This window comes from Novosphingobium sp. BAM6 (genome assembly GCF_057784955.1).
The window spans coordinates 1-40658 of the sequence record NZ_JBYNTR010000015.1 but is presented as its reverse complement, the minus strand read 5'-3'; the positions used below and the strand labels follow the sequence as shown (position 1 = coordinate 40658).

38 protein-coding genes, 3 pseudogenes and 1 other annotated feature are annotated in these 40658 nt (G+C 59.5%); of the genes and pseudogenes, 22 read left to right on the top strand and 19 right to left on the bottom strand.

Annotated features, from left to right (window positions below):
* The 4 genes from AC3EC3_RS18765 to AC3EC3_RS18750 all read left to right on the top strand — a co-directional run.
* Positions 1–152, top strand: a 152-nt coding sequence (locus AC3EC3_RS18765) for an IS3 family transposase (protein ID WP_488491107.1), incomplete at its 5' end; no start/stop codon positions are given.
* Positions 153–411: 259 nt separating this feature from the next.
* Entirely contained in the window at positions 412–1578 is a 1167-nt protein-coding gene (locus AC3EC3_RS18760) for a KpsE/RkpR family capsule polysaccharide export protein (RefSeq protein ID WP_488491104.1), read from the top strand.
* A 1-nt stretch (position 1579) separates the two neighbouring features.
* Positions 1580–2377 carry an ABC transporter permease gene (locus AC3EC3_RS18755; protein WP_488491103.1) on the top strand — a complete coding sequence of 266 codons (798 nt, stop codon included), beginning with the start codon at positions 1580–1582 and terminating at the stop codon, positions 2375–2377.
* Positions 2378–2401: 24 nt separating this feature from the next.
* Positions 2402–3049, top strand: a complete 648-nt coding sequence (locus AC3EC3_RS18750) for an ABC transporter ATP-binding protein (RefSeq protein ID WP_488491102.1) — start codon at positions 2402–2404, stop codon at positions 3047–3049.
* Positions 3050–3133: 84 nt separating this feature from the next.
* On the opposite strand, the gene AC3EC3_RS18745 is transcribed toward AC3EC3_RS18750, so the two are convergent.
* From AC3EC3_RS18745 to AC3EC3_RS18725, 5 genes are all read right to left on the bottom strand, one after another.
* On the bottom strand, positions 3134–4198 hold the full coding sequence (locus AC3EC3_RS18745; RefSeq protein ID WP_488491101.1) for an SAM-dependent methyltransferase: 1065 nt from the start codon (positions 4196–4198) through the stop codon (positions 3134–3136).
* On the bottom strand, positions 4171–5910 hold the full coding sequence (locus tag AC3EC3_RS18740; RefSeq protein ID WP_488491100.1) for a glycosyltransferase family 4 protein: 1740 nt from the start codon (positions 5908–5910) through the stop codon (positions 4171–4173). Before AC3EC3_RS18740 ends, AC3EC3_RS18745 begins: the two co-directional genes overlap by 28 nt.
* A 19-nt stretch (positions 5911–5929) precedes the next feature.
* A complete protein-coding gene (locus AC3EC3_RS18735) occupies positions 5930–6781 on the bottom strand; it encodes a phytanoyl-CoA dioxygenase family protein (protein ID WP_488491106.1) in 852 nt (283 codons plus the stop codon).
* 155 nt (positions 6782–6936) lie between these two features.
* The gene (locus AC3EC3_RS18730) at positions 6937–7725 is read right to left on the bottom strand and encodes a DUF5672 family protein (protein WP_488491099.1); all 789 of its coding nucleotides are present in this window, start codon (positions 7723–7725) and stop codon (positions 6937–6939) included.
* Positions 7726–7734: 9 nt separating this feature from the next.
* Positions 7735–9159, bottom strand: coding sequence for a glycosyltransferase family 2 protein (locus AC3EC3_RS18725; RefSeq protein ID WP_488491098.1), 1425 nt, complete (start codon positions 9157–9159; stop codon positions 7735–7737).
* Between the two features lie 401 nt (positions 9160–9560).
* Between AC3EC3_RS18725 and AC3EC3_RS18720 the strand changes: the two genes are divergently transcribed.
* Positions 9561–10259, top strand: coding sequence for a nucleotide-binding protein (locus tag AC3EC3_RS18720; RefSeq protein ID WP_488491097.1), 699 nt, complete (start codon positions 9561–9563; stop codon positions 10257–10259).
* Positions 10256–10630 (top strand): hypothetical protein, encoded by a 375-nt coding sequence (locus AC3EC3_RS18715; protein WP_488491096.1) that lies wholly within the window; start codon positions 10256–10258, stop codon positions 10628–10630. The genes AC3EC3_RS18720 and AC3EC3_RS18715 overlap by 4 nt, the downstream gene beginning before the upstream one ends.
* A 175-nt stretch (positions 10631–10805) precedes the next feature.
* On the opposite strand, the gene AC3EC3_RS18710 is transcribed toward AC3EC3_RS18715, so the two are convergent.
* From AC3EC3_RS18710 to AC3EC3_RS18700, 3 genes are all read right to left on the bottom strand, one after another.
* On the bottom strand, positions 10806–12290 hold the full coding sequence (locus AC3EC3_RS18710; protein ID WP_488491095.1) for a phosphomannomutase: 1485 nt from the start codon (positions 12288–12290) through the stop codon (positions 10806–10808).
* Between the two features lie 54 nt (positions 12291–12344).
* Positions 12345–13424, bottom strand: a complete 1080-nt coding sequence (locus AC3EC3_RS18705) for a mannose-1-phosphate guanylyltransferase/mannose-6-phosphate isomerase (protein ID WP_488491094.1) — start codon at positions 13422–13424, stop codon at positions 12345–12347.
* Between the two features lie 96 nt (positions 13425–13520).
* Positions 13521–14468 (bottom strand): tyrosine-type recombinase/integrase, encoded by a 948-nt coding sequence (locus tag AC3EC3_RS18700; protein ID WP_488491093.1) that lies wholly within the window; start codon positions 14466–14468, stop codon positions 13521–13523.
* Positions 14469–14714: 246 nt separating this feature from the next.
* Here AC3EC3_RS18700 and AC3EC3_RS18695 point away from each other — a divergent pair, with 246 nt between their 5' ends.
* Both AC3EC3_RS18695 and AC3EC3_RS18690 read left to right on the top strand, forming a co-directional pair.
* Positions 14715–15080, top strand: coding sequence for a helix-turn-helix domain-containing protein (locus AC3EC3_RS18695; protein ID WP_488491092.1), 366 nt, complete (start codon positions 14715–14717; stop codon positions 15078–15080).
* A 90-nt stretch (positions 15081–15170) separates the two neighbouring features.
* Positions 15171–16073, top strand: a complete 903-nt coding sequence (locus AC3EC3_RS18690) for a replication initiator protein A (protein ID WP_488491091.1) — start codon at positions 15171–15173, stop codon at positions 16071–16073.
* Between the two features lie 217 nt (positions 16074–16290).
* On the opposite strand, the gene AC3EC3_RS18685 is transcribed toward AC3EC3_RS18690, so the two are convergent.
* Together AC3EC3_RS18685 and AC3EC3_RS18680 are read right to left on the bottom strand one after the other, a co-directional pair.
* On the bottom strand, positions 16291–16692 hold the full coding sequence (locus AC3EC3_RS18685; protein ID WP_488491090.1) for a type II toxin-antitoxin system VapC family toxin: 402 nt from the start codon (positions 16690–16692) through the stop codon (positions 16291–16293).
* Complete coding sequence (locus AC3EC3_RS18680) at positions 16689–16925, bottom strand: type II toxin-antitoxin system Phd/YefM family antitoxin (protein WP_488491089.1); 237 nt, start codon at positions 16923–16925, stop codon at positions 16689–16691. Before AC3EC3_RS18680 ends, AC3EC3_RS18685 begins: the two co-directional genes overlap by 4 nt.
* A 158-nt stretch (positions 16926–17083) precedes the next feature.
* Here AC3EC3_RS18680 and AC3EC3_RS18675 point away from each other — a divergent pair, with 158 nt between their 5' ends.
* Together AC3EC3_RS18675 and AC3EC3_RS18670 are read left to right on the top strand one after the other, a co-directional pair.
* Positions 17084–17287 (top strand): type II toxin-antitoxin system RelE/ParE family toxin, encoded by a 204-nt coding sequence (locus AC3EC3_RS18675; protein ID WP_488491105.1) that lies wholly within the window; start codon positions 17084–17086, stop codon positions 17285–17287.
* 24 nt (positions 17288–17311) lie between these two features.
* Positions 17312–17581 (top strand): HigA family addiction module antitoxin, encoded by a 270-nt coding sequence (locus AC3EC3_RS18670; RefSeq protein ID WP_488491088.1) that lies wholly within the window; start codon positions 17312–17314, stop codon positions 17579–17581.
* A 407-nt stretch (positions 17582–17988) separates the two neighbouring features.
* On the opposite strand, the gene AC3EC3_RS18665 is transcribed toward AC3EC3_RS18670, so the two are convergent.
* Both AC3EC3_RS18665 and kdsA read right to left on the bottom strand, forming a co-directional pair.
* A complete protein-coding gene (locus tag AC3EC3_RS18665; RefSeq protein WP_488491087.1) occupies positions 17989–19014 on the bottom strand; it encodes a phytanoyl-CoA dioxygenase family protein in 1026 nt (341 codons plus the stop codon).
* Positions 19015–19093: 79 nt separating this feature from the next.
* Positions 19094–19921 (bottom strand): 3-deoxy-8-phosphooctulonate synthase, encoded by an 828-nt coding sequence (gene kdsA, locus AC3EC3_RS18660; protein WP_488491086.1) that lies wholly within the window; start codon positions 19919–19921, stop codon positions 19094–19096.
* Positions 19922–20185: 264 nt separating this feature from the next.
* On the opposite strand from kdsA, the gene AC3EC3_RS18655 reads away from it, so the two are divergent.
* From AC3EC3_RS18655 to AC3EC3_RS18630, 6 genes are all read left to right on the top strand, one after another.
* Entirely contained in the window at positions 20186–21172 is a 987-nt protein-coding gene (locus AC3EC3_RS18655) for a KpsF/GutQ family sugar-phosphate isomerase (protein WP_488491085.1), read from the top strand.
* Positions 21173–21218: 46 nt separating this feature from the next.
* Positions 21219–22037 (top strand): 3-deoxy-manno-octulosonate cytidylyltransferase, encoded by an 819-nt coding sequence (locus AC3EC3_RS18650; RefSeq protein WP_488491084.1) that lies wholly within the window; start codon positions 21219–21221, stop codon positions 22035–22037.
* A 13-nt stretch (positions 22038–22050) separates the two neighbouring features.
* Positions 22051–22638 (top strand): histidine phosphatase family protein, encoded by a 588-nt coding sequence (locus tag AC3EC3_RS18645; RefSeq protein ID WP_488491083.1) that lies wholly within the window; start codon positions 22051–22053, stop codon positions 22636–22638.
* Positions 22635–24299: a capsular polysaccharide export protein, LipB/KpsS family gene (locus AC3EC3_RS18640; protein ID WP_488491082.1), complete on the top strand. Its 1665-nt coding sequence runs from the start codon at positions 22635–22637 to the stop codon at positions 24297–24299. Before AC3EC3_RS18645 ends, AC3EC3_RS18640 begins: the two co-directional genes overlap by 4 nt.
* Complete coding sequence (locus AC3EC3_RS18635) at positions 24296–25498, top strand: glycosyltransferase family 4 protein (RefSeq protein ID WP_488491081.1); 1203 nt, start codon at positions 24296–24298, stop codon at positions 25496–25498. The genes AC3EC3_RS18640 and AC3EC3_RS18635 overlap by 4 nt, the downstream gene beginning before the upstream one ends.
* Before the next feature lie 445 nt (positions 25499–25943).
* Positions 25944–27062 (top strand): Fic family protein, encoded by a 1119-nt coding sequence (locus AC3EC3_RS18630; protein WP_488491080.1) that lies wholly within the window; start codon positions 25944–25946, stop codon positions 27060–27062.
* Positions 27063–27084: 22 nt separating this feature from the next.
* Here the strand turns inward: AC3EC3_RS18630 and AC3EC3_RS18625 are convergent, their stop codons facing one another.
* The 3 genes from AC3EC3_RS18625 to AC3EC3_RS18615 form a co-directional block, all read right to left on the bottom strand.
* Positions 27085–27858 (bottom strand): aspartyl/asparaginyl beta-hydroxylase domain-containing protein, encoded by a 774-nt coding sequence (locus tag AC3EC3_RS18625; protein WP_488491079.1) that lies wholly within the window; start codon positions 27856–27858, stop codon positions 27085–27087.
* Between the two features lie 6 nt (positions 27859–27864).
* Positions 27865–28506, bottom strand: coding sequence for a sterol desaturase family protein (locus tag AC3EC3_RS18620; protein WP_488491078.1), 642 nt, complete (start codon positions 28504–28506; stop codon positions 27865–27867).
* Positions 28507–28663: 157 nt separating this feature from the next.
* Complete coding sequence (locus tag AC3EC3_RS18615) at positions 28664–30109, bottom strand: LTA synthase family protein (RefSeq protein ID WP_488491077.1); 1446 nt, start codon at positions 30107–30109, stop codon at positions 28664–28666.
* 323 nt (positions 30110–30432) lie between these two features.
* Between AC3EC3_RS18615 and AC3EC3_RS18610 the strand changes: the two genes are divergently transcribed.
* The 6 genes and pseudogenes from AC3EC3_RS18610 to AC3EC3_RS18585 all read left to right on the top strand — a co-directional run bounded on the left by AC3EC3_RS18610 (position 30433) and on the right by AC3EC3_RS18585 (position 35201).
* Positions 30433–31701 (top strand): capsule polysaccharide biogenesis protein, encoded by a 1269-nt coding sequence (locus tag AC3EC3_RS18610; protein WP_488491076.1) that lies wholly within the window; start codon positions 30433–30435, stop codon positions 31699–31701.
* A 626-nt stretch (positions 31702–32327) separates the two neighbouring features.
* A complete protein-coding gene (locus AC3EC3_RS18605; RefSeq protein WP_488491075.1) occupies positions 32328–33095 on the top strand; it encodes a helix-turn-helix domain-containing protein in 768 nt (255 codons plus the stop codon).
* A gap of 165 nt (positions 33096–33260) precedes the next feature.
* A pseudogene (locus tag AC3EC3_RS18600) lies at positions 33261–33999 on the top strand (IS3 family transposase); the annotation flags it as partial.
* Positions 33526–33642, top strand: a sequence feature (AL1L pseudoknot). It overlaps the preceding pseudogene by 117 nt.
* Positions 34000–34048: 49 nt before the next feature.
* Positions 34049–34183, top strand: a pseudogene (locus tag AC3EC3_RS18595) (IS30 family transposase); the annotation flags it as partial.
* A pseudogene (locus tag AC3EC3_RS18590) lies at positions 34152–34515 on the top strand (IS3 family transposase); the annotation flags it as partial. The pseudogenes AC3EC3_RS18595 and AC3EC3_RS18590, both read left to right, overlap by 32 nt.
* A gap of 164 nt (positions 34516–34679) precedes the next feature.
* Positions 34680–35201 carry a hypothetical protein gene (locus tag AC3EC3_RS18585; RefSeq protein ID WP_488491074.1) on the top strand — a complete coding sequence of 174 codons (522 nt, stop codon included), beginning with the start codon at positions 34680–34682 and terminating at the stop codon, positions 35199–35201.
* 31 nt (positions 35202–35232) lie between these two features.
* Here AC3EC3_RS18585 and AC3EC3_RS18580 read toward each other — a convergent pair whose 3' ends face one another.
* The 4 genes from AC3EC3_RS18580 to AC3EC3_RS18565 all read right to left on the bottom strand — a co-directional run bounded on the left by AC3EC3_RS18580 (position 35233) and on the right by AC3EC3_RS18565 (position 40430).
* Positions 35233–37287, bottom strand: a complete 2055-nt coding sequence (locus AC3EC3_RS18580) for a glycosyltransferase family 4 protein (RefSeq protein ID WP_488491073.1) — start codon at positions 37285–37287, stop codon at positions 35233–35235.
* 71 nt (positions 37288–37358) lie between these two features.
* Positions 37359–37715, bottom strand: coding sequence for a hypothetical protein (locus AC3EC3_RS18575; RefSeq protein WP_488491072.1), 357 nt, complete (start codon positions 37713–37715; stop codon positions 37359–37361).
* Between the two features lie 2 nt (positions 37716–37717).
* A complete protein-coding gene (locus AC3EC3_RS18570; RefSeq protein ID WP_488491071.1) occupies positions 37718–39196 on the bottom strand; it encodes a glycosyltransferase in 1479 nt (492 codons plus the stop codon).
* Positions 39197–39296: 100 nt separating this feature from the next.
* Entirely contained in the window at positions 39297–40430 is a 1134-nt protein-coding gene (locus AC3EC3_RS18565; RefSeq protein WP_488491070.1) for a polysaccharide biosynthesis/export family protein, read from the bottom strand.
* Between the last annotated feature and the right edge of the window lie 228 nt (positions 40431–40658).

Below are 40658 nucleotides of genomic sequence, written 5' to 3'. Positions count from 1 at the left end.
GCCGCACCTACAAAACACGCGAGGAAGCCCGGCAGGACGTGTTCGATTACATCGAGATGTTCTACAATCCGGTGCGCAAGCAGGTCAGGAACGGGATGCTGTCACCCGCCCAGTTCGAACGACAGCAGATTTTGAAAGCAGAAGGCGTCTAGAAAACTAGGGGCTACTCATTGATCCGGCAAGCCTGGAAACAGCGGCCCCGAAAGCCTCTTGGTTCTATGGCTACCGCAAGCTACCAAAGCGACCTTCTGGATCAGGGCGAAACCTGCTCGCCCAGCCCTGCCAGGAATCCACTTTGTCAAAGCGTCCTAGCCTTGCGCCCCGCTCTGGCTTGCCGTAGCGCAGCTTGCCATGGTCAGGTCGCGGCCTTTGAGTCATCCGGCCTAGTATGAGGCTTTGCGAAGATACTATATGAACGTCGAACAACCGTTCCCGGCCGAAACCACGCTTACGTGGCATCCTCATCCCGTTTTTGCATGGTTGAAGAAAAAGCGCTGGTTTGCCCTCTTCGTTATAGCCCCTACCCTTCTTGCAGCGGTCTATTACAGCTTTATCGCGTCGGATATCTATGTTTCGGAATCACGCTTTGTTGTTAAAAATCCTGACCAACATGGACCTCAGCTCTCGACGCTAGCAAACCTAGTTCAAACAACTGGGCTGTCTGGCGGACAGGAGCAGGCAAACGAAACTCTCGATTATGTGCGTTCACGCGACGCTCTGGAGGCATTGCAACGCAAAATCGACATTCGATCCCGTTACAGTTCATCTGCGGCGGATCGTTTGTCTCGTTTCCCGTTTCCACTGGGCGATCCTTCGTTTGAGGGATTATACCGATTTTATCGAAATATGGTGAGTGCTCAGCCTGATACCGAAACAGGTACGGCTGTGTTAAAGGTGAAAGCTTATACGCCCCGAGATGCGTACGAGATTAATCGCACATTGCTGTCGCTGAGCGAGGCCTTGGTCAATAAACTAAACGATCGAGCTCGCACGTCAGCGATCGCGGACGCGCAGCGCCAAGTTGATATCGCGACGCAGCGCGTGCGTAAGGCTCGTGTCGCGCTGGCAGAGTATCGTAATAGTCAGAAATTGATCGATCCCGCCGAGCAGGCAAGCGGCGTATTGGCGATTGCCAATGGTTTGGTCTCCCAACGAGTTGCTCTGCAGGCCCAGCTTGATCAGATGCAACGGTTGACGCCCGACAACCCTTCCATCCCTGCACTTCGCAGTCGGGTCGAGGCCCTTTCAGCTCAGATTGCTTCGCAAGACACCCGCGTCGTTGGCGGAGGAAATGGCAATATCGCATCCAAACTTGGCGGATACGAAAACCTTTACGTCGAGCAGGATTTTGCGACAAAGAATCTTGCCGCAGCTAGTGCTGCTCTGGTGCAGGCGAGAGCTGATGCAGTAAAACAACAATATTATCTCGAGCGTGTGGTTGATCCGAATTTTCCAGATGCTCCCTTGTTGCCTCATCGCCTGCTGTCAGTGATCATTGTGGCTGCTGCAGCGACTTGTCTCTATTTCATTGGGTGGATGTTGATTGTTGGCATCCTCGAACACGCTCCGGAGAAGTAAAGTGGCTGGCTCATCCTTTCGTCAGCTGCAGGATGGGTGGCGTATACAGGTGCGCGTGATACACGCGTTGATGATCCGTGAACTGACCACCAGGTTTGGGCGTGAAAATATCGGCTTCCTGTGGGTTATGGTAGAGCCTCTGCTGTTCGCCGGGTTTGTTTCGCTTCTCTGGCGCATCATGATCGGCCCAAAAGAGCATGGGCTCGAGATCGTTGCTTTCGTGGTCAGCGGATATTTGCCGCTGACCCTGTTTCGCCATTGCGTGGGGCGTTGTTCGGCCGTTTTCCAAGCCAACAGCAGTTTGATGTACCACCGCCAAGTCAAGGTGCTGGATTTTCTGGTAGTGCGAATGTTGATCGAACTTTTGGGCGGTATGATGGCCTATTTGTTCATCGCAACAATTTTGATCGTGTTCGATTTGTTCCCAGTACCATCCGATATAGGTTTGCTAATTTGCGGATGGATGGTCTATTTTTTGGTCACGTTTTCAATTTGTCTGGTAATTGCACCATTGTCAGAGATGTCGGAAGTGCTCGAAAAATTCCTTCCGGTGACAACGTATATCATGATCCCCTTCTCTGGCACGTTTAACATGGCCTCTTTTCTTACCCCGCCCGTGCGAGATGCGCTGCTCTGGTCCCCCTTCGTCAATTGTATGGAGATGATGCGTCAGGGCATATGGGGCGATCAGGTGAAGACATATTATGACATGACGGTTCCCCTTGTGTTCTCCATGATCTTGCTCCCTGTCGGCCTGATGCTATGTCGCCGCGTGCGCCAGACAATGGCGGTTGAATAAGCGTACGGACGTGAGGATGCAGGGATGATAATCTGCCGAGAAATCTGCAAGTCCTACAAGATGGGGCACGGTCGCAAGGACGTTTTGCGGGATGTGAATCTGGTGGTTGAACCCGGAGAGCGGGTGGCCCTGCTGGGGCGCAATGGTGCGGGAAAGAGCACCTTGATCAAACTCCTGGGTGGGGTGGAATTACCGGATTCGGGGCATATCGAGCGGCACATGTCGCTGTCGTGGCCGCTGGGTTTCTCCGGCGGGTTTCAGGGCAGCCTGACCGGTTATGACAATGCGCGCTTTATCGCCCGCATCTATGACCACGATTATGCCGAAATGAAGGCATTCGTGCAGGATTTCACCGAACTGGGGGCGCAGCTCCGCATGCCGGTGAAGACCTATTCCTCCGGCATGCGGGCGCGTCTGGCGTTTGCGCTGTCGCTGGCAATTGAGTTTGATTGTTACCTGATTGACGAGGTGATCCTGGTCGGCGACCAGAACTTCCAGCGCAAGTGCCATTTCGAACTGTTCGAAAAGCGAAGCGACCGGACAATGATCCTGGCTTCGCACAGCCCGGACATTGTCCATAATTTTTGCGACAGGGCATTGATCCTGCACCAGGGACAACTTCTGGCTTATGAAGATCTTGATGCAGCGATGGCTGCCTATGCAGCATTATAGGTAACGCGCCCCTTTGTAGGGGACGCGTCCATTCGGTTTCTACCAGCGCGGATCAGAGCTTGGCAATTTCCAAACATCCTCCAATTAATTGGGGCGCCGAATTATAAGTCCTATGGATGTGCAATCATAATCACCCAAGCGCAGTCGTAGATGTGGCTCGCCACGACCGTAGGGGGGTAAATCGACTACAGTTTCCGCAAAACCTTGTCCTATAGTCCAGTCCATCTGCTCCACATGGAAGCCATCGTGACGCAATTCCTCAGAAATACTATCTATGTCGCTTCGGCGGAAAAGGCATAAATTTTTATCATCAATAGTATTCTCATCAGAGGAAAGATTGAATTCAGTTGTGTGAACCATCATGCCGCCAGGCTTGAGAACATTTGCTGAGTTTCGAATGAAGCGCAAACCATGGCTCAGTGAACCTAAGTGCTCTAATGCGCATGCAGACCAACAGAAATCATATTTTTTTTCTTCTGATAATGGGATATTATTCATATCCATTTCAGAGAAAGTGACTAGGTCTCTAAACATACGATCGGTGCAAATTCCTCGATCATTAAGTCCAGATAGGTCAGCACTGTGTTCGGACGATTTTACCCAGCCAGCATCAATCGCACTTTGTAGACTTTGATCTGTTGCAACAATCTCACATCCAAAAGAAGCAAACAGCGCCGGAAGAGGCTCGCGGCCAACACCAAAAGCAAGGCCTTTCTTGCCTGGGGCAAGAAAACCGCGCTCGTAAAGTGCTTGTGCGATATATATAAACTCCCATTGCTTTCGCATGAAGCGAGGTTTTTCTTTCATTGCCTTGGACCAAAAGCGATATTGATTTAATCCAAAGTGAGATTGTTGGCATAAAGTAGATGTGAACGGAACCGTTTCTGGGCGTGTTTCAATGAAATCGTCTTTCCCGAAAAACGCCATGTACAAATTATTTTCATCATCTCCTTTATATGCTATGCTTTCGGCCAAATATCTTTGAAAATTATTATTTTCTAAATGGGTTTTAATGTTGTTGATTTTATCAATTGCGTAAGAATGAAAAAAATCAATCGATTTCTCTATATTTTGAATTTCTTCATATATATTTTTGATCATTAAATTTCCCCTATTTATATTTACAATATGGAAATGACGGATTTCCATATTGTACTCACAAATTTTGGATCATATTTTCGTATTACTGTCCGCTGTCCTAACGCGGCGAGTTCTTGCCGCCAAGCGGGGACTTCCACCATTTTCCTCATCAACCGAGCGGCCTCGGTAACGTCTGGCTCAGACCACTGCTGACCAGTGCCGAACGGATATTCGCCTTGCGCAACATCGCGCAGGACAAACGGAACCAGGGCAGCGGTACCCGGTACGGTGAAGTCCATATTTCCGGAGTGGCCGGTCACCACCACCGGCTTGCCCAAGGCCATACACTCGGCGATATTGCGTCCGAACCCCTCGCTGCGATGGAGCGAGACGAAACAGTCGATTGAGCGCCAAAGATCCAGCAGGCGTCCGCGGTCGAGCGATTGCGTTACCAGATGAATGCGCGGATCCCCGTCAATCGCTGCGAGTACTTTCTGCCAGGAGGGATCATTCTCGGCGCGCAATCCCTTGATGACCAGCCCTACCGATTGATCATCGGGTGCGAAGGCCTGACGAAAGGCAGCAATTGTCAGCAGAGGTGCCTTGCGTGCAAAGCCGGATAGGCCATCATATGCAAAGCCGAATAGGAAGGGGCTATCCGGCAAGCTAAAGTCACGTCGGCTTTGACCGCTGCTTTCCTGAGCGGTAACAGCAAAAGGCATGTGTCGCACAGGGATCGGCGCGGACCGGCAAAAGGCATCGTAAGTGAAGCGACTGGATGCCCAGATCTCGTCCATCAAGCTGTAGGCCTGGTGCCACAATTTTGGCAATTCTGGCAGTTCCCAGGGCCAGAACCCGATATTGTGATGATGGGCAATCGCGGCAGTTCCGCCAAGTGCCTGAACTGCCGCGAGGGTGCTGGGTGCGGTCATGGCGAACAAGTTGATGGCATAAGGTAAGCTGTCGGAGACATCGCTTCCGATCGCTTCCTCGTCTGGCAGGTTGGGGCCGGCCGGTACGTCCCTGATTGTATAGGGAATACCGGCTTCCTTGAGCACCAGTGCAGCCATTCGCAAGTCCTCCGACACGCCGCTGCGACTGCGAGCATGGCCGAACAGATTGACACCGAACGGTTTCTGATGTGCCGGACGGCGGATGAGCGGCGGGGCCAATCCTATCAGCGGGTGCCTTAGGATGGGAAAGGTTTGCGCGCCCTCACCCTTGCACCAGGCTGCGAAGGCGGGGTCGATAGGACCGGTGAAGCGCTGGGCAAGATCCGGCCCGCTGCGCCAGAGGCAGCCGAAAAGGTATGGGATTCCAGGAGCATCGCGGGCTGGCGACCGCAATATGTGTGCATCCGTGGCAGAAAGAAACGAGCCCAGGTTCGCTGCCATCAGGCCGTGCGCAAAGAACCAGTCGAGCATATTGCGCTGCCCCGAGGGCGTGCGCAGCGCCGGGCGGCTTATCCCGGCCTGACGAGCCATTCCCCACATCAGCCGGGTAATGGGCAGAGCATCATGCTGCGCCAATCCCGGCATACGACTGTTCAGTGCCAGCAGAACGGAATCGCCTGCTTCATCGAAGCGCAGGCCAAACTCGCTGAAGCCATGGCAAATATACCACCAGACAAGCTGCTCGCGCCCAGCAGAAGTGGCGAGATTGAAGGCAGCCTGCAAATCCGCTCGTTCGCGCCAGATCAGCAGCGCGCGCGCCGGAATCGTGATGCCGGAAGGCAGCGCTCGTCGACGTTGCCACGGCCATCTGCGACGATAGACTACCATCCCGTGACTTTGGTTTGCCTCATCCACGAAAGTGGCGCGCCATGCGGGTCAGTAAGCTAGGCCGAGTTTTGATCGCCTCACCCAGCCAGCTGTTCCTGCGTCTGAGCCCATCAGTGATGGAAATCGGTTCACGTAGTTTCAGCCGGCCTAGCGCCTCGTCCGAAAAGGCGGGAGTGTACCAGATACAATCCTCGAAATAATAATGTGTCACTTGCGACCAGCGCGTCAAGGTGGTGTCACTCTGGGGACTGCCACCATGGAGCAGGTTGGCAGTCCAGATCAGAGCCTGACCCTTCTTGGCCAAAAAGGACTCTTCGGTCGCGCCATGCACCTCGCTAAGCGCGCGCCAGCTTTGAGCGAAGGGTGTTTGTGCGGATTCCAGCGTGCTGTCATGCCCCCGCCGGCCGATCAAGCTGTTGTTTAACAGCGGCCAGCGATGAGAGCCTGGCACGTAGAACAGCGGCCCTGCGTTGGGGCCGATGTCTTCCATTGCCAACCAGACCCCGCACATGAAACGCTCTGGCAGGCTGGAGAAGTGGATTGCATCGGTATGAGCCGGTTGTTGGGTGCCTACAGGGAAGTTCAATGTCTGGAAGGGAAAGGCGGTGCGCCCGTACAGTTTGCTCAGAAGGTTGAGCACGGCTTGATTGACAGCGATCGCGCGCACATCCTGGTCAAACTTCCAGGCGTCCTGAATGCGCTGATCGCCGGCGGCGACCTTTGTATAGCGGGGACTGAGGTTGGCCTTGATCCGCTCGATACGGGCATCGAGATCGCTGTCAGGAAAGTCCAGCACGGCGAAGCCGTGCTGGTGCAGGTCGGCTGCGATCCGGCCTTCTTCGGGTGTTAGGCCCATGGATGGCCGCTGCATCGGGAAAAGGGGTGATTCAACCAGCGGTACGCCGGGGAAAGGGTTGGTCTTAGCGGAAGTCACCGATTTTCCTGTCACTATGGGCAATCGGAATAGACTGCTACAATGCTGTCGATCACGATTGAAGAGCGCTTCTGGCTTCCTCACCAATCATTTCATTTACGGCTCATATATCTCATACGGTCGGCGAGCATGCGCGCGCCTCGACTTACGCCATTGCGTTGGCGGGTTACCGCCCAGAGTAGTTGTTTGAAATCACGGCGGATTGTCCCAAGATTATCGAGTTCGTGATATATCGACCAGAATGGATCGACGCCGATCGCGCGTGGCATGTTGAAGACACCGTGGTAGCCGAAGGCGGTTTCCACATCCCCTGCCCGTTCAGCCGCAAAAAGGTCGGCAAGTTCGCGCGAAGCGAAGCGCATACCCTGGCTTTCAAGCCAGGCGCGGTTGGTGCGGCCGATGGCGATATCCTCGGGATGCATGGATATGAACTGTGCTGCACGGCAGGCCTCCATAAGTCGTCGGCTGCGTAGCGAGAAACCGCCATTGCCAACGTCGTACCCGTCATCAAATTGGGGCCAACTGGCTCCAATATAGTCATAAAATAGGAACTGCGGCTGCCAGCGCCTCGCGTCCAGCAGATGTCCATCCCATTGCGTGACAAGGCAGTGGGAGGTTTCGATATGATCCACCAGTCTCTTCAGCATGAAGTCGGAATACGCAGCCGAGGAAGCGAGCCGAGCGATCGGCACGACCTCAATTCCCGGATGGTGGAGTTGCAGCGGGGTATCGGTTAGGAGTTTGCAGGCGCCGAAGCTTATGTGGTCCAGGCTGACCTCAAGCGCGCGCACGGTGGCTGCAATATTCACCGAGGTTACCGCGCAGAGCGTTACCTGTGGCAAAGCTAGTGAGGTTTCAGGGGGATAGCGCTTGATCGTCACTGCAAGTACCTAAAGTCCTACCACGAAATGCTCGCTGAACCGATTGAGCTGTGGGTGATGATAAGGGTCTACCCCCTCGCCCGTGTTCCACCGGGCCTTGAGCGCCGCCAGTTCGTTTGCGAGCCGGGCCGCGCCCACGGGATCGCGGTCGAACCCGCGCGACACGGATTCATGATGCACTAGCTTCGCGCGGGGTTCGTAGAACGTTTGCCATCCCTGCGCATTCAGTCGCATGCATAAGTCGACATCGTTGAAGGCAACTGCAAAGTTCGCCTCATCGAGGCCACCCACCGCCTCGTAGCGGTGACGCGACACGACCAGACAAGCGGCAGTCACTGCCGAGACGAACTGGGGCAGTGCGTGTCGCCGGAAATAGCCCTCCTCCTCCGGGGGCAACAGGCGATGAGCATGGGCAGCCCCGCCTCCGACGCCCAATACTACGCCGGCGTGCTGGATACGTCCGTCGGGATATAGCAACTGCGCGCCCACCGCGCCAACATCGTCGCGCAGGGCCTGGTGTGCCATGATCTCTAGCCAATCAGGTGCCAAGACCTCGATGTCATTGTTGAGCATGCACAGTAGTTCCCCCTTGGCCTGCCGGGCCGCTCGGTTGTTGAGAGTCGAGAAGTTGAATGGCCCCGGCGCGCGCAACACTTGGTGCCGTGCGGGATCAAGCGCATCAAGGTAGGCGAGCGTTGCGGGATCGTCGCTGCCATTGTCTACAACGATCACATCCAGTTCGGGATAGTTGGTGCGAGCCAGTCCCTCGATACAGGTACGTAGCAAATCGATTCGGTTACGCGTGGGTATAATGACGCTGACCGGCGGCAGCCGATCGATCATTACGGGGGCGGCGGGTATAACGGGAGCAGGTCGCGTGCGGCGGTGGTGTAAGACATACGGAAGGTGGAGCGGTGCGCTTTCTTTCCCGGTTGTCGTAGCCTTCTCTACCGCCGCTGCGATGAGCTGTGCAGCCCAGTCCGGTCCCGAGACTGCGGCAAGCTGGAGTGCATCTGCACGCACGATGCAGGTGCCAGTCAAATAGTCGAAGTGATGGTAGAGCTCGGTATTCCATCTCGGTTTGAAATGGGGGGCATGGCGTTCCCCGTTGTCATCGACGAGATCATCATCGGCATAGACGATGCACGCTTGCGTGACCGCGGCGGTGTGGCGATAGGCAGCAGAGGCACCTGATGCCAGTACGTCTCCAGCGGCAAGCGGCATGAGCCATGGATCCTCGACCCAGTCTATATGACGGGCCGCGTCGCCGGGACCGGGGATGTCCGGTGTGCCCACCACCAGCACAGGCATGCGTTCACGTTCGAGGCTGCGCAGTGTTTTTTTCAACGCGCCCTGCTCCGCGTTAGCGTCAACCAGAACAACGATTGGCGGACCGCTCCAGCTGCCCTCAGAGGGCAGCTGTTCACCACGCAACCACAAACGATAGGCTAGTGGAGAATCCGCAAGTAGCGGTGCAAACCGCGCACGGGCCCGCACCCGCTTACCGCACAAACGCCACCAAGCGGCCGTCAGGTAAGCGCGTGGCGTGTGCAGTAGCGCACGGATATGGATGCGCAGCAGTAACCATGAACTGCCATTTGAGGCTTTGGGCCGAACCGAGAATTGAGCCGGAAGTCCAGAGTGTACCGTAGGCATGGTAGCTGTCGATAGTCGTTTGCTTGCAGGGGGCCAAGCGGAAACCTATATGGGAGCTACCAGATAGCTATCTGGTATTTTCTGCAATCCTTAAGGATACCATAAAGATATTATAAAGATATCGAATTGACCAGATAGCTATCTGATAGCTATCTGGTATTGGAAAGGGAGGCGCACTCATGCCCACAATCGTCTTTGTTAGCCCCAAAGGAGGGGTCGGTAAGACCACTGCCGCGTTGCTGCTCGCTTCGGAACTCGCACGGGCTGCTAAGGTTACGGTGGTCGATGCGGATCCCAATCGTCCCATTGCGACTTGGGGAAAGAACGCGCAGGTGCCGGACAACCTTTCCATCCTCGCCGACGTGGACGAGGACACAATTATAGACCAGATTGAGGAAGCTGCGGCCAAGACGCCTTTCGTTGTCGTTGACCTTGAAGGCACGGCAGCCAAGATCGTACTTCTGGCCGTCAGCCAAGCCGACTTGGTAGTGATCCCTATGCAGGGCTCGCAACTCGATGCTGAGCAGGCGGGGCGGGCGATCCGGGTGCTACGCCAGCACGAGAAGATGACGGGCAGGGCGGTCCCATTTGCCGTACTGCTTACGCGCACCAGTCCAATTATTCGCACGCGCACCATGGGTCATATCCAGACTGGCCTCGTCGATGCGGGAGTTCCGCTATTTGACACCCAACTCAACGAGCGTGAGGCTTTCCGCGCGTTGTTCTCATTCCGTCAGACACTGGAGAACCTCGACGAAAAGGATGTGCCCAACCTCGATAAGGCAATGCTCAACGCTGAGCAGTTTGCCGCCGAAGTGATTGCGCGTCTGCGCGACAGTCGCACTTGTCCGCAAAATAAGACGGAGGCTGCACAATGAGCCGTGCCAATCCTTTCGGCGATCTCGACGACTTCGCGCCTAGCCCTACCGCCAAGCCAGTACCTTCAGAGGCGATCGATGAGATCGCACAGGCCAGCGGTTTTCCAAGTCGCAAAGCGCCCGGCAAAATGTCAGATCAGGGCAGGGCTGCGCAGGATATTCCACAAGCACGTACGCCGCGACGCCGTACAACTGGGCGGAACCGGCAGATAAACATAAAGGCAACCGAGAGTACGATTGAGCGTCTTTACCGCGTAGCTGACGTTCTTGATCTGCCGTTAGGTGCAGTGCTCGAACAAGCGTTAGATGCGCTCGAACAAGAAAAGGATATCAATGTGGTATCTGGGGCTAGCACCGTTCCGGATATTTGAATGATATCTTATGAAATTATATATATTACAATCGTTTGCTGACTTTTAAGCGCGGTGCGGCGTTGCGCCGCCATCTCTGCCTTTGGCGATGGCTGTCGCCAAAGGCATTCAAGGGCGCAACACGTTGGAGCTAGTTACTTGGTATCCTCTTGGTACTATTTTGTTTTTGAAGCTGTCAGGAGAGCGCCAGCATTGCCAGTACTTCATCGTTGAGTGAAGCGGCGCGTTCGGGCGTAGTGCTTTCTGTATAGCAGCGCAGTTCGGGAGCATTGCCGCTGGGGCGCAGATGGATGATATCATCGTTCATGAAAGTGATACGCAGACCGTCCGTGACATCAAAGGTGCTTGCTGCGCCTGCTAGATCACCGAACATTTTGGTCGCGCGGTCGATAATTTCTGCCTTTGATCCTTCCTGAAGGTCAGCGAGCAGGGCCTTGCTCCGTTCGGTCGGAAAGTCCTTAAGCCTTTCACTGAAAGTGTAGCGTAGCGGCAGATCTCGCGTCAGCGAAGACAAAGCAACGCTTCGGCGCCGCGCCTCCACCAGCACCGCAAGCATTGGCAGGACCGCGTCGCGGGTAGGAAGTGGGGCCAATGTACGTCGATTTGCTTCGACCGGTGTGGCTAGCAGGAAGCCGCCATTGGCTTCGTAACCACAGATGGTGATCGGTGCCGATCCAGTAGCAAGCGCATTCATCGCCTCGATCACATAGGGCGAGCCAATACGAGTGCGGCGCACATCACGAAATGAGCCAGACAGTTCCACTGCCGAATTGCAACTTACCGGGGTCGCGACAGCTTCGATTTCTAGGGCTTGGGCGCACAGGATGCCCAGCACGTCGCCCCGCATCCACAGGCCGGTTTCGTCCGCCAGCAACGGGCGATCTGAATCTCCATCGCTGGAGAGGATCGCGTCGAGATCCAGTTCCTGCGCCCAGGTTCGAGCTAGCGCCTGATCTTCTGGACGGACCGCCTCGGTATCAACGGGAATAAAGGTTTCCGATCGGCCGAGACGGACGACTTCTCCACCGAGTTGGCTGACGATCGCGGCCAGAACATCCCGGCCTACGGCCGAATGCTCGTAGATGCCGAGTTTCAGCCCGCGCAGCGCATTGGGACCGAAAAATCGGGCATAGCGGGCGACATAGCCGGTTTCGGCGTCAACCAGTGGGCCGCAGTCTTGCGCTTCCTTGAGCATGTCGGCGGCGTCGAACAGATCGGGCAGGGTCACTTCCTGCGCGCGCATGGCCAGTTCGTCGGGTTTGAGAACTTCGCCGTCGATGCGGTTGAACTTGATGCCATTGCGGTCGTCGGGAATGTGGCTGCCGGTTACCATCAGCGAAGGGATCCCGCGTTCGAAGCCATAGGCCGCGACGGCGGGGGAAGGCACGAAGCCGCAAAATGCGATCTGTCCGCCCATGTGGCGTATGGCGGCAGCGCAGGCAGCCAGAATGCGTGGCGAAGATGGGCGCAGATCGCCAGCGATTGCGACCGTCGTGCCCGGCATGAATTGTCCGATACTACCGAGGTGCTGCAGGAAAGCGCAGGTGTAGGCGAAGCATACCGCGTCGGTCATCGCACTGACGAGGCCTCGCGCCCCGCTGGTTCCGAAAGCCACGCCGGAGCGCGACATCAGGTCGGTAATCGATACGGTATGGGGCATGGGTTCTCGCAAATTCTGTTCGGCAGGCTTCGGGGAGGGGGCCAGGGCGCCTTTTTATTCGGCGACTTGAAGCATCGGGGCTTTGAGGGCTTCGGTAACCTTGCCGACCTTTTGGGATTCGCCTCGGCGCAGGATCATCACCTCGCCTTGCGATACGACGACGATCAGGTCGTCCACGTCGACCAGCGTGACGCGCGGTCCATCTGTATGGACGAGGCAGTTGTTTGCCCCGAGCGCAAGCGCCTGGCCGCGAACAGCATTGCCGTCCGCATCCTTGTCGCTGACGGCATGAAGCGAATCCCAGCTACCTACGTCCGACCAGCCCATGTCGACCGGTACGCAGGCAACCCGATCTTCATGCTCCATGATGGCATAGTCGACCGATTCCGAAGGGCAATCCGCGAAGGTTTGGGCATCGGGGGAAACGTGCCTGCCGTTTCGCGTTGCTCCCGCCAGTGAGGCGGTGACAGCACTCAGCATTTCGGGCTGATGCCTGGTGAGAGCTGCCAGATAGGCGTCGGCGCGGAACAGAAAAATCCCAGCGTTCCAAGCATGGCCGCCTTCCGCGAGCATTTCAGCAGCACGGACAGCATCAGGCTTTTCTACGAAACGCGTGACTTCATACACCCGATCGGTGGAAGTCGCGTCCATCTTGATGTAGCCATATCCTGTCTCGGGGCTGTCCGGTGTGATCCCAAACGTAACGAGCCAGCCTTCGGTCACGAGAGGCAGCGCATAAGTAATGGCTGCATGGAAGGCGGCAAGATCAGTGATTATATGGTCGCTCGGCATCACCAGCAAAGCGTCGCTTGGATCCGCCTCAAGCGCGGCCAAGGCAATGGCGGGAGCCGTGTTGCGGCCAAAAGGTTCCAGCAGAACGAGATAGTCTTCGATGCCGGAAGCGCTGAGCTGTTCGTCGATGATGTCTGCATGTGCTGCGTTAGCGACCAAAATCGGCCGCTTTACGGCGGCCGGAATGTAGCTCTTCGTGCGTCCCACGGTGAGCTGCAGCATAGTTTCTTCTGCCGTAAGGGGTAACAATTGCTTCGGGCGTTCGGGCCTGGATACGGGCCAAAGCCGGGTGCCGAATCCGCCGGACAGAACGACGGGAACGATTGTAGTGGTGTTCATCATAACTCGCGATTGAAGGAGGCCAGCCCCAACGAAGCTAGGGCTTATGAAAACAGCTTTTGTTGGATGTCTATATGATGCTCTAATTTTTTATTTACATCACAGCCTTACCCGCTCCACTTCCGCCAGGGTGATTTCATCTGGGCGGCGGTCGTAGATTTGCGTCGTGCGGGTGGAGGCGTGGTTGGCCATGCGGGCGGCGTTCTCCAGCGTGCCACCGTTCTTGAGGTAGGTGGTGATGCCGGTGGCGCGGAAGGTGTGGTTGCCGATCTGCGTGGCAATTCCGGCGGCCTGTGCGCGCCGTCGCACCATTGCAAAGGCGTTGGGCTGGGTTAGCGGGCGTTCGCCGAGGCGCTTGGTCTCGCGCGCGAGCGTGCGGAACAGCGGTGCGCGCGGGACATTGATGGTGCAGCGCTCGATATATTCGGACAGGTATTCGTCGAGCAGATGGTGGCAGGGCATCTCGTGCCGCTTGCCGCCTTTCTCGTGCAGGCGCACCCACAGGCGGCGGCCCTGCACGAAGACGTCCTCGCGTTTCATGGCCAGTGCCGCGCCGACGCGCGCGAAGCTGTAGACCATCAGGCCGATCAGTGCCCGGTCGCGCAGGCCGATTTCGGTCGAGGTATCGATGGCTTCGATCAGTGCGCGGGCCTCGTCCGCCTCCAGAACCGGGGTGCGCCCGGTACGTGCGGTATGGGCCGGACCGCGGACCGAGGCGGCCGGATTGGTCGGCACCACTTGCCCCGTTACCAGCCAGTCGAACAGGTGCCGGACGGCAGCCAGTCTTTGTTTGACGGTCGGCGCGGAGAGCGAGGTGCCCAGTTCCTCGATCCAGCCTGCGACATGGATCGGTCCGATCTGCGTCAGGTCGCGCACGCCATGACGGGCGCACCAGATCAGGAAATCGCTGCTTGCCTTTGCATAAGCGCGTCGCGTGTTGGGATTGCGGATCGCGGCGGCAAAGAATTCGAGGAAGCGCGTGCGTGTTTGTGCAGGTGCATCGGCGATGATCGGGATCTGGGGGAGGACAAGGGCGCTTGATGGCATTCTGGGTGTCTGGTGTCCGTTTCAAGGGACTCTCGTCCCTTTCAGGTGTGATATGGTATTAATCCATGATAAAGGACATTATCAAATATTAAATCGCAAACTTCCCGCTGTGGGAATTTCCCCTTGTTTCCCGTATTGGGAAGATATACGAAGTTGCAACTGAACGTGGTTGAGCCCGCCAGAGGCGATTGCCGATTTCCATGACTGGGATTTTGACCTTCGGGTTCAGTCCTGAGGAGAATCCGGATGCATATCCGACCGATCAAGACCGACGACGATTACGAGGCGGCGCTGGGGCTTGTCGAAAGTCTATCCGGTGCCGCTGCAGGTTCGGAGCAGGGTGATCTGCTCGATGTCCTGGAGACGTTGGTAAAGGCCTATGAGCGCGATCGCTGGCTGAATGGGCAATTCGACCCCGTAGGCGCGATCGAGGCGGCCATGGCGATGAATGGCCGCACGCGGTCGGATCTTGCAGCGTTGCTGGGACAGTCGCGGGCCACCGAGATCCTGGGGCGCAAGCGGGCATTGACCTTACCGATGATCCGCAAGATCGCCCGGGCATGGGATCTGCCGGAGAAAGTCCTGGTGCAGGAGTATGCGCTCCATGCGTAAAAGCCCGGGACCTTGCAGGAGCATGAACCGATTCGTGCTTTCGAGTAGAAATTGTCGCACGATATGTGCTGCGCGCGGGATGAAGCGAAAATGACTGCCTCCACACCGCCCATGCCGCAGGGTGAGCTGTTCCTGCTGGATAGCCCGCTGACCGGAGAAATTCGCGGCGAACGCTCGCTTATGGCGTTTCCATTCTTTGCCTTGTCCAAGAATGCCTGGATGAAGCCGCTGGCCTATGCCACGCCGGATGTCTCGATTGAGGTTAGGCCCAGTGCGCGCGGTGTCGCGACGATCTATGACAAGGAAATTGTCCTTTATATTGCCAGCCTTATGTCGGCTAAGCTGGATGCCGGAGATAGCGTTTCTCAGGACTTCACCTTTACCGCGCATGACCTGTTCAGTGTAACTGGCGCGAACCATTCAGCGCGTTCCTATTCGCGTCTTTCGGATGCGCTGGAACGACTGCAGGGCACCCAGATCCGCACCAATATCGAGGCGGGCGGGGAGGGCGAGGAAGGCTTCTTCTCGTGGCTGTCAGAAGCGCGACTGCAATATGCAAGATCAGGAAAAAAAGGCGAAAAACGCCTGAAAGCGGTGAAAGTCCGCCTCTGCGACTGGCTGTTTCGCGCGATCCTGCGCGATCGGCAGGTGCTGAACTACGCGGCTACCTATTTTCAGTTGGGGCCGATTGAGCGGCGCATCTACGAAGTGGCCCGCTCGACCTGCGTGGACGGTGAAGCGCTGGAGATTGATCTTGCGACGTTCCGGCTGCAAATCGGTTTTCAGAACCAGTTGGCCAATTTTCGCACAGCCATGCGTCAGATTGTCGCTGAAAATGCCATTCCCGATTATCACATGGAACTGGTGGACGAGGCATATGATGTTGAAAGTACAGGAAAACGTGGGCGAAGGGCGGCCAAGACCAAGATTGTCATAAAACGCCGCGCAGCAGGTGGTGGGAAGTTTGGCCGTCGCGCGCTTTCCGGAATTTAATTTCTACTCGAAAGCACGAATCTCCGGAGCAGAATGTGATGGTCTGTCCATCACAGTGCTTTCCCAAGATTCATGGATGACCCAGGATGATGGTCGACGTAATCCGCCCTACGGCCTGTAGCATTTCTTTTAAGCGGGAGTGAAGGGGAAGGCCCTGCTTCCGTTGCGATGACGACTAATTTACATCGTTACATGCTGGGATCAAACACCTGGACCATCACCAGATTAGCCCCGGCCATTTTGACATTTTTACCAAGGCATTGAACGCGGAATCCTTGGAAATCAGCACTAGCCCTCGTGTAATCGCTGTAGCTGCAATGACCCTATCAAAGGGGTCACGATGATCCCATTCCATCGTGGCAGCAAGTAGGCTGGCCTCTGGTGACACTTCCACCATGCGCCCGCCCTGCTCCTCCACCAAGGAAATCAGCCGGTCGAGGAATGGGGCCATCTCTGGCCATTTCCCCAATCGGACTTTCTGGCCAATCTCGAACAGGCTGATCGCGCTGATCGAAACGGTTTCAGCCTGTTCCATCGCCGCGATGGCGGCGGCGGAAAGGCGGGCATCCCCCGTCATGGACCATGCCCAGGCGTGAGTATCGAGCAGGAGATGCTTCACTCGTCGCCACCCTCCCAGAGGGCCAGCTCCGCATCATCCATAGGCTCGAAGAAATCCGGCCCCGGCCCTGCGATCTGGCCCTTGAGCACGCCGATCTTGAACCGGCTGCGCGGGAAGGGGACGATCTTGACCACCGGCTGTTTGCCCTTGGCGATCACAACCTCTTCCCCTGCAAGAACCGCCTCGATCAACTTGGAAAGATTGGTCTTTGCGGCATGGACCGTGACCTGCATGACAATATCCTTAGCTAAGTTAGCTATAACTATCTTATGCCGCAGGTTCTGCCTAGCCCTTAAAGCACCCCGATTGCGTCGCGATACATAAATCCATGATTATCGGCTTTCGACACAAAGGGCTTGAGAGCTTTTACCGCACCAACTCCACGTGAGGCATTCAGGCCGTCCATGCCAAAAGGCTGGCGATCATACTGGTCATCCTCGATGCGGCGACAGAGCCGCAGGATATGAACCAGTCTGGCCTACGGCTCCATGGTCTGAAGGGCGACCTGAAGGGCCATTGGTCAGTCTGCGTCAACGGCAACTGGCGCGTCACTTTCCGCTTTACCGGGGCCGATGTGGAACTGGTCGATTATTAGGATTACCATTGAAGGAACGCCGTCGTGATCCATAACCATCCCCATCCGGGCGAAGTGCTGAAGGAAACGGTTTTCGAGCCCCTGGGCCTGTCCGTGACCGAGGCGGCGGACCGCCTGGCCATGTCGCGTGTGCTCAATAGCAAAGCCGGGATCAGCCCCGATCTGGCGGTCCGGCTCGAAAAGGCCGGGGCCAGCAAGGCGCGCTTCTGGATGAACCTGCAAACCAACTATGACCTGTGGTGCGCCATGCAGCGCGAGCAACCGCCGATCCGACGCTTGCAGGACGCCGTTTGACATGAACAGCCCGGCCAGCACCGATCCCAGCAAGCTATGGCCAGCCACATGGAACCGTCCCCCTAATGGACGCAAGATCAGGGCATCGCCTACGAGACCGTGAGAGAGTCCTTCAATGACGTGATCGGGATATGCATGGCCCGCATTTACGCGGAGGAGGAAAAGAGCGATCCAAATCCTGATCGCCTTGCTTTCCTACGCCTCCGGATGGGCCAGTTCCATGAGTTGCGTCACGCCTTGAGCATAACGGATAACGCTTCGGTTGCTGAGATACAGCGCGATCTGTGCGCGATCATCCGGGCTGCGGTCCGAAACGCCTAACCGGAGACGGTTTTCAGCTTGGGACGGTTAGCCGCGCCCAGAACGATTTGCCAGCACTGCAGGACACATGACACCGAATGGCAAGGTTAGCCTTCGCCATCCATCGGTGTTCGTACACCGACCGGTTTCCAGGGCTGGCCGATGCGGGCCTCCAGCCTGTCGCGCAGGGACCAGAGCCAGCCCACCCGGCGCTCGGCGAGGCCCGGCAGGCTGAGCAGGTCGCCGCCGAGCCAGGGCAGGAACGGATTGCGGCGGGCGTAGGACCACAGTTCCACCCGCTCGCCGGGGCGGACCGAAAGTCCGCGCGCGTGGAAGCCCACGGTATCGGCGACCACCAGCGTATTGCCGGGCACGGCCAGTCCTTCGGGGGGAGGCAGGTTCATCGCCTCGCGCTCGGCCTCGGAGACGCGGGGCGAGCCGCGCGCGGAAAGCCGGTCGATGCTGCGCGGATCGGGCTGCGAGCGGCGGTGTTCCCAGGCGAGACGCTCGGGCGTGAAGCGGTGTGAACCGCGCACGAACGTAAACGGCCCTTCGTCCTCGGCAACGGGGTTGAGGAACAGCCAGGCTTTCAGCGACGAATGGAAGCTGTCGGCATGGATCGCCTCCTGCGGATCGGCCTCGTTCGAGCCGTCGTGGCTGACGATCGTCTGGATATAGTGCAGCGGCGTGGTGCGGAAGCTGGCGACATAATGGAACAGCGCGACGATATCTTCGCGTTCGAGCAGGGCCCGCAGCGCCGGGATCGCGGCAAGCATGGCCGGGTCGATCGCCATGCGACGCGTGATGGCATCGCCCTGTCGCATTTCGCGCGCCGGGGCCTCGTACGACAGAAGCGCTGCGCGCAGGGCTGGAAATTGCTCCGGCGCCACCACATCGGGGATCACGACGAAGCCGTCGCGATCGAACGCCGCACGCCAGTCCGGCCGGACCTTGTGCGCGAGGCGCCGTCGCCTCCAGTCGCACAGCGCGGCGGCGAGCCTGACCCGCTTCACATGCAACCCGCGCGCGTTGAGGCGCCGCGATCCGATCAGCGGATTGTCGAGAAAGCTCTTCGCGCCGGTCAGCAGTTGCAGCGCCCAGAAAGGCGCCAGCAGCACCTTTCCCATCGTCATAGTCTTGTCGCCTGCGGCCATGGCGTGGGGTTGCGCCAGTCGGGAAGCGGATGCAACTGCAAATAAAGGCCGCCGACCGTCAGGCTTTCACCACCCCGTCGATCGCCAGCAGCTTGGTCCACAGGGCCTCGAACTGGTCGAGCGGGAGCGCGTTCGGGCCATCCGAAAGCGCCTTGTCCGGATCGGGATGGGTTTCCATGAAGACACCCGCGACACCGGCCGCGACGGCAGCGCGGGCCAGCAGCGGCACATATTCGCGCTGCCCGCCCGACCGCTCGCCAAGGCCGCCGGGCTGCTGCACCGAATGGGTGGCATCGAACACCACCGGGCATCCCGTCTCGGCCATGATCGACAGGCCGCGCATGTCCGAGACCAGCGTGTTGTAACCAAACGAGGTGCCGCGCTCGCACAGCAGGAAGGCGTCGGGATCATGCCCTGCTGCACTCGCCGCGTTGCGGGCCTTGGCGATCACCTGCTTCATGTCGGCAGGCGCCATGAACTGGGCCTTCTTGATGTTCACCGGTTTGCCCGAGGCGGCAACGGACGCGATGAAGTCGGTCTGCCGGGCGAGGAACGCCGGGGTCTGCAGCACATCCACCACTTGCGCGACGGCAGGCACTTGCGCGGGTTCGTGAACGTCGGTGATCACCGGCAGGCCGGTCTCGCTGCGAACCTTTTCCAGAATGCGCAGGCCCTCGTCCATGCCTAGCCCCCGGAACGACTTGTCCGAACTGCGGTTCGCCTTGTCGAAAGAGCTCTTGAAGATGAGCAGGATATCGAGCCGTGCTGCAATCTTCGCCAGCGTTTCGGCCACCGAGAGCGTCAGCGCCTCGCTTTCGATAACGCATGGACCGGCAATCGCGAAGAGCGGCGTGGCAGGAGTGATCGTGTGTCCGCAAAGGATCATGGTATGAGGCCCGGTCGGCAGGGAGACGGACAGGCAGGTCCGTTTCTTCCTGTTAAAATACTGAAATCACGCGATGCCGCAGGCACCTTTAAGGTTTACGCGGCAGACGATCGTTCGCACAGGCGAACCCTTGGCCCTGAACGCAGGGGCTGGCAACCCTCGGCGGATGGGGACTGCGCGACCGAAACGCCTGAAACGATTGCTGATACATTGCGCGACAATTTGCACTTGCAAGCACCCGAACAACCTAACAAGAGTGACGATATGACAAGCGCTCTTTCCCGGACGCGGTATTCCGTATCTGCACTCAAGACATTGGATATCGAGCTGGATGCGCTGGGCGCACTCAGGATAGCCTTGGAATCCTCCGGCCTTCGCGAAGAAGTTGACCGTGCGATCCAGGCATTGGCGGCCACGCGCGGTCGGGTGATCGTCACCGGCATGGGCAAGAGCGGGCACATCGCCCGCAAGATCGCCGCGACCATGCGCTCCACCGGCACCTCGGCGCTCTATCTCCATCCCGGCGAGGCCAGCCATGGCGATCTTGGGGTCATCACCAAGCAGGACATCGTGCTGGCGATCACCTGGTCGGGCGAGACGGCGGAACTCGGCGACATCCTGCACTACTGCAATCATTACGGCGTGACGCTGATCGTCGCGACCTCGCATGCGGACAGCACGGCGGGCCGCGCGGCGGATATCTGTCTGGCCTTGCCGCCCGTGCGCGAGGCCTGCCCGAACGAGTTGGCGCCGACATCTTCCACCACGCTGCAACTCGTGCTGGGCGATGCCCTTGCGGTGGCGCTGATCGAGGCGCGGGGCTTCACATCCTCGGACTTCCGGGTGTTCCATCCCGGCGGCAAACTGGGCGCGCAGCTCACCACCGTGGGCGAGATCATGGGTATGGGCGAGGCGATCCCGCGCGTCGGTCGCGATGCCTCGCTGACCAGTGCGACGCTGGAAATGAGCCGCAAGCGCTATGGCTGCACGGCCGTGGTCGACGAGAACGACAAGCTGATCGGTGCCTTCACCGATGGCGATCTGCGTCGCTGCATCGCCGTGCATGACCTTACCGACAATATCGGCCTGCACATGTCGGCGAACCCGCTGGCAGTCCCACCCGAAACGCTGGCATCCGAAGCCCTGCGCATTCTCAACGAGAATGCCGTCTCGGTGCTGTTCGTCGAGCAGGACGGCAAGCTGGCTGGGATCGTCCATATGCACGACATCGTGCGCACCGGGGTGGCCTGAGAGGCTGAAAGCGTTACGAAAGCCTAGAGAGCACTGTAAAAGACGCGTGACCCAGCCTGCTGATCTTATCGTCGTGCCGGCGCGGTACGGCTCGACCCGCCTGCCGGGCAAGCCGCTGCTGCCGATTGCCGGGCGTACCTTGCTTGAGCGGGTTGTTGCCGTCGCCCGCGCCGCTGCCGATATCGCAGGCGATTGCGCGGTGGTGGTGGCGACCGACGATCGGCGGATCCTCGACCATGCACACGCCATCGGCGTGGAGGCGGTGATGACGCCCGAGGCGTGCAATTCCGGCTCCTCGCGGGCCTGTGCTGCCGCGCTGGCTTGCGCGGAAAAGCCGGGCCTCGTCATCAACCTGCAGGGCGATGCGCCGTTCGTGCCGCCCGCTGTCGTGGCCGGACTGGTGGCAACCTTGCGCGAAGGCCATGCCGATGTGGCAACGCCGGTCTATCGGCTCGACTGGGCGCGTCTCGATGCCTTGCGCGCGCACAAGCGGCAGGTGCCGTTCAGCGGGACGACCTGCATCCGGGCCGTGGATGGCCGGGCCCTGTGGTTCTCCAAGACGATCCTCCCTGCGATCCGCGACGAGGCGAAACTGCGTGAGGCTGGCCCGCTCTCTCCGGTGTGGCAGCATCTGGGGCTTTACGGTTATCGCATGGCCGCGCTGGAGTGGTTCGGCGCCGCGCCGCAAGGGCATTACGAGGCGCTGGAGGGGCTGGAGCAGCTGCGTTTCCTCGAAGCAGGCCGCACGATCATGACGGTCGCGGTCGATCCGCCAAGCCATGCCATGTCCGGGATCGACACGCCTGCCGATGTCGCGCTGGCAGAAGAAACCATCGCCCGGCTAGGCGATCCCTTCCCGGCCTGATAGCGCGGGCGCCATGTTTGTTATCGTTCGTCACGGCAATACGTTCGAGAGCGGCGAGGCCCCGCGCCGGATTGGTGCGCGTACCGATCTGCCGCTGACCGATGCCGGATTGGCACAGGCCAAGGCGCTGGCCGAGTTTCTTGCCGTACAGAGCCTTGTTTTCACAAAGGTTCTGGTCTCCCCGCTGTTGCGCACGCGGCAGACGGCAGAAGCCATCCTGCGCCATCTCCCCGCATCTCCGGGCGCCGAGACCTGCGACTGGCTGCGCGAGATCGACCATGGACCGGACGAGAACAGGACCGAAGAAGCTGTGCTCGCCCGGATTGGCGCCGAAGCGCTGGCGGCATGGGACGAACAAGGCGTACCGCCTCCGGGCTGGCGGGTCGATGCGGACGAGCGGCTTGCCGGATGGCGCGATCTGTTCGCGCTTGAACAAGGCCCTGTCCTGCTCGTGACCAGCAATGGCGCGGCTCGGTTTGCGCTGCTTGCCGCAGGCCTGAGCAGCGAGGCGGGCCTGAAGCTGCCGACCGGGGGCTATGGTATCATCCGCCGTGACGGGCAGGGTGGGCTGTCGCTGGCCGAATGGGCGCGCAGGCCGTGACGCTTCCGCTTGCCCTGTTGCGCGCGCCGCCGTTTCCCTGGGCCGATGCTGCCGTTTCCGGCGATGGCCCTTCGGCGATGGCCGTTCCTGTCGATCCCACCGCGCTGTTCGCAGCGGTGCGCGAGGCGCGCGTGGGCGGCGCGTTCTGGGCCGATGGCGTACCAATAAGGTATCCTGTTGGTATCCTTTATCGCCCCAGGGACGTGTCCGAAATCCGCCGCCTGTCTGCGGATGAAGGGCTATGGATCGCGCCCTCGCGCAAACAGCGATGGGCCAAGGCGTTGACCGGTAAGGTCTGGTTCGCTGATGTCGATCCGTGGTCGGTCCTGCCAAATGCGACGCGGCTTGTCGCGCATGGCGATGACGAGTGGGTGGCGCTCGCCCGCATCGCCGGGGTGCCAGTGCAGGTGCTCTCCTCCGGTCGTTTCGGCGCGCCCGGAGACGACGATGCAACGCTCGATAGACGGACGGCGCAGGTGCTGTGCGGCGCGGTCTGGCGCGATCCGTTCACGGGCAACCCGTCGACGATCGAGGCTGTGATCGAACTGCTGGCGCTGTGGCGCCGGACGCTGGAGGCCAACCGGCCAATTGCAGCTGCCTGCGGCATGGCATGGTGGAAACGCACGGAAATCCGACGTTTCCTGTGGCATCCGGCGCGCCGCCTGGCGATCGTGCCCTCCGCTGCGCGCGCGCTGCGGATCGCCCGCAAGGTAAAGGGCAGCGTTGCCATCTGGCCTTCGCGAGTGTCCCCTGCCCTGCTTGCCGAAGCGCGCGAACAGGGCGTACCGCTGGTGCGGGTGGAGGACGGTTTCGTGCGGTCGGTGGGGCTGGGCGTCGATCTCGTGCCGCCCTCTTCGGTGGTGGTGGACGCCTCGGGCATCCATTTCGACCCGCGTGCGCCCAGCGACCTTGAGACGGTACTGAACACGACAGAGACCCCCCGGAGACTGCTTGAGCGCGCCGCAGCCCTTCGCGAAACCATCGTGCGCGCCGGGATCAGCAAATACGCCGCCGATACCGTCGCCAGCGTCCCCGAACGCATGCCCGGCCCATCCTCTGGCAGGCGCCTGGTCCTCGTGCCGGGGCAGGTTGAGGACGACATGTCGGTGCGCGCCGGGGGCGGCGGACTGACCTCCAATCTCGAACTCGTGCGTCGCGCCCGCGCGCTCGAACCCGAGGCTGAGATTTGGTTCCGCCCGCACCCCGATGTCGATGCCGGGCATCGCAAGGGCAAGGTGCCCGATGCCGCAATCCTCGCCCATGCCGATTGTATCGTACGCGGCGGGGGCATGGCGCCGCTGCTCGACGTGGTGGATGCGGTCCATGTGCTCACTTCGCTCACCGGCTTCGAGGCCCTGATGCGCGGGCGCGAGGTGATCTGCCACGGCACCCCGTTCTATGCAGGCTGGGGGCTGACCCGCGATCTGGGCGAGGTCCCTGCGCGTCGCACGCGCAAGCTCTCGCTCGATGCGCTGGTCGCAGGCGTGCTGATCCTCTACCCGCGCTATCTCGATCCGGTGACGGGCCTGCCCTGCCCGCCCGAAGTGCTGGTCGCGCGCATGGCCGCCATAGGATCAGGGAGCGCCACCGCCACCAACCGCCTGCAATGGCTGGCGCCCCTGCGCCGCTGGCAGGGCCAGCTGATGAAGCGTTTGCGATGACCGTCATCCTCGACATTTCCCGCCTGATCTCGCGCCTGCGCTATTCGACGCCTTCGGGGGTGGACCGGGTGGAGATGGCCTATGCCCGTGGTTTGCTGGGCCGCTATGGCGAGGATCTGGCCTTTGCCGCGGTCCATCCGCTGGCAGGCTATGGCCGCGTGCCACGCAAGGCGGCGCTCGCCTATCTGGACGAGCTGGAGCAGCGCTGGTCCAGCGAAGCTGATGCCCCGCGCCAGCGCTCGCTGCCTGCGGTGTTGCCCCAGCTTCTGGCGCTGCGGCCGACGCGCCGGGAGATCGGCTCGGGGCCGGCGGGCAAGACCGTCTACGTGCAGGCCTCGCCGCACCACCTCACGAACGCGGCAAAGGTGCACCGCATCCTCTTGCGCGAGCAGGCGAAGTTCCTGTGCCTCGTCCATGACCTGATCCCCATCGAGTTTCCCGAATATGCCCGCCCCTCCGGTGCGGCACTGCACCGCAAGCGAATGGAGACGGTGGCGAGCGCCTGCGCGGCCAGCCATGGCGCGGCGATCGTCAATTCTGCCGCAACGGGCCGCGCGCTGGCGCCTTGGCTGGCACCGGGCACGCCGATCCACGTCGCGCTGCTGGGCACAGAGGCGCTGCCCCCCGCCGCGCCCGAGGTCGCCCCCGATGGCCGCCCCTACTTCGTGTGTCTGGGCACCATCGAGCCGCGCAAGAACCACCTGCTGCTGCTCAACTTGTGGCGCCATCTGGCCGAAACCCTGCCGCCCAAGGAGGTGCCGCGTCTTGTGATCATCGGCCGCCGGGGCTGGGAGAACGAGCAGATCGTCGACATGCTCGAACGTTGCCCCGCGCTGGTCGATCACGTCGAGGAACTGGGCGGCTGCCCCGATGCGCGCCTTTCGGCCTTGCTGCGCGGCGCCCGCGCATTGGTGATGCCCTCGTTCGCGGAAGGCTACGGCATGCCGGTGGCCGAGGCGCTGTCGGTCGGCACGCCGGTGATCGCCAGCAATCTGGACGCCTTGCGCGAAGTGGGCGGCCCCGTGCCCGACTATCTCGATCCGCTTGACGGACCGGGCTGGAAAGCCGCCATCCTCGACCATGCCGCGTGTGGTCCGCTGTATCACGCCCAGATGGCGCGCCTCCCCCATTGGCACAACCCAAGCTGGAGCGAACACATCGCCATCCTCGCGCAGGTGGTCGAGGAACTCGGGGCCTAGGGCTGCCGCTGGATAACGCGAATATCAATGCTGACAGACGGGGGCTTGCGCTGGCGCAAGATTTCACGGCTTTGACAGCTCCGTTCCCCTTCTCGCCAATGCTCCGGAAGTCTTGCCGGACACGCTGCATGGCAAGCGGACGATCCCGCTATACCGGTAGGTGATGATATGCGGAATGTAGCGGCGTGGCTCGTTACATGGGTTTTGTTGGCTAGCGCAGGATATGGTTTGGTGCCCAAGTGTGGCCACAAGGGTAGATTGAACCTTGAGACTGGCTGAAGCACCTGAACTCGGTTTGACGGGCGAGGTTGCGCGATTTGCGCCGGCGCAAGTGGGTTGCCGTATGATGGAGGCTTGACCCACGATTTCAGCGCGGTCGATAGCGGCCCTTCTATAAATCATAAATTTGCCATATTATGATCGATAGAAAGGTGTCCTATTGATCATGCGCTGGAACTGGCAACTTCACGACTGGCCGAGGTTTGGCTTCGATCCCGCGCCCTTGCAGGCTGCTGAGATGCGTTTCCTGAAGGGGGCGGGTGTCGTCGTCGGCTCGCTCGGTCATCTCGAAGGGGATGCGCGTCAGGGGCTGGTGATCGAGCTGATCTCGCAGGAGATGGTGGAAAGCTCGGCCATCGAGGGGGAAGTGCTCGACCGTGCCAGTGTGCAGTCGTCGATCGCGCGCCAGCTGGGTTTCTCGGCGGACAGACGCCGCTCCAGCCCTGCCGAAGCGGGCGCGGCGGAACTGATGGCGGATCTTTATCGCCGCTATGCGCAGCCGCTCGATGACGATGCGCTGTTCGACTGGCACCGGATGCTGATGAATGGCCGTCGCGATCTGGCGGAAATAGGGGCGTATCGCCGCCATGCCGATCCGATGCAGATCGTGTCCGGCGCCCTGCACGCGCCGCGCGTCCATTTCGAGGCGCCGCCGTCCGATACGGTGCCTGCCGAGATGGCGCGGTTCATAGCCTGGTTCAACGACAGCGCGCCGCAAGGCCCCTCGCCCCTGCCGGCGATCACGCGGGCAGGCATCGCGCACTTGTGGTTCGAGACGATCCACCCGTTCGAGGACGGGAACGGACGCCTTGGCCGCGCGATTGCGGAGAAGGCGCTGGCGCAAAGTCTGGAGGCCCCTACCCTCACGGCGCTGGCCGCCACCGTCCACCGGCATCGCAAGGCCTATTATGCGCAGCTGCAACGCGCCAGCCAGAGCAACCGGATTGATTCCTGGCTGGCGTGGTTTGCCGATATCGTTCTGGAAGCGCAGGGCCGCACCATTGCGAGCATCGGCTTCCTGATCGGCAAGACGCGGCTGCTCGATCGCCTCCGGGGCCGGATCAATTCGCGTCAGGAAAAGGCGCTGATCCGGATGCTGACCGAAGGGCCGGATGGCTTTACGGGAGGGCTGAGCGCGCACAATTACCGCACGATCACCGATACCGCTTCCGCCACGGCGACCCGCGATCTGGCAGAGCTCGTCGAACTGGGCGCGCTGGAGCGGACCGGCGAACGGCGCTATGCGCGCTATCATCTGAAGTTGCCGGGCGTCGCATCGGTATAGAGCGATGCGCGGCGGGACCTGCTCAGGCGGGCTGTCTGGCCTTCGCCTCGCGCTCGATCGCGAGGCGGATATCCTTCACGAAGCGCGAATGGCGCACCGCGCCCAGGAACACGTTCTGGATCAGATTTCCCCAGAACCGGCAGGGGCGCTTGATCTGGATGAGGAGGATATAGCGATCGTCCTCGCTCTCGTTCCAGACTTCGTGGTTGAACATGTCGTCGAACAGGAAGGACTGGCCGTCCTCCCAGTGCAGGACGTGGAGAGTCTCGCCTTCCTCGATGTGCATGCGGGCCTTCTGGGGCTCACGCGGGGCCTGCAGCGCCAGATGATAGGTGAGCATGCCCTTGGTCATGCCCCAGTGGCGCGGGATATGACCGCCCGCTTCCATAACCGAGAAGTTCGCGGTGACGAGGCCCGGCACTTTCTCGATCAGCGCGGCGGTGATCGGCGCACGCGCTGCGTTGCTGGGCATGCGGTAGCCGTAGCCCTTTAGGAAGAACGCGCGCCAGCGCCGGTCGGCGGCGATGCGGCCGTGATCGAACGAGATGTCGCCCAGCGAGGGGATATCCTCGGCGCGGATGCGCACCGCCTCGTCGCGGATCGCTTCCCAGTTGCGCTCCAGTTCGGCGATCCAGGGAAAGAACGCCTTGTCCTGTACGGCAGCGTCGGGAATGCGCGAATTGCGCATGATCACTGCGTCCACCTTGGGGCGCAGTTCCTTGCCGATCTGGAACAGCGATTTATTGACGAAGGGGACTTTCCAGCCCCGCGCATTGACCTGCTTTTGCCAGTTCACGACGTGCTACTCTTGGGTTTCTTCGCGCTTCAGCGAGCGGATGCGCGACCCGAACACGCGATCCCAGAACAGCGCCGAAATCGCGAAGTTGGCATCTTCGTTGACATAGTGGTGGCGCATGTGATGGCGCTTGAACAGGCCGCCGACAGGCCCGCGCATCGGCCACTGGTGACAGGCGAAGTGGATCGCGTCGTAGAAGACGTAGCCGATCATGAAGCCCAGAAACAGCCAGGTGCCGCTGGCGCCCAGCGCGGCAAGGCAGGCCAGCCAGATCAGCCCGCCGATACCTACGCTCACCGGCAGCGGCATCAGCCCGCGCATCGGATCGTTGGGGCTGGCGTGATGGTTGCCGTGGATCAGGTAGACGAACCACTTGAGCGCCGGAACCTCGGATTCCAGATGGAACAGGTAGCGGTGCATCGCGTATTCGAACAGCGTCCAGGCGATCAGGCCGCTCACAATCAGGCCTGCCATCGGCAGGGGATCGGGGGCTCGCTCTCCGGCGCCGAACCATCCGGCGCAGGCGATCAGGGGGAGCAGTACCGCCCAGCTCAGCGCGAACGTGCGTGGCGAGATCAGCGTAAGCTTTTCCAGGCGCTCACTTTTGAACAGCCTGATGCGTTGTGAACTGGAAACCGGCGCGCGCATTGCTGCAATGCAGGACAATAGGTGGGTATCCCTGTCAAGGCAAAATGCTCTGAAACGGGGTGAACTTGTGACAAGGGGATTCAGGTGTTGCAGCCAGTCCCCACGATGGCTGCGATTCTTTCCAAAAGTTAAGTACTTATACTTTAGGTAAACGACTTTAGACGATCGTGCCCAGCACCGTATCGAGCACCGCATGGTGCAACTGCGCAGGCGTAAGGTCTGCCCGGCGGTGATCGCCGGGGATCACCCTGCCCTCGCCGTCGAGGCGAACCATCACGTAAGGCGTGTGCCGGGCGCCACCGGGCACCGAGGCGCCGGGAATGCTGGGGCGGTGATCGCCAAAGAACACCAGCAGCGCCGGACGGTTCAGGGCGGCAAGTCCCTGCGTCAGCGCGGACAGCATCGCATCGCCATGGCGCACGAGGTGCAGGTAGCTTTCCACCAGATCGGGCGCACCGCCGCCGTGGGCATCGGGCGCCCAGGGGCCGTGGTTCTCGATGGTGACGGCATAGAGCAGGCTGGGCTGCGCGGCCTCTGCGGCCAGCTTGAGGATCACCTCGGTCATGGCCGCGTCGGTAACGTAGCGCCCCTCGTCCGGCCCCGGCGGGGCGAAGCGATCCTCGCCCACCAGTTCGGCGAAACCGCCTGCGGGCATGATCTCGTGGCGCCCGTAGAAGCGCATATCGTGCGGGTGGACGAACAGCGAGCGCCAGCCCTTCAGCCGGGCCGGAAGGGCATAGCTCCCCTCCCCCAGCGCGGTCAGAAATGGATCGTAGCGGCGAAAGCCCAGCGCGGCCTCGTCGCGGCCGAATACCACCCCGTATTCGGTGCGCATGGTATAGGCGCCAAAGCCGCTGACCTCGAGATTGCCCCATTGCAGGGCATGGGCGCGGGCGGCTTCCAGGCCGGGCAGTGTGCGGGCGGGATCGTTGAACAGCTCGGCCGGATCGGCGAAGCTCTCGCACTGGATCACCACGACCAGTTCGGGCGGTTTGGGAGGTGTGTGCCGTTCAGCTTCGGCGCAAGGGGCCGGGTCCGGCTCTGCCCGCCAGCGCCGCCAGTAGAGCAGGATCGTGGGAAACAGGCCGAGCCGCCGGGTATCCGCCGCCGCATCGGGCCTGCGTGCCAGAGCTTGCCAGCATGGCAAGCGCAGCGACAGCGTAAGGGTACCCAGTCCACCTGCCAGCAAGGCGGTGCCCGTCAGATGCGCAACCGGATCGGCATGCGAAAGCCAGACGACCACGCCCACCAGTGCCATACCGACGAGCGCTGCGAGGATGCGCTGCCACAGGCGCACCGCGGACAGGTAGAACTGGGGATGGCGAAACACTGCGCCGATCAGCGCAAGGTCGGAGAATAGCAGCGGCTCGCCGAGCATCGCATGCTTGGCGTTGGAAGCCACCGCGAACAAGGCCTGCATGGCGAGGGTCAGCACCATGGCGACGGCACCATTGCCGGTCAGCCCCAGGAATAACCCGTAGAGCGCGACGACCATGCAGGCGAGCAGCCACAGCCCCTGCCCTGCCCGCAGGCTTCCGGCGGCACGGGGACGCACCAGCGCGTCGAGCCCTATCGATCCGGCCAGTGCGCCAGCGATCGTCACGGCGAATGTCGGTCCCTCGAAAATCACTGTCGGATCGTGCCATCGCCTGTGTCTGGCCCGTCTGCGGGCAACCGGGAGGCGTCATAACGGCGATGGCCGATACTGTCATCCGGTACTGGCTCCCGGCGTATGGCGCGCAGCGTTCAGGGGGCAAACTCCGTTCGTCGCCAATCCACGGCCGCGAGAGACTGGGCGCTTGCTGCTTCCCGTTCGCAGGCCTAACGCCTTGAAAGACAGTCTCGCCAGTAAACGCCGGAGATAGCGGCTGCGGCCCGCACCTCTGCGTTCAATGGCGATGTCCCTAGGGAGCACGTCTTTTTCGGATGCCTGATTTCAAAGCTGTGGCGGCAGATCAATCTTTGGGCGGCACGATGCAGTCCCCACGCACCGTCCTTTTGTTGCAGGGATTGATGGGACCGCTGTTCCGTCGTCTGGGCCAGCAGCTCGTCCGCGAAGGCCACAAGGTCCACAAGGTCAACTTCAACGGCGGGGACCGGGCGTTCTGGCGCCTGCCGAACGGGATCGAATATCGCGGCACGCTGAAGGAATGGCCGCAAGCCTTTGCGGCGATCCTGCAGGACAAGGGCATTACCGACGTCGTCCTGTTCGGTGACTGCCGCGATCATCACATGCCCGCGATCCGCTCGTGCCGCGAAGCCGGTGTGCCGGTCCATGTCTTCGACGAAGGCTATATCCGGCCCGACTGGGTGACACTAGAACTGGGCGGGGTCAACGGGCACTCCTCGCTGCCGCGCGATCCGGTATGGTATCGCGAGACGGCTGCCGCCCTGCCCCCGGTACCACCGCATGCGCAGGTGCCTTCCTCGTTCCGCCGCCGCGCGCTGGAGGGCCTCATCTACAATGCCGCCGACGTGCTCACCCGCTGGCGCTATCCGGGATGGAGTAACCACCGGCCTTGGCACCCTGTGGTCGAGGGCATGGGGTGGTGGCGCAAGCTGCGCCGCCGCAAGGAGCGCGAAGTGTCGTCCGCACAGTTGCTCGCGCGGCTTGCCGAGACCGCCGCGCCCTATTTCCTGTTCCCACTCCAGCTCGATTCCGACGCGCAGATCCGTCTGCACTCCCCGTTTGCCGGGATGCTGCCGGCGATTCAGCTGGTGATCGCCTCGTTCGCAGCCCATGCACCTGCGGGCACGCGCCTGGTGGTCAAGGAGCACCCGCTTGACAACGGTGTGCGCGACTGGGAGCAGGAAGTTGCCGATCTGGCCGCGCGCTTTGGTGTGGCGGATCGTGTCGACTATCTGGCCTGGGGCGACATCGTACCGGTGACGCGCGGCGCGCTGGGGATGGTCACCGTCAACAGCACCAGCGGCACGTTCGCGCTGGCCGCCGGTGTCCCGGTGGTGGTATTGGGGCACGCCGTCTATGATGTGCCCGATCTTACCTGTCAGGACGGGCTCGATGCCTTCTGGAACAATCCTGTTGCGCCGGACGAGGTGACCTTTGCGGCTTTCCGGCGGGTGCTGATCGAGCGTTGCCTGATCCCTGGCGGGTTCTTCTCTGAAGAGGCGCTAGACAAAGTGGTGCGCCATGCGGTGGCCCGGCTCGAAGGCAGGCCGATCGCGCCGGAATGAGACCACGCATCAGAAATACGGGGCCCGTGATGCGAGGCGGGACAGGCTTGATTCGTCTGCGGAAACCATTGCCTACGCGAAAGCACGAATTGGCCGGAGGAATTCCTATCTGTTAGCACGAATCTGCGGGCCAATTCCTATCCGATAGCACGAACGATTTTTCATTTTCCTACTCGTTAGCACGAACGGTAGTGCCTTTCGACGCCTGCGGATTGCTGCAACTGTCACGCACTGTAGCAATCGGCTGACATCCGATGCCGATAGCTTCGCGCTATCGGTTTTGGGATCGGATTTGAGGGAAAAGGGACTGGCCGTGATCACCTAAAAGAAAGCCCGGCACGAAGGCCGGGCATCCTGGATGAGTAGAGAGAAACGTCGCCAAACGTTGCTCACAATCGACCTTGTGATCTCCCTCTACACCATCGCGATCTTCCGTACAAGGATGCGCGTTTCGCGCCACGCCCTCTTTTTGTCTCGATGACGGCCCTCTCGTGGAGGGACGAATGGCAACGCATACCCTGGGAACAGCGCTAAACACGGCTCTGATGCAGGCAACGAGTGCGCAGCGCGGGGCTGTCGGTACGAAAAACCGTAGCCGCAGAGCGCCCCACCGTACCGGCGCGCGGGTGCTGCGCGACAGTGTCGAGGCCGGAACATTCGAGCACGCTTTTTTCGTGGCACCTGCCAAGGGCGAGACCGACCGGGTCTTGCGCGCGGCGCGGCGTATCCTCGACACCGGGCGCCAACTGCGGCGTGAGGCGCGCGCGGGGCTGCGCGTGCTGACCCCTACCGAAACCCTGCTTACCACGCTGACGGCCGCTAGCGTGCGCGTCTTCGAGGAGATCCTGACGTTGTCCCGGCTCAACGGCGGGCGGGCCTACCCCAGCTATGATCGGCTTTCCGACGTTACCGGGCTTGGCCGTGCCACAGTGGCGCGTGCTCTGAAAATCCTGGAGAATATCGGCTTCCTACTGCGCCAGCGTCGCTTCAAACGTATCGAGGATGCCGAAGGCCCCGGCCCGCGGTACGAACAGACCTCCAATGCCTATCGCGCGTTCCTGCCGCGCATCGTGCTGGACTATCTGCCCCGTCGGTTGCGCCCTGCCCCCCTCCCTGCGGATGCCGAGCACCGGAAACAGGAGCATGCTGAGCATATGCAGACCATGGTGAAATCGCTGTCCTGCAAGGAGCTGGCCGAGGCCCATGTCGGAGGCGCACTGGGCAAGGTTCTGGCTCGGTTGGGAGCAGTCCTAGACAAGCGATTGGAGCAGGCAGACAGGGTTCTTTTTCTTGAAAGCGAGCGCGAGTCTCATATCGATCCGCAACCCCTAACCCAATCTATTAAACCCAACACAAAAGGAGTTGGCCTAACCGACCAACAGACCCTGCTCTGACGAGCAAGCCTGCAACCCCACATCCAGTATTAAAAACCTTCGAAGACCGCAACTTCAGATGCACCGCTACGCGGTGCTTTGCTTCCGGGAAAGCAAGTCGCAACCGTCATGATAAACCACGCCGGGATTGCCGGAAGCCCTAACTCCTGAGAGGAAGGGTCTACGATGAGCAAGACGACGAACAAGTTTGCGCCCGAGGTTCGCGAGCGGGCGATCCGCATGGTTCTGGATCACGAAGGTCATTATCCTTCCCGCTGGGCGGCGATAAGATCGGGTGTTCCGGGCACACGCTGCTGGAATGGGTGAAGAAGTCCGAGGTGGACAGCGCCAAGCGCGGCGGGGTGCCGACGGAGACAGCCGAAAAGCTCAAGGCGCTTGAACGTAAGGTCCGCGAATTGCGGCAAGCGAACGAGATCCTTCGCAAGGCGTCGGCATATTTTGCCCAGGCGAAGTTCGACCGCCCGTTCAAACGATGATCGCCTTTATCGATGAACATCGCGATACCTATGGGGTCGAGCCGATCTGCCGGGTTCTGCTGATCGCCCCATCCACCTATCATGAGCGTGTCGCCAAACGACGCGACCCCGCGCTGCAATCCGCACGCGTTCGACGAGACGAGGCTCTGAGGCCCGAGGTTTTGCGCGTGTTTGCGGAGAATTTCGGCGTGCGCAAGGTGTCGCGGCAGATGAAGCGCAAGGGTTTCGATGTTGCTCGCTGCACCGTGCAACGGCTCATGCGAGACCTTGGCCTGCAAGGGGTGATCCGGAGTAAGCCGGTGCGCACCACGATTGCCGATAAGGCAGCGCCATGCCCGCTGGATCAGGTCAATCGCCAGTTCCATGCTCCGGCGCCGAATATGCTCTGGGTCTCGGATTTCACCTATGTCGCGACCTGGGCGGGGTTCAAGGGATCAAAAATGGGCCGCCGCTCGCCGGGCATGGAGCCGAAGCCGTCCGCAAAGCCCGTGGCAGCGTGGCTTGAATAAAAACACCAACGGCCTGCTCCGCCAGTACTTCCCGAAAGGCACCGATCTCAGCCGGCACTCGATACAGGAACTTGAAGCGGCTGCTGGCCGACAGCATACTCGACAATGTGATCCTGAAGGATCTGTTGAGAAAAGCCTGACGACACCAGGTTTGCGGCGAGACGCAGTGCTCAAGGTTATCCGATTTCCCAGCGCCGGGCCTGCGTCCTGATCGGTGTCGATCCCAAAACGGTCCGGCGCGAACGCCCGCCGGACCACGGAGCCATCCGGACCGCGATGCGTGAGGTCGCAGGCCAGTGCGGTCGCTTTGGCTATCGCCGGATCGGCATCATGCTGGAACGCCAGGGGATGACCATGAACCACAAGAAGCTCTACCGGTTGTATCGGGAGAAAGAATTGTCGGTTCGCCACCGTCGTGGTCGGAAACGGGCGCGGGCTGCTAGTATTTCGATCTCCGAGAAATGCTAGCAATTGTGTTCCCGAACACGAGTTGCTAAGGCGTCCTCCTTGTTATCAACGAGGCCTCTGACGTGTAAGCATCGGTGTTACCGTCTTGGTTGTGGCTTCATTTAGCATCAGAATGAACGCGAGCTTTTCTCATGAAAGTTGACGACGACAACACTGCAGCCCGACTGTCAGAGGTCGATGCGCTCATTGCTCGCGCGAACGAAATTGCTCAGTCGGTTCGCCAAGATATCCTCAGACAGCGCGAGCGTAGCTCTGCTGCGCAACAGAGCCGCTATGCCGTGGATAGCGTAGACGGGGAACCCTTTTCGGGAGACCTTCAGGCTCGTGCTTTGCTCCAGCGCAGACTTGAGGAACGAAGCCGTGAAATTGTGACTCTGACTGCTCTTGTCCGGGATCTTGAAGCAGAAACCAAGGATGCCGCCGAACAGTTAAAATGGTTCGGCAAGATTCTCCTGGTCACTCTGTCTCGCCCAGCCAAATGGGGGATAATGCCGGTCGTCTGGCATATTCGCAACGAACGCCGCCGGCTTGCCAAGGCCGGCCTTTTCGATGGCAGCGCCTATCTGCGACGCTACCCCGACGTGGCTCACGCGGGCATGGATCCCTTGCTCCACTATATCGAGCATGGCCTCTCGGAAGGGCGTAAACTCTGAACCCGCAATAAGTTGCGGCGTCGAGACCGCTCTAGCAGTGCTCGACGCACCCCAAGGGATCAGGTTGCTGCTTTTCCGCCTCCGCAAGCGCAGCCTGATTTGGCTTACGGCCGATCCGCTTTCCAATCCAATGATAATGCTCATCGGCCGCCATATCGAGTAGTTGGACGTCGGGATAATACTCCAGATACCATTCGGTATCGACGTGCTCGCGGGGAGTTTTCTCTGTCTCGCCAGTAAAGACAGGCCTTGACACTTTCTGCGGGCGACCCATGCGGCGCCGGTCAAAGGCTATCGTTTCTACAAGCGAAAGGCGTGCCAAAGAGTCTTCGCGCTGGCAAAAGGCTAGACCTAGAAGGCCAATGTAAAGGTTGCGTCCCTCTGCCTTTTCCGGCATCGCCTTGTCAGACCTTAATGATAACAAAAGCTCGCCTCTGCCACCAACTTCACAGTCAAAAGTCTTCCAGAGAGCAGAATTAGATACCATCCCCAGAAAATGAGTCTTGTCGCCGACTTCGACGGTAAGATTAACATCTTGGTTTCTCGGCGCTTTGACCATGACATAGACGGTAACTGCGTTACCGGCCGGCAAGTTTGTTGCGAATGCCAGGGTGGCCTGCGGCGATGCGGACCAACAACCCCAGTCCTCATTGGGGCACCAACCGTTGACGCGGCTGTTGACGAGATAAGTCAGCTTCTCGCCTTGTATATCTCGGCGCGCGACTTCCCAGCGCCCCATTCCATAGATTTTTCCGGATGATAGCTGCGTCAGCGATTTCTTCGCAGGGACCGGAACCGAGAGAAGACGGGCCATGTAGGTCTCCGTGAACGTTTCCCAGGTTCGTACCTCGAAGTGATTTACGATGTCGCGCCGCCATGCTTCCAATGCGGCGGGATCCTCGATTAGTTGCCGGACCAAGGCAACGCCGCCGGAGATATCTTGAGGGTCTAGATAACGTGCGAAACGCCCTCCTACCTCAGGCATGGAGGAGCGGTTCGAAGCGATGCACGGCACCCCGTGAGCAAGGCTTTCTGCCACCGGCAGCCCGAAGCCCTCTACGAAGCTCATATACATGGAGAAGGCGGCGTGACGGTAAAGTTCGGCCAGTTCGAAATCGGAGACGTTGTTCAGTATGCGAACCTTGCCGCCGAGATTTCCTGTAGCTTTGAGGTGTTCGATAAAAGGATCGATATCCCAACCAATCTTCCCGACGAACACCAGGTCAGGCAGTCGCTCTACCCCCTCCTCGATCAGGTGCTCCCAAACTTTGACCATGAAAGCGTGGTTTTTACGGATTTCGATGGTCGAGACTGACAGCACGTAAGGCTGGCCCAGAATTGCTGCGACTTCTGCGCTCAGTTCCAACCCTTTGGGTTCTTGCGGTGCGAGTTCGGTGGCAAGCGGAACGGCCTGGACCGGCAGCTCGATGTCCAACCTGTCGCGAATGAAGCGGCGTACATCCTGCTCAACGTACCGGGAGTTGGTCAGTACACCACTCGACGATAGGATGATGTCGACCAGAGTCCGGCGAAACTGCCGGGTCGCCGCCTCGAACACGAATTCGGGATGGCTGATCTGGATCAGGTCATGGATGAATGTTACTACGCCTACGCCTCTGCGTTTGAGACGATGGAGAAGGTCATAGTCGTCGTAGATCCAGAAAGCGCCTGCGATAGTGAAGACGTCCCCTGGCATGGGTACTACCATGGTGCGGCTTTCGTACACCGCAGCGATGGCCTCATTCAGTGGACCGCGATCGCGGTGGGCCTCGTGCAAGGCAGCCAGCATTTCAAGCACCTTGGCGCGATCAACGGCGTAAATGCGCTGACGATCATATTCGGGAGCAACCAGCTCCAAGCGTACACCGCAGGACTGTGCGGCTTTCGGCCCGTGCTCGATCAGGTTGGCAACCACGCGCTGGATGCCGCTAACCGTATTATTTTGTTTCACGTATTCGAGCAAATCAGTCATGTCGAGATAGACCGTGCGTCGATGCAGTGCGCCATTGGGGCAGGTAAGCAATTCCGGGTCCTTCGTCATCGACGCATTACGGGAATTGTCACTGGTACTGGCGAACTTGGTCATGATCTCTCCGTTGCCGGCACGTGGTATTTCAACGTGCCGGCTTGTCCCTTGATCCGAAGGATGCCCGAAAATCAGTCGGAAACATGCTCGAAGACGGAAAGGATCGAACCTGCATCCAAAGGTTCTGCCGACTTCTTCAGCACACTATCAATCGCGTTGAAGCCCCGGATCGTCAATTGGCAGTCCCAATAATACCGGAATTCCTCATTTTCGTAGAAGTAGCCAAGCAGGAATCCGTTCTTTTGGAGCAGGGCTAGCGCGCCACCCAGTGCCCGAACCTGTGCCGCATCGGCTTTGGTTAGGATGTCGTTTTTTTCAATTCCGCAAACATCAAGATAATCGACTTCGAGGATTTTTGGAAAAGCTTCGTGCAGGCGCGCGATAAGCTTGCCCAAGCCGAGAGCTTCGAAATATGTAGTCTCAGTCATGATCAATCACCAACCCGCTGAAAAACCTCGGCCAGTCTCTCCTTTAGCGAGTCTTGGACGAACTGTTGATTTGCGAACTGGCGCAACTGTTCGCCATCGTTGCGGGCGTTGGGGTCGCGTAGCACGCTCTCGATCTTTTCCACCAGATCGTCTGGGGAGGAGGGATCGAAGAATGCAGCCAAGCCGTTGGTCACTTCCCGGAAGACCGGGATATCGGAGCAGATGATAGGCGCTCCGAATAATGCTGCCTCGATAATTGGAATTCCGAACCCTTCTGAGAAGCTTGGAAAGATGAACGCTTCGCAGGCACTCAGCAAATCGAACTTTTGGGCATCTGAGACATAGCCGGTGAAATGTAGATTGGGGTGTTGTTCCGGCTTTTTATCCATATGGGCATTGCCGTCGATCTGGCCCATCACGATGATGTTCGCTCGACCGACCAGCCTTTTGGATGCCTCGACGAGGACCTTGATATTCTTCCTCGGTTCGTCCGACAGAACTGTACAGAAGTAAGGGAGACTTCCATCCCATCTGATGGTCAGGTTCTTCGCTTCCGGAGTGCGCCGACCCTTCTCTTTCGCTGATGCCTCTGGGGGGGGCTGGAGCGTATAGTTCGCGAACTCCACGACTTTATTGTTTTCTATCCCGCGTATGTAGTCGGAAACGGTTCGGCGGCCCATGGCATTCGCGCTCTCCACGACCTCTTTGCGAACGGGCGGATAGATGATCGTACTCGTGTTCAGAACCATGCCCTCATAGAGGCTGGTGAAGTAAGCTCGCGTCGTCTCGGAAACAAAAATGCCGTTGCGGTCGGCGTGCGCGGTCGCCGAAAGTTTGTTCACAAACATTTCGCGCCAATCGTATCCCATGGTGATTTCGAACAACGGGATGACGTCGTGCACCACGAAGGCGATCGCGGAATCGTCGATGTTGATAAAGTCGACGGCATGCGGTGTATCGACGAAGACGAAGTCGTACCCCGCTGCGTCAACGACAATAGGTTTGAGTCCGTGAATGGACCGCCGGAACGATTCAGAATAAATGGCCTGCGACAGCATAAAACCATCGAACAGATTAAGGTGTCGGGTCAAGGGCGATGCAATGTATTCGGCGGTGAATTCCTTCTTCAGACACAGCCTGCGCTGTCGAACTGTCCGCCGGCCATCCTCGATCCGTAGCTGGACTTCGGCAAGGTCCCGGTGCTGATTGCAAAGGCGCTGAAAGCTCGGATCGGGATAATGCCAATCAAAACGGAACCGATCACCCTCAAAGTGACGGAAGATGTCGGTTACCAGCGCTACTTCTTGGATGCTGCTCAGCGTGGAAACATTGTTCGCTGAGACATGGCTGAAAATGCCCGTCGACGGTGGCTCGACCAGCAGATCAATGTGGAATCCAAGATCGGACAGGATCTGAACAACCCCGTAGCTAAAATTGAATATGCCCCTTGCATGGATAGGTGTCCCAAGGCTGTCGGACACGAATAGAATGCGTTTTGGCACCATAATATTGTGACGGCTCCGTTGAAGCACTATTATGAAAAATTAAATTTTAATTTAAGAAAATATGTATTTTTGTTATTCAATTGTTATTCACTGCGGCAACTGCCGTAGTTACGGTCAGGACAGGTGTAAATAGCTGGCTGACGAGCTGGAATAGCTTGCTGGGCTGGTTTGCCCGTGCATTCCCGAAGTAGAGTACATCCTTGTCCTTCATAGCGAAACGTTGGGCTAGGAAATACGAGCCTGCTGTCATCATGTTCAAATGGTACACGATGGGGATTTCATGTCCTTGGCCATCAACAACGTAACGGAACACAAAAATTGCAGCGGGATCACCTAAGTTAGGGTTGGCCCCGCCAGCAGCAGCGACAGCTTCCGCTAGTGACATGCCTGAATGAGAAAAGGGCATCTGCTCTACACGCCCAGGAGCACCCAAGATCGAGAATGATCTGGGATCGTTTATCAAAAGGAAGCGATCACCGGGATATGCCCGGATATCGAGATTGGGATTTTCCAGTAGTTCGCCAAGACGGGTGTCTACAGTTTTGCCGCTCCGCGAGATTCGGAGCGTCAGGTCCCTTGCATTTCCGCGATAACCGCCGGCAAGAGCGATTACGTCCGAGAGTGTTTCACGATTTGTCTGTAGGACTAGGCGCCCAGGTTTTGCGACTTCTCCGCCCACGATTACCGAGTTTGTGATGGCTTGGCTTAGGGTAACCAAAACTTGCGGATTCTGGGAGACGCGTCGCAAGGAATTACGGATCATCCCTTCAACTTCACCGACAGTATGTCCCAGTATATGCAACTTACCAGCATATGGGATGACAATGTCGCCATTGTCATCCACTCGGCTAGGGGGAAGCTTTTGTGCCTGCACCCCGGGGCCTGCGGTTAGCTGACTGGGAAGTCCGGTAGGGTTGCCGCCTGAAAAAAGCGTTACGCCTGCTTCATAGATGGTGACATCTAAGACATCGCCTGGTCCGACCATATCCGTGGGTGGAGGGGGCAATTCAGGAAGGATGCTCGTACGTTTGGCCGCTAATGCGGGTATATCCGCAGCGGTCACGACTTCTCGAACTTCGATTGGCAAGCCCGTGTTTGGAGCCAGTGCCGATTTCTCGATTTGCTTGCCTGTCGGACCGCTCGTCGGAAGTGATGCACAGCCCGCGAGGCTGACCAGGAGGCTTAGGCAAACAGACTTCTTGACCGGCATCGGTGGAGAAACTCATGATCTTTCAATTCAAGGCGGCGAAGCCTTAACATCCTACCGGGGGGATACAATAGGTTGATTGCCACTATGCGCGGCAAAACCAGCTGCACACTGAGTAGCCCCTAGATTTCTGGACGCCTTCTATCCTAATTTTGAGGACAGGAGACGACGATGGGGAAGTCCAATTTCAGCGATGAGTTCAAGCGTGATGCGGTGGCCCAGATTACGGAA

Coding starts and splice junctions, on each gene's coding strand:
- AC3EC3_RS18760 (WP_488491104.1), top strand. CDS start 412: ATGAACGTCGAACAACCGTTCCCGGCCGAAACCACGCTTACGTGGCAT.
- AC3EC3_RS18750 (WP_488491102.1), top strand. CDS start 2,402: ATGATAATCTGCCGAGAAATCTGCAAGTCCTACAAGATGGGGCACGGT.
- AC3EC3_RS18745 (WP_488491101.1), bottom strand. CDS start 4,198: ATGGAAATCCGTCATTTCCATATTGTAAATATAAATAGGGGAAATTTA.
- AC3EC3_RS18740 (WP_488491100.1), bottom strand. CDS start 5,910: ATGGTAGTCTATCGTCGCAGATGGCCGTGGCAACGTCGACGAGCGCTG.
- AC3EC3_RS18735 (WP_488491106.1), bottom strand. CDS start 6,781: ATGCAGCGGCCATCCATGGGCCTAACACCCGAAGAAGGCCGGATCGCA.
- AC3EC3_RS18720 (WP_488491097.1), top strand. CDS start 9,561: ATGCCCACAATCGTCTTTGTTAGCCCCAAAGGAGGGGTCGGTAAGACC.
- AC3EC3_RS18715 (WP_488491096.1), top strand. CDS start 10,256: ATGAGCCGTGCCAATCCTTTCGGCGATCTCGACGACTTCGCGCCTAGC.
- AC3EC3_RS18710 (WP_488491095.1), bottom strand. CDS start 12,290: ATGCCCCATACCGTATCGATTACCGACCTGATGTCGCGCTCCGGCGTG.
- AC3EC3_RS18705 (WP_488491094.1), bottom strand. CDS start 13,424: ATGATGAACACCACTACAATCGTTCCCGTCGTTCTGTCCGGCGGATTC.
- AC3EC3_RS18700 (WP_488491093.1), bottom strand. CDS start 14,468: ATGCCATCAAGCGCCCTTGTCCTCCCCCAGATCCCGATCATCGCCGAT.
- AC3EC3_RS18695 (WP_488491092.1), top strand. CDS start 14,715: ATGCATATCCGACCGATCAAGACCGACGACGATTACGAGGCGGCGCTG.
- AC3EC3_RS18690 (WP_488491091.1), top strand. CDS start 15,171: ATGACTGCCTCCACACCGCCCATGCCGCAGGGTGAGCTGTTCCTGCTG.
- AC3EC3_RS18680 (WP_488491089.1), bottom strand. CDS start 16,925: ATGCAGGTCACGGTCCATGCCGCAAAGACCAATCTTTCCAAGTTGATC.
- AC3EC3_RS18665 (WP_488491087.1), bottom strand. CDS start 19,014: ATGACGATGGGAAAGGTGCTGCTGGCGCCTTTCTGGGCGCTGCAACTG.
- kdsA (WP_488491086.1), bottom strand. CDS start 19,921: ATGATCCTTTGCGGACACACGATCACTCCTGCCACGCCGCTCTTCGCG.
- AC3EC3_RS18655 (WP_488491085.1), top strand. CDS start 20,186: ATGACAAGCGCTCTTTCCCGGACGCGGTATTCCGTATCTGCACTCAAG.
- AC3EC3_RS18645 (WP_488491083.1), top strand. CDS start 22,051: ATGTTTGTTATCGTTCGTCACGGCAATACGTTCGAGAGCGGCGAGGCC.
- AC3EC3_RS18635 (WP_488491081.1), top strand. CDS start 24,296: ATGACCGTCATCCTCGACATTTCCCGCCTGATCTCGCGCCTGCGCTAT.
- AC3EC3_RS18630 (WP_488491080.1), top strand. CDS start 25,944: ATGCGCTGGAACTGGCAACTTCACGACTGGCCGAGGTTTGGCTTCGAT.
- AC3EC3_RS18620 (WP_488491078.1), bottom strand. CDS start 28,506: ATGCGCGCGCCGGTTTCCAGTTCACAACGCATCAGGCTGTTCAAAAGT.
- AC3EC3_RS18610 (WP_488491076.1), top strand. CDS start 30,433: ATGCCTGATTTCAAAGCTGTGGCGGCAGATCAATCTTTGGGCGGCACG.
- AC3EC3_RS18585 (WP_488491074.1), top strand. CDS start 34,680: ATGAAAGTTGACGACGACAACACTGCAGCCCGACTGTCAGAGGTCGAT.
- AC3EC3_RS18580 (WP_488491073.1), bottom strand. CDS start 37,287: ATGACCAAGTTCGCCAGTACCAGTGACAATTCCCGTAATGCGTCGATG.
- AC3EC3_RS18575 (WP_488491072.1), bottom strand. CDS start 37,715: ATGACTGAGACTACATATTTCGAAGCTCTCGGCTTGGGCAAGCTTATC.
- AC3EC3_RS18565 (WP_488491070.1), bottom strand. CDS start 40,430: ATGCCGGTCAAGAAGTCTGTTTGCCTAAGCCTCCTGGTCAGCCTCGCG.